This is a genomic window from Dysgonomonas sp. ZJ279 (genome assembly GCF_011039205.1).
Lineage (GTDB): Bacteria > Bacteroidota > Bacteroidia > Bacteroidales > Dysgonomonadaceae > Dysgonomonas.
Genome location: NZ_JAAKEL010000008.1, coordinates 57672 through 115061, shown reverse-complemented (window position 1 = coordinate 115061; position 57390 = coordinate 57672). Strand labels below are relative to the sequence as shown.

General features: G+C 38.0%; 51 protein-coding genes and 2 tRNA genes (1 of these 53 cut by a window edge). 26 read left to right on the top strand and 27 right to left on the bottom strand.

Translation table 11 applies throughout. The annotated features are described in order from the left end of the window. Positions 1-211: 211 nt before the first annotated feature. From G7Y57_RS11020 to G7Y57_RS11000, 5 genes are all read right to left on the bottom strand, one after another. A tRNA-Gly gene (locus tag G7Y57_RS11020) sits at positions 212-284 on the bottom strand. Positions 285-293: 9 nt separating this feature from the next. After that, positions 294-376 (bottom strand) — tRNA-Tyr (locus tag G7Y57_RS11015). Between the two features lie 36 nt (positions 377-412). Beyond that, positions 413-910 carry a 6,7-dimethyl-8-ribityllumazine synthase gene (ribH, locus tag G7Y57_RS11010; protein WP_165023862.1) on the bottom strand — a complete coding sequence of 166 codons (498 nt, stop codon included), beginning with the start codon at positions 908-910 and terminating at the stop codon, positions 413-415. Between the two features lie 189 nt (positions 911-1099). Beyond that, the gene (locus G7Y57_RS11005; RefSeq protein ID WP_165023860.1) at positions 1100-1810 is read right to left on the bottom strand and encodes a tetratricopeptide repeat protein; all 711 of its coding nucleotides are present in this window, start codon (positions 1808-1810) and stop codon (positions 1100-1102) included. A gap of 98 nt (positions 1811-1908) precedes the next feature. Further along, positions 1909-3189, bottom strand: a complete 1281-nt coding sequence (locus G7Y57_RS11000; RefSeq protein WP_165023857.1) for a M64 family metallopeptidase — start codon at positions 3187-3189, stop codon at positions 1909-1911. Between the two features lie 193 nt (positions 3190-3382). On the opposite strand from G7Y57_RS11000, the gene G7Y57_RS10995 reads away from it, so the two are divergent. From G7Y57_RS10995 to G7Y57_RS10985, 3 genes are all read left to right on the top strand, one after another. After that, positions 3383-6139 (top strand): putative LPS assembly protein LptD, encoded by a 2757-nt coding sequence (locus G7Y57_RS10995; protein ID WP_165023854.1) that lies wholly within the window; start codon positions 3383-3385, stop codon positions 6137-6139. Positions 6140-6191: 52 nt separating this feature from the next. Continuing rightward, positions 6192-8852 (top strand): transglutaminase domain-containing protein, encoded by a 2661-nt coding sequence (locus tag G7Y57_RS10990; protein WP_165023851.1) that lies wholly within the window; start codon positions 6192-6194, stop codon positions 8850-8852. Between the two features lie 88 nt (positions 8853-8940). Then, a complete protein-coding gene (locus tag G7Y57_RS10985) occupies positions 8941-11067 on the top strand; it encodes an alpha-L-fucosidase (protein ID WP_165023849.1) in 2127 nt (708 codons plus the stop codon). Positions 11068-11144: 77 nt separating this feature from the next. Here G7Y57_RS10985 and sufB read toward each other — a convergent pair whose 3' ends face one another. Then, on the bottom strand, positions 11145-12602 hold the full coding sequence (gene sufB / locus G7Y57_RS10980) for a Fe-S cluster assembly protein SufB (protein WP_165023846.1): 1458 nt from the start codon (positions 12600-12602) through the stop codon (positions 11145-11147). A 221-nt stretch (positions 12603-12823) separates the two neighbouring features. After that, entirely contained in the window at positions 12824-13177 is a 354-nt protein-coding gene (locus G7Y57_RS10975; protein WP_165023844.1) for a hypothetical protein, read from the bottom strand. 208 nt (positions 13178-13385) lie between these two features. On the opposite strand from G7Y57_RS10975, the gene G7Y57_RS10970 reads away from it, so the two are divergent. The 8 genes from G7Y57_RS10970 to folK all read left to right on the top strand — a co-directional run bounded on the left by G7Y57_RS10970 (position 13386) and on the right by folK (position 20032). Beyond that, positions 13386-14468, top strand: a complete 1083-nt coding sequence (locus tag G7Y57_RS10970) for a linear amide C-N hydrolase (RefSeq protein ID WP_165023841.1) — start codon at positions 13386-13388, stop codon at positions 14466-14468. Positions 14469-14634: 166 nt separating this feature from the next. Next, positions 14635-15576 carry a type I pantothenate kinase gene (gene coaA, locus G7Y57_RS10965; RefSeq protein ID WP_165023839.1) on the top strand — a complete coding sequence of 314 codons (942 nt, stop codon included), beginning with the start codon at positions 14635-14637 and terminating at the stop codon, positions 15574-15576. 146 nt (positions 15577-15722) lie between these two features. Next, the gene (locus tag G7Y57_RS10960; protein ID WP_165023836.1) at positions 15723-16601 is read left to right on the top strand and encodes a cell division protein FtsX; all 879 of its coding nucleotides are present in this window, start codon (positions 15723-15725) and stop codon (positions 16599-16601) included. A 4-nt stretch (positions 16602-16605) separates the two neighbouring features. Next, complete coding sequence (locus G7Y57_RS10955; protein WP_165023833.1) at positions 16606-16860, top strand: DUF3098 domain-containing protein; 255 nt, start codon at positions 16606-16608, stop codon at positions 16858-16860. A 29-nt stretch (positions 16861-16889) separates the two neighbouring features. Then, positions 16890-17777, top strand: coding sequence for an undecaprenyl-diphosphate phosphatase (locus G7Y57_RS10950; protein WP_165023831.1), 888 nt, complete (start codon positions 16890-16892; stop codon positions 17775-17777). Beyond that, entirely contained in the window at positions 17777-18481 is a 705-nt protein-coding gene (gene truB / locus G7Y57_RS10945) for a tRNA pseudouridine(55) synthase TruB (RefSeq protein WP_165023828.1), read from the top strand. Before G7Y57_RS10950 ends, truB begins: the two co-directional genes overlap by 1 nt. Positions 18482-18493: 12 nt before the next feature. Continuing rightward, the gene (gene queA / locus G7Y57_RS10940) at positions 18494-19543 is read left to right on the top strand and encodes a tRNA preQ1(34) S-adenosylmethionine ribosyltransferase-isomerase QueA (RefSeq protein ID WP_165023826.1); all 1050 of its coding nucleotides are present in this window, start codon (positions 18494-18496) and stop codon (positions 19541-19543) included. Continuing rightward, positions 19544-20032: a 2-amino-4-hydroxy-6-hydroxymethyldihydropteridine diphosphokinase gene (folK, locus tag G7Y57_RS10935; protein ID WP_165023823.1), complete on the top strand. Its 489-nt coding sequence runs from the start codon at positions 19544-19546 to the stop codon at positions 20030-20032. It begins immediately after the preceding gene. Here folK and G7Y57_RS10930 read toward each other — a convergent pair. From G7Y57_RS10930 to G7Y57_RS10920, 3 genes are all read right to left on the bottom strand, one after another. Further along, on the bottom strand, positions 20006-20416 hold the full coding sequence (locus G7Y57_RS10930; protein WP_165023821.1) for a group III truncated hemoglobin: 411 nt from the start codon (positions 20414-20416) through the stop codon (positions 20006-20008). The two genes, folK and G7Y57_RS10930, sit on opposite strands and share 27 nt — an antisense overlap. Before the next feature lie 78 nt (positions 20417-20494). Then, a complete protein-coding gene (locus tag G7Y57_RS10925; RefSeq protein ID WP_165023818.1) occupies positions 20495-21943 on the bottom strand; it encodes a glycoside hydrolase family 10 protein in 1449 nt (482 codons plus the stop codon). 3 nt (positions 21944-21946) lie between these two features. Further along, positions 21947-23266, bottom strand: a complete 1320-nt coding sequence (locus G7Y57_RS10920; protein ID WP_165023816.1) for a TldD/PmbA family protein — start codon at positions 23264-23266, stop codon at positions 21947-21949. A 153-nt stretch (positions 23267-23419) separates the two neighbouring features. On the opposite strand from G7Y57_RS10920, the gene G7Y57_RS10915 reads away from it, so the two are divergent. Beyond that, positions 23420-25720, top strand: coding sequence for an outer membrane beta-barrel protein (locus G7Y57_RS10915; protein ID WP_165023814.1), 2301 nt, complete (start codon positions 23420-23422; stop codon positions 25718-25720). A gap of 174 nt (positions 25721-25894) precedes the next feature. Here G7Y57_RS10915 and G7Y57_RS10910 read toward each other — a convergent pair whose 3' ends face one another. Together G7Y57_RS10910 and G7Y57_RS10905 are read right to left on the bottom strand one after the other, a co-directional pair. Next, the gene (locus tag G7Y57_RS10910; RefSeq protein ID WP_165023811.1) at positions 25895-27322 is read right to left on the bottom strand and encodes a TldD/PmbA family protein; all 1428 of its coding nucleotides are present in this window, start codon (positions 27320-27322) and stop codon (positions 25895-25897) included. Positions 27323-27337: 15 nt separating this feature from the next. Continuing rightward, the gene (locus tag G7Y57_RS10905) at positions 27338-28705 is read right to left on the bottom strand and encodes an MATE family efflux transporter (RefSeq protein WP_165023809.1); all 1368 of its coding nucleotides are present in this window, start codon (positions 28703-28705) and stop codon (positions 27338-27340) included. A gap of 253 nt (positions 28706-28958) precedes the next feature. Here G7Y57_RS10905 and lysS point away from each other — a divergent pair, with 253 nt between their 5' ends. The 10 genes from lysS (at position 28959) to G7Y57_RS10855 (ending at position 40129) form a co-directional block, all read left to right on the top strand. Continuing rightward, positions 28959-30686, top strand: coding sequence for a lysine--tRNA ligase (gene lysS / locus G7Y57_RS10900; RefSeq protein WP_165023805.1), 1728 nt, complete (start codon positions 28959-28961; stop codon positions 30684-30686). A 31-nt stretch (positions 30687-30717) separates the two neighbouring features. Further along, positions 30718-31716 (top strand): NAD(P)H-dependent glycerol-3-phosphate dehydrogenase, encoded by a 999-nt coding sequence (locus G7Y57_RS10895; protein WP_165023802.1) that lies wholly within the window; start codon positions 30718-30720, stop codon positions 31714-31716. A 15-nt stretch (positions 31717-31731) separates the two neighbouring features. Beyond that, a complete protein-coding gene (locus G7Y57_RS10890) occupies positions 31732-33078 on the top strand; it encodes a glucose-6-phosphate isomerase (protein WP_165023800.1) in 1347 nt (448 codons plus the stop codon). Positions 33079-33088: 10 nt separating this feature from the next. After that, positions 33089-34147 (top strand): 23S rRNA (adenine(2503)-C(2))-methyltransferase RlmN, encoded by a 1059-nt coding sequence (gene rlmN, locus G7Y57_RS10885; protein WP_165023797.1) that lies wholly within the window; start codon positions 33089-33091, stop codon positions 34145-34147. Next, positions 34144-35226, top strand: a complete 1083-nt coding sequence (gene pdxA, locus G7Y57_RS10880; RefSeq protein WP_165023795.1) for a 4-hydroxythreonine-4-phosphate dehydrogenase PdxA — start codon at positions 34144-34146, stop codon at positions 35224-35226. The genes rlmN and pdxA overlap by 4 nt, the downstream gene beginning before the upstream one ends. An 83-nt stretch (positions 35227-35309) precedes the next feature. Then, complete coding sequence (locus G7Y57_RS10875) at positions 35310-36005, top strand: NDP-sugar synthase (protein WP_165023792.1); 696 nt, start codon at positions 35310-35312, stop codon at positions 36003-36005. Positions 36006-36033: 28 nt separating this feature from the next. Next, positions 36034-36897, top strand: a complete 864-nt coding sequence (locus tag G7Y57_RS10870) for a hypothetical protein (RefSeq protein WP_165023789.1) — start codon at positions 36034-36036, stop codon at positions 36895-36897. Positions 36898-36940: 43 nt separating this feature from the next. Beyond that, positions 36941-37855: a CDP-alcohol phosphatidyltransferase family protein gene (locus G7Y57_RS10865; RefSeq protein WP_165023785.1), complete on the top strand. Its 915-nt coding sequence runs from the start codon at positions 36941-36943 to the stop codon at positions 37853-37855. A 22-nt stretch (positions 37856-37877) separates the two neighbouring features. Beyond that, positions 37878-38603: an HAD family hydrolase gene (locus tag G7Y57_RS10860; protein ID WP_165023782.1), complete on the top strand. Its 726-nt coding sequence runs from the start codon at positions 37878-37880 to the stop codon at positions 38601-38603. 230 nt (positions 38604-38833) lie between these two features. After that, a complete protein-coding gene (locus G7Y57_RS10855) occupies positions 38834-40129 on the top strand; it encodes an inositol-3-phosphate synthase (protein WP_165023779.1) in 1296 nt (431 codons plus the stop codon). Positions 40130-40204: 75 nt separating this feature from the next. On the opposite strand, the gene G7Y57_RS10850 is transcribed toward G7Y57_RS10855, so the two are convergent. The 5 genes from G7Y57_RS10850 to G7Y57_RS10830 are packed head-to-tail and all read right to left on the bottom strand — an operon-like array spanning position 40205 to position 45552. Further along, positions 40205-42652 (bottom strand): P-loop NTPase fold protein, encoded by a 2448-nt coding sequence (locus G7Y57_RS10850; RefSeq protein ID WP_165023777.1) that lies wholly within the window; start codon positions 42650-42652, stop codon positions 40205-40207. Positions 42653-42674: 22 nt separating this feature from the next. Next, complete coding sequence (locus G7Y57_RS10845; RefSeq protein WP_165023775.1) at positions 42675-43250, bottom strand: Maf-like protein; 576 nt, start codon at positions 43248-43250, stop codon at positions 42675-42677. A gap of 3 nt (positions 43251-43253) precedes the next feature. Continuing rightward, the gene (locus tag G7Y57_RS10840) at positions 43254-43715 is read right to left on the bottom strand and encodes a methylated-DNA--[protein]-cysteine S-methyltransferase (protein ID WP_165023773.1); all 462 of its coding nucleotides are present in this window, start codon (positions 43713-43715) and stop codon (positions 43254-43256) included. Positions 43716-43722: 7 nt separating this feature from the next. Beyond that, complete coding sequence (locus G7Y57_RS10835) at positions 43723-44718, bottom strand: GNAT family N-acetyltransferase (RefSeq protein ID WP_165023770.1); 996 nt, start codon at positions 44716-44718, stop codon at positions 43723-43725. 3 nt (positions 44719-44721) lie between these two features. After that, complete coding sequence (locus G7Y57_RS10830) at positions 44722-45552, bottom strand: 1-acyl-sn-glycerol-3-phosphate acyltransferase (RefSeq protein WP_165023767.1); 831 nt, start codon at positions 45550-45552, stop codon at positions 44722-44724. A 182-nt stretch (positions 45553-45734) separates the two neighbouring features. On the opposite strand from G7Y57_RS10830, the gene trxA reads away from it, so the two are divergent. Then, positions 45735-46169 (top strand): thioredoxin, encoded by a 435-nt coding sequence (gene trxA / locus G7Y57_RS10825; protein WP_165023764.1) that lies wholly within the window; start codon positions 45735-45737, stop codon positions 46167-46169. Here trxA and G7Y57_RS10820 read toward each other — a convergent pair. From G7Y57_RS10820 to G7Y57_RS10805, 4 genes are all read right to left on the bottom strand, one after another. Next, positions 46159-46653, bottom strand: a complete 495-nt coding sequence (locus G7Y57_RS10820; protein WP_165023761.1) for a CvpA family protein — start codon at positions 46651-46653, stop codon at positions 46159-46161. The two genes, trxA and G7Y57_RS10820, sit on opposite strands and share 11 nt — an antisense overlap. A 99-nt stretch (positions 46654-46752) precedes the next feature. Continuing rightward, a complete protein-coding gene (rpmH, locus tag G7Y57_RS10815; protein ID WP_165023758.1) occupies positions 46753-46905 on the bottom strand; it encodes a 50S ribosomal protein L34 in 153 nt (50 codons plus the stop codon). A gap of 83 nt (positions 46906-46988) precedes the next feature. Then, positions 46989-47489: a dihydrofolate reductase gene (locus G7Y57_RS10810; protein WP_165023755.1), complete on the bottom strand. Its 501-nt coding sequence runs from the start codon at positions 47487-47489 to the stop codon at positions 46989-46991. Then, positions 47486-48928, bottom strand: a complete 1443-nt coding sequence (locus tag G7Y57_RS10805) for a CCA tRNA nucleotidyltransferase (protein ID WP_165023753.1) — start codon at positions 48926-48928, stop codon at positions 47486-47488. Before G7Y57_RS10805 ends, G7Y57_RS10810 begins: the two co-directional genes overlap by 4 nt. Before the next feature lie 180 nt (positions 48929-49108). Between G7Y57_RS10805 and G7Y57_RS10800 the strand changes: the two genes are divergently transcribed. Continuing rightward, complete coding sequence (locus G7Y57_RS10800; RefSeq protein ID WP_165023750.1) at positions 49109-49942, top strand: hypothetical protein; 834 nt, start codon at positions 49109-49111, stop codon at positions 49940-49942. Between the two features lie 31 nt (positions 49943-49973). Then, a complete protein-coding gene (locus G7Y57_RS10795) occupies positions 49974-50756 on the top strand; it encodes an NUDIX hydrolase (protein ID WP_165023747.1) in 783 nt (260 codons plus the stop codon). A 158-nt stretch (positions 50757-50914) separates the two neighbouring features. Here G7Y57_RS10795 and rpsA read toward each other — a convergent pair whose 3' ends face one another. The 6 genes from rpsA to yihA form a co-directional block, all read right to left on the bottom strand. Next, a complete protein-coding gene (gene rpsA, locus G7Y57_RS10790; RefSeq protein WP_165023744.1) occupies positions 50915-52729 on the bottom strand; it encodes a 30S ribosomal protein S1 in 1815 nt (604 codons plus the stop codon). Between the two features lie 197 nt (positions 52730-52926). Next, a complete protein-coding gene (locus tag G7Y57_RS10785; RefSeq protein WP_165023742.1) occupies positions 52927-53967 on the bottom strand; it encodes an inorganic phosphate transporter in 1041 nt (346 codons plus the stop codon). A gap of 12 nt (positions 53968-53979) precedes the next feature. Beyond that, the gene (locus G7Y57_RS10780; RefSeq protein WP_165023739.1) at positions 53980-54630 is read right to left on the bottom strand and encodes a DUF47 domain-containing protein; all 651 of its coding nucleotides are present in this window, start codon (positions 54628-54630) and stop codon (positions 53980-53982) included. A 173-nt stretch (positions 54631-54803) separates the two neighbouring features. After that, the gene (locus G7Y57_RS10775; RefSeq protein WP_165023736.1) at positions 54804-55448 is read right to left on the bottom strand and encodes a carbohydrate-binding family 9-like protein; all 645 of its coding nucleotides are present in this window, start codon (positions 55446-55448) and stop codon (positions 54804-54806) included. A 43-nt stretch (positions 55449-55491) separates the two neighbouring features. Next, positions 55492-55941 (bottom strand): nucleoside deaminase, encoded by a 450-nt coding sequence (locus G7Y57_RS10770; RefSeq protein ID WP_165023867.1) that lies wholly within the window; start codon positions 55939-55941, stop codon positions 55492-55494. Between the two features lie 29 nt (positions 55942-55970). Beyond that, positions 55971-56576, bottom strand: a complete 606-nt coding sequence (gene yihA, locus G7Y57_RS10765) for a ribosome biogenesis GTP-binding protein YihA/YsxC (RefSeq protein WP_165023733.1) — start codon at positions 56574-56576, stop codon at positions 55971-55973. Positions 56577-56995: 419 nt separating this feature from the next. Between yihA and G7Y57_RS10760 the strand changes: the two genes are divergently transcribed. Next, positions 56996-57390: the 5' portion of a GNAT family N-acetyltransferase gene (locus G7Y57_RS10760; RefSeq protein WP_165023730.1), read on the top strand. The gene runs 91 nt beyond the window's last position; the window shows 395 of its 486 coding nt (coding positions 1-395); its start codon is at positions 56996-56998; its stop codon lies beyond the right edge, outside the window.

Genomic DNA, 57390 nt, shown 5'->3' with positions numbered 1-57390 from the left:
TAACGTTTCAACTTCAACTACTTCAAAGTAATTCAACAACCCTTCGGGTAATAATAATTCATAGCCTGTTTGCATGATGCGAAATTAGAAAAAAAAATGCCTAGTCCACAAGAATTCGGGTTGATCCTGTCTAACTCTCGGTTTTGTATTTGCGCCTATTCTATTAGAATAAAAAAAACGATCACATATTTGCAATCGTTTTTTATCTTAGAGCGAAAGACGGGGTTCAAACCCGCGACCCTCAGCTTGGAAGGCTGATGCTCTATCAACTGAGCTACTTTCGCAAAATAGTGTGGGCAGTGATGGATTCGAACCACCGTAAGCGTAAGCTATCTGAGTTACAGTCAGACCCATTTGGCCACTCTGGTAACTGCCCTTCTTTTCTTTAGCGATGCAAAGATAACGCTTTTATTTATTCTTCCAAATTTCTACGGTAAAAATCTATCATTTTTATTGCAGTTATCGCACATTCATCGCCTTTGTTGCCATGTTTTCCACCTGCACGATCAATGGCTTGTTGCATGTCGTCAGTTGTTAATAGTCCGAAAATGAATGGTATATCGTATCGGATGTTTAAATCTGTTATGCCTTGTGTAACGCCATCACAAACGTAATCAAAATGGGGGGTATCTCCTCTTACTACGCATCCAAAAGTAATTACGGCATCCACTTCTTTGTTTTCTGCCATGTGTTTTGCCCCAAAAACAAGCTCGAAGCTTCCCGGTACGTAGTCGATTAGAATGTTTTCTTCTTTTACTCCGTGCTTGATTAATGTATTATATGCACCATCGAGCAATGGCTTTGTGATGTTTTCATTCCATTCGGAAACTACAATTGCGATTGTCATCTCTTCGCCATTCGGTACTTTTGCCGGATCGTATGATGATAAGTTATGGTATGCTGTTGCCATTTGTTCTTGTTTTTTGATTTATCCTACAAAGATATTTATTTCTGTTCGATAAACCTATTAAGGATTCGTTGATCTTCTCTAAAGAAAGTTATAATATCAAATGGTGCTATGTATATATTGTTTAGCTTCTACAAAAAAAAAAGGTCTTGCTACGTGCAAGACCTTTTTTATATTGAGAGTGAAGGAGTATTATTTACTTCCTTTCATTATTTCTGCTTCTTGAATATATTTATCAGCCTCTAATGCTAATTCAGAACTGTTGTATTGGTTCTTTATGATAGAAAACATTTCGATAACCTTATCGTATTGTCCAAGCTCTCTATAGATGATTCCAGCTTTTTTGTATAGAACCGGGCTTTGTACTTCGTTATCTACGCCTTTAGCTGCTTTGACGAAATATGGTATAGCTTCTTCTGCTGCACCGGTGCTGGCAAGGCAATCACCAATTGTTCCGTTCACAAGGTGGCTTAGTATTTTGTCGCTACCATCATAATCTTTCAAGTAAGCCAATGCCTGATCGTATTTACCTAGGTTAGCATAGCTTATACCTGCATATAATTTTGCTAGTTTTCCCGGTTTTGTTGAACCATATTCATTGATGATGCTTTCAAAGCCAATGTAGCCATTTCCATCTCCATAGATAGCAAGCGAATCTTGTCCTGTTCTATAATATTGTTCACCTTTGAATAATGCCACTTGAGCTTCTTTGGCTTTAGGCGCAATATAGAAATGGTTATATGCTAAATAAGCACATACAACAAGAACGACTATACCTATAGCTATCAATAGCTGTTTTTGATATTTTTCGATGAAATGTTCTGATTCGAAAACGGCATTATCAATACGTTGCCAGTCTTTCTCTTCGCGTAATTCGGCTTGTTTCTTTTTTGATAGAGACATTGTTACTATGAATTATATTGTTTATTTTATTGTTTCTTAATTAGTCGCGACAAAAATAGGTGTTTTCTATCTATAAATAAAATCTTAGATGCTTTTTTTTATTCCGTATAGAATTTTACTAACTGTTCGATAGCTCTTTGGCATGCAGGACAGAAATCTTTGCATGTATTTGTCTTCATTCTACAGTCGTACGCAGGACGGTATATTCCTTTAGCTGAATAGCCTGCACCCTCAAATACACCTACTTTATATTTGTCGGCAGATTCGATAGGTGTCGGAATCGGTGTCTGCGGAGCGAGCATGTCTTTCCATTTAACAGCAAATTTAGTTAAAGTCGTGATGTTGGGTTCCCATGGTTCGATATTATGCGGATAAGTATCATCAAATATATCTCCTCCTTCGTAGTGATATTCGTCCGCAAGTCCGGCAAAGCTATGCCCGAATTCATGAACCACTACGGGATTGAAATCACGGTGTCCTGTTGTTGTCAGTGTGTATGCGTTGAATATTCCACCCCCTCCATATACTTCCGTATTAGCTAAAATAATAATGTGGGCGTATGGAATACCTGCAATAGCATCGTGCATATCTTTTACATTGCTTGTTGTGAGGTATCTGTCAGAATAAAATGTGTCGAAGTGCGAACTTAAAGCTGTTTCTTTCCATTTATTAGTTCGGGGAACACTGACTCCCGAATCTTTAGATGGAGTCTCTACTGCAATAATATTAAATTTATCTTGCAGCTTATTGAATGGACTATGTTTAAATATCTCATCGCAGGTTATTTGGGCGTGCTTTCTGAATTTACTCATTTCCACTTGTGTATAACCTTCTGCAAGTATTACAACATTAATACAGTTTTGGGTCGAATCGCCACGATGTATCATATGGTATGGTGTCGGGTTGCTTGCACCTTTCTTTTTTATTAGAATGTCATTAGGATCTACAAGGTGTCTTATGGCCAACTGATAAAATCCTTTTTTATCACGGAGCTTAATCTCTACCCATACTTTTTCTTTGGGGTAGGGGATTAAAAAGGTATTCTCGAAACTTTTTCTTACAGTCTTAGCTTCGGGTGTTGTTTGCCATTCGAAGAAAAGAGTACTGAACGAATTTTTATATATGCATTTATTGCTTTCGCTACTAAAAACACTTATTTGTCCATTACCATCTCTTATGATTTCAGATAAATTGTGTTTTCGTCCTGCCCATTGTGGTAACTGGCTCATTTGATCGAGAGATATAGTTTCAGAATGATCATTGCCTGAAAATATATAATCGATTCGTAATGTTTTCTCTATGAAGTAATCATCAAAATTCTGAGCGGTTACATTTAGCAACGAAAAAGAAATAGAACACCAAAGTAGAAAATATTTCATAGTAAGTATCGTTTAATAGTATGACAAATATATGAATTATTAATAATAAACAATTTGGATGTAGCTTATTATAAAGGTCTGAAAAAGAGGTTTGGGTAATTAAATTTATACTTTTTTTGATTTATCATATTATGCATTCTTGTATAATTGATTAGCTTTGCATCCTGAATACACTAAGCATGGGATCTCATTGATGAGAAAAATACGCGTCTTTACTTATATATTTCTGTTTGTAATGTTCTCTGTACCATTCTGGGGTGCAGTATCTTCGTTTACAGCAGGTGCTATTGGTGTATCCTCATTTAAGGTGAAAGATTCTATTCTATCTGTTCAGGTAGATTCCGTTAAAATTAAAAAAGATAGCTTACCGTCAGATTCTTCGACTAAGAAAAAAAGCGTTTTAGATGCAGTAGTCGACTATCAGGCAAAAGACTCTATTGTAATGACTTCCGATAACTGGGGGTATTTATATGGCGATGGTGAGGTGAAATATACTACCATTCAACTTAAAGCCGAGAAAATATCCATGAGTATGGATAGTAGTATTGTGAGAGCAACGTTCGGTTTAGATTCTGTTGGTGACGAGTTTGGTTACCCCGTTTTCTCCGATGGCGGAGTAGATTATGAGTCTAAAGCGATGAAATATAATTTCAAGACAAGGAAGGGCTATATAAATAATGTAATAACTCAACAAGGCGAAGGCTATATTGTTGCAGAAAAAGCTAAGAAAACACAAGACGAAGCTTTCTTTATGGAAGACGGACGCTATACAACTTGCGATGATCATGATCATCCCCATTTCTATTTAGCATTAACAAGAGCAAAAGTTCGTCCAAAGAAAAATGTAATAACGGGTCCTGCTTATCTGGTAATAGAAGATTTACCCCTTCCTTTTATAGGCCTTCCTTTTGGCTTCTTCCCTTTTTCAGACAAATATTCATCTGGTGTTATCATGCCTACATTCGGGGATGAGATGGAACGAGGTTTCTTCTTACGTGATGGGGGATACTATTTTGCAATTAATGATAATATAGATTTGGCTCTTACAGGCGAGATATATACTAAGGGTTCATGGGGGCTAAATGCGCGCTCTTCTTATCGCAAGCGCTATAAATACTCGGGGTCATTCGATGTTGGCTATTTGGTTACGAAAATCGGTGACAGATTATTGCCTGATTATTCAGTGTCGAAAGACCGAAGGATAACATGGACTCACTCTCAGGATCCTAAGTTTAATATGTACAGGACATTGTCTGCCAGTGTTAATTATTCTACAAGTTCATACGACCGTAATCAGATAAATTCGGTATATAATTCTGACCTTTTTACTCAAAGTACTAAAAGTTCGAGTGTAAATTTAACTCAGCGATTTCCGAATTCTCCATGGAGTGTATCGGCAACAATGAATATAGATCAGCGTACACGAGATTCTACCATATCAATGACATTGCCAAACATGACATTTACAATGAGCCGTATTTTCCCTTTCAAGCGAAAAGGGGCTGTGGGAGCAGAACGCTGGTATGAGAAGATTCAGTTAAATTATAACGGAGAACTTCGTAACAGCATTCTGACAAAGGAAAATATGCTATTTAGTTCCAGCCTTCAAAAAGACTGGAAGCATGCGATGAGGCATAGCATTCCCATATCAGCGACATATACGGCCTTCAACAACTTTCATATAACACCTGCCATTCAGTATAATGAACGGTGGTATACTGATAAGGTAACTCAAAAGTGGGATGGCTCGAGACATGTCGATGCAGATACAACGTATACATTCAGCCGTGTTTATGATTTCAATGCAGCAGTAAGTGTGCAGACCCGGATTTACGGTTTCTTTACACCTCTATTTTCTAAAAGTACTACAATCAGGCATATATTTTCACCTAGTATAGGTTTTAGTTATGCACCCGATTTCAGTGACCCGCGCTTTGGTTTCTACGATTCATATAAATATTATGACGCGAATGGAGACTTGCAGACCCATACTTATTCTCTATTTAAAAATGGTATGTTTGGTTCTCCACCTGCAGGTAAGCAAGGGATGATCAACTTTCAATTCGAGAATAACCTCGAAATGAAATATGCGGCAAATGATACGATTAAGAAAATTAGTTTAATAGATAATTTCAGTACGAGTTTTAGCTATAATATGGTTGCAGACTCTTTTAAATGGACTGATATTGCAACCAATACCCGTTTGAAGTTGAGCAAATCTGTGACTGTCAATGTTAATGCCACATTCGACCCTTATACTTACGATTTAGTGCGGGATAGAGATGGGAAAGTGACGGGACTTAGGCGTGTTGACGAACTTCGTATCTCAAAAAAAGGTAGTATTGGGCGCTTGATGCGTGTAGGATATGCAATTTCTCCTTCTATTAATCAAGATACTTTCAAAAAGTGGTTTGGCGGAAGTGAAGATAAAAAAGGTGACCCCAATAAAAATAATCCGATTGAAGGCGATCCTATGGATGATACTACAGATGGGATGGACGCAGAGGGAACCGAGAGAAAAAGTCTGTTAGGAGGTAAGAAAGACGATGGGCAGTATGATGCCGATGGTTATCTGAAAAACGATGTCAAGTGGAGCCTGTCAGCGAATTATTCATTTAACTATGCTTATGACATGACCAGATGGAATGAGGAAACCCGAGAGTTCAAATATAAACTGACACATAATCTGGGTTTCAATGGCAGTATTCAGCCTACTAAAAATTGGAGTTTCAATTTTAGTTCTGCTTACGATTTCGAAACCAATCAAATTTCATATCTGAATTGTAATCTCAGTCGTAATCTCCATTGCTGGACTCTTACAGCGAGTTTTATTCCCCTAGGCCCTTATCAGTCGTACTTCGTTTCCATCCGGGCAAACTCATCTATGCTCCAAGATTTGAAGTATGATAAACGTGGACGCTCATCTAGTTACGATCCTGCTTGGGATTAAGAGAAGATTTTTTATCTTTGCTAGATATTTTATAATAAATATATTTAATATTATGAAAAGCATAGTATCTTCCCTAGTCTTTTTCAGTGCTTTAGCACTCTTCTTGTTTGGTTCCTGTAAACCGTCTGAAACTCATTTCTTGAAAGATGAAAAATACAGAGAGCAAGTTCATCTGCAATTCGAGAAAAGAAAAGAACTGGCTGCGGGTCGTAGTCAAGAGCTGTTTTCCGTATTCGACAAACCTGATTTAACAATCGAGCAACGTGAAGCTTTAGAGTTTCTGTACGCTTATATGCCATTGTCGGATTTGGCAGACTATGATGGTGATTATTTCTTAGGACAGGTAGACGCAGCTTTCGCAGCTCGCGATTATTTTGACTGGGGTAAAACTATTCCGGAGGATATTTTCCGCCATTTCGTATTAGTATATCGTGTAAATAATGAGAATTTAGATACTGCCCGTCAGGTATTTTTCGGCGAATTGAAAGATCGTGTGAAAGGTATGACTATGGAGCAGGCTGTGTTGGAAGTGAACCATTGGTGTCACGAGAAAGTGACTTACCGAGGAACAGATGGGCGTACATCATCTCCATTAGCCTTGGCTCGCACTTCTTGGGGACGTTGCGGAGAAGAATCTACATTTACAACTGTAGCGCTACGTGCAGTGGGTATTCCTGCCCGTCAGTGTTATACTCCCCGTTGGGCACACACCGATGATAATCATGCATGGGTAGAGGCTTGGGTTGATGGTAAATGGCACTATATCGGTGCTTGCGAACCGGAACCGGAATTAGATGTGGCGTGGTTCACAGCTCCGGGGAAACGAGCTATGATGGTGCATACCAATGTGTTTGGTGCATATAATGGTCCGGAAGAAAAAAATGAAGAAACAGAACTATATTCGGTGATTAACTTGCTTGGTAATTATACAACAACTCGCGAAGTGAAGGTGAAAGTTGTAGATGAGTCGGGTAAGTCGGTAGAAGGAGCTACAGTGAGATATAATGTCTATAATTATGCAGAATTCTACCCTATTACTACTGCTACCACAGATGCTGCTGGTGCTACATCTGTTCTTTCGGGAATGGGTGATGTATTTGTATGGGTAAACAAAGGAGACAATTACGGTTATGGCAAGTCTGCAACTAAAGATTCCGAAATAACAATAAAACTGGATCAAAAAGCAGGAAAAGTATTTGAAGAAACGTTTGTGATGGAAGCTCCAGCCGAGCAACCTATTAAAGAGCTATCGGCAGAGAAAATTGCAGAAAATGCAAAGCGTCTGGCTCATGAGGATTCTATCCGTAATGCTTATATGGGAACATTTATTGCTGAAGATGCCGCTCGTAAATTTGCTGCAGAAAATAATTTAAATGCAGATGAAGCATGGAATTACTTAAGTAAGTCGCAAGGGAATTGGGATGAAATGAAAGCATTTATGTTGAAAGAAAAAGCCAATCCTTATCTGTTTGATTTCCTGGCAGCCTTACGTGAAAAAGATTTGCGCGACACACCTGCCGATTATCTATTGGATCATTTAACAAATGGTGAGAAATTAGGAGTAAAAGAAGGTACACCTAAAAATATGTATGCGAGTACTATATTTTCGCCACGCATTGCATTGGAATTAATTCGTCCATGGAGAGCGTTTGCGCAAGAGCAAATTCCTGCCGATTGGGTAGCAATAGCACAAGCTAATCCTGTGGAAATAGTAAATTATGTTCGTGATAATATTAAGATAAGTGAAACGGAAAATTATTATAAGTGTCCGATTTCTCCACGAGGATCGCATGAATTGAAGATCGCAGACAAACGCTCTCGTGATATTCTTTTTGTTGCATTGTGCCGTACAATGGGTATTCCATCCCGTTTAGAATCATCGACATCCCGTCCTCAATATTTCGAAAATAACCAATGGAAAGATGTTAGCTTTGAAGCGGAGGCCCCTGTTTTGCCAAAGGCTTCGGTTGTATTTACCAACTATAAAGACAATATTGTAAAACCTGCATATTCTACTCATTATACATTGGCTCATTTCGAAAATGGGAATTTTGTTACTCTTAATTTTGGAGGAGATAAAACACTTAAAGAACTACCCGGCAAAGTAACAGTCGATGTCGGATATTACAGATTAATGATTGGTAGTAGAGCTAATGATGGTTCGGTAACAGTAAATACTCAGTATTTTGCAATAGAAGAGAATGAGACTAAGTCTCTTGAAATAAAACTTCCTCAAGTTGAAGGACGCATACAAGTACAAGGCATAGTAGACCCAAATACGATTATTAGTCTTACAGATGGTAACAAAAAAACATTGAAAGAATTAATGAATGGTAAAGGTCTGATCCTTTGTTTTGCCGATCCGGATAAAGAGCCGACTAAACATATTCTTCAAGATCTGCCTGTTGTGCAAACACCATTAGAAGAATGGGGTGGCGGAATCTTATTTGCAATACCTAATGATAAATTGAGTAAGGCTTTCGATGCTTCGGTATTCAAAGGTCTTCCTAAGCAATCGCAATGGAGCGTCGATGATAATCGTGCACTTCTTAATGCTGTGGCAGGGGCTCTGCAAATAGAGTTCTCTAATAACTTCCCTTTGACTGTTTACCTGAATTCTAATGGAGGAATCTTATTCTCCTCGCAAGGATACCGTATCGGTATAGGTGAGAATATCCTTAAAACTATCAGAGAAGAGCAATCAACAAAGTAAAAATACTTTAAAGAGAAAAATAGTAGGGTATTCTTTCTATCTGAATTAACAGACAGATTGAATACCCTTTGTTTCAAAATTAAATATCATGAAAAAAACATTTACCATTATTTTATCATTTTTGTTTATTAGTACACTCAGTATGTCTGCGCAAATAGATGCGAATGAGCTTGCTAAATGGGAAGCACGTAAATACTCGATGTTTATCCATTGGGGAATTTATGCAGAATTGGGAGGTGTGTGGAAAGGTAAGAATATCTCCACAGGACTAAGTGAACAAATACAGGCGCATGCCGGTATATACAGCGATACTTATGCCGATGTTGCAAAACGATTTAATCCTGAAAAATGGAATGCTGATAGTGTTGTTATTCTTGCTAAAAAAGCAGGTATGAAATCTATTGTATTTACGTCGAAACATCACGATGGATTTTGTATGTATAAAACGAATACTACAGATTTTAATGTAGTGGACGCAACGCCTTACAAAAGGGATGTATTGAAAGAGCTATCAGAAGCTTGTGCTCGTCACGGATTGAAGTTTGGACTATATTATTCACTTATCGACTGGCATTTTCCGGCAGCGATGCCTATTTCGAGTCATAACTCGGATCTTATTCCTGCCGAACATTTCGAATATAATAAGAAACAAATACAAGAACTGCTTACCAATTATGGTGATATTTCCGAGCTGTGGTTCGATATGGGTTCTCACTCATTAGAGCAAAGCAAAGAAATGAAAGCATGGGTAAGAAAGTTCCAACCCAATTGTATGGTAGGAGGTCGCATTGGTAATGGACAGGGTGATTTTATGGTGATGGGCGACAATCAGGAGCCTGACTATATAATCGGAGTGCCTTGGCAATCTCCTGCTTCATTTTTCCACGAAACATGGAGCTACCGCTCATGGCAGGAGAGAGGAAGCGAAAAAGCCAAAATGAGAGAAAAGCTGATAAGTCTGATTCGTGTAACGAGCAGAGGCGGTAACTTTCTGTTAAACATCGGGCCTCGTGGTGATGGCTCAATTGTCGAGTTCGAAAAAGATGTATTGCTGAATATAGGTAAATGGCTTGACAAAAATGGAGAAGCTATTTATAACACAGATGCCGATCCTTTTCATTTGGCATTTACTTGGGGTTCGATAACATCAAAATCGGATAAGCTTTATTTGCATATATTGGATATGCCTGCCGATCGTAAAATCTTATTACCGGGTCTTGTCGGAAGTATCTCAGGAGTAAAAGTGTTGGGTGAGAAGACAGTATGCAAATATGAAAAAACGAAAGAAGGTGTTGTGGTAACGATTCCTAACTCTGTGGATGCAGAGGTAATAAATGTAATAGACATTTCTATCAAAAAAGGATATACAGTTCCTCCGTTGAATATAAAACCACTAACATCCGATCTTGTCTTGAATCAATATAATGCATTCAAATACTTTAGTAATAGCGGTGTCGATTATAATTCAATATACCAAAGTACAATTAAGGAAGAATGGACATTGTCGCCTGCTAAAACTGAAAAACGTGTTCCCCGATTAGTATATTCCGATCAGGAATTGGGTAAGACCATTCATTTGCAGTTGAATAAGCAAACTACTGATGTGTGGTTAGATGCATCTTCTCCTCAAACATTGGATAATGATATAGCTGGAATTACATGGGGAGATATTTATATGCAAGATGCTCGCTGGTCTTCGTTGATGGGTATGCCCGATGACATAAAGAAAGCTGATATAACTAAAGATTGGGGCGGAAAGCCTTGGAGAAAAACAACTTATAAGAATAATGAACGGTATTCATTACCCGGTGGTCTGCTTAATGCGTATTATACCTTACAAGAGATAACTTCGCCTGTCGATCAGCAGGTTGTTATATCGGTAACTTCGGGCGATGGTGTAGTTGTTGCGCTGAATGGTACGATTGCTGTTAATCACGGAAATCTGGAAAAAGTAGAAACATTGAAAGATATTGTAGTTCTTGATTTGAAGAAAGGAAAGAATCTGCTATTTGTTAAGTTTTACAGCAACTTCCAGAAAGAAATAACTTTTGGTATAGATAACAATGTTCCACAGCGTATTTATACGAAAGCATTGCCTGAAATTCAATTCAAAGCGAATGAATATTTTCCTGTGAATTGGAGTGTGAAAGCACCGATATCAATACATGAAACTATGAATTTGCCTAATTTGAATCTTAGTTTTCCTTTGAAATAAAAGAACGGTAAAATATATAAAACAAGAAAGGATAGCACATGCTATCCTTTCTTGTTTTATATATCAGTTGATAATAATTACCCTACGCTACCTTCCAAACTAATTTGAAGCAACTTCTGAGCCTCTACCGCAAACTCCATAGGGAGCTTTTGCATAACCTCTTTTGCATAACCATTTACGATAAGTCCTACTGCATCTTCGGTAGAAATACCACGTTGATTACAATAGAATACCTGATCTTCACTGATTTTCGAAGTTGTAGCTTCATGCTCTATTACTGCACTCGGATTGGCAATATCAGAATATGGGAATGTGTGTGCACCGCATTTGTCACCCAATAGTAAACTATCACATTGTGAATGGTTACGGGCTCCTTCTGCTTTTGCTGAGACTTTTACCAATCCACGATATGAGTTTTGGCTTTGTCCGGCAGATATACCTTTCGATACGATTCGGCTTTTAGTATTTTTACCCAAATGTATCATCTTTGTACCTGTATCGGCTTGTTGATGATGATTAGTAACAGCTACCGAATAGAATTCGCCGATAGAATCGTCGCCGGCAAGTATGCACGATGGATATTTCCACGTAACAGCCGAGCCTGTTTCTACTTGAGTCCACGATATCTTAGAGCCTTTGCCTTTGCAGATTCCTCTTTTCGTTACAAAGTTGTAAATTCCGCCTTTACCTTCTTTATCTCCCGGATACCAGTTTTGAACTGTAGAATATTTAACTTCGGCACGATCGAGAGCTATAATTTCTACAATCGCAGCATGCAATTGATTCTCATCACGCATTGGGGCTGTACATCCTTCCAGATAACTCACGTAAGAGTCGTCGTCGGCAACAAGCAATGTGCGTTCAAACTGTCCTGTATTAGCAGCATTTATACGGAAATAAGTAGATAATTCCATTGGGCAGCGTACGCCTTTGGGTATATAGGCAAACGAACCATCACTGAACACGGCAGAATTAAGAGCACCAAAGAAATTGTCGCTGTAAGGAACAACAGTACCCAAGTATTTCTTTACTAATTCGGGATGTTCTTGCACAGCTTCGCTAAACGAACAGAATATAATTCCTTTCTCAGCTAATACATCTTTGAATGTTGTTTTTACCGATACACTATCTATTACGGCATCTATAGCCATATTAGAGACTCCGGCAAGCATTTCGCGTTCATGTAACGGAATACCTAGTTTGTCGAAAGTTTTTAATAGTTCAGGGTCTACCTCGTCGAGGCTCTTAGGTCCGTCTTTCTTTTTAGGAGCAGCGTAATAACTAATACTCTGATAATCTATTTCAGGTATATTCAGGTGTGCCCATTCAGGCATTTTCAGTGTACACCAATGTCTGTAGGCTTTCAATCTGAACTCGAGCATCCACTCAGGTTCGTTTTTCTTTGCCGAAATAAGGCGCACTACATCTTCGCTTAAGCCAACGGGAATAACGTCGGTGTCAATATCTGTAACAAATCCGTATTTGTATTCTCCGGATGTGATTTCGTCTAAAATTTTATCTTGATCTTCTTGCATATTTATTTAATTTGGCAAAAGATTTACTTCTTTTGCTTTTTGAACTACAAATATATTACATTCTACGATGTAAACCATGATTATAGATATTTTACATCACTTATAGAACAGATAGAAGAGGGGTTTGTTTATATTTAGTTTTTTTTATATTTCAGTAATTGGAAATAGAAAGGGAGGTTCCCATTAATGAAACCTCCCTTTTTATGTGCTATAATTGAATGTTAATTTTTGAATGTCCCTACAACGGCAAAGCCTTTATACTTACCATCTAAGTCCAATGTGTAAATCTCATAATAAAATGTGCCATAATTAGAATAATCATAGCTGTTACTAATTTCAAAAGTTACGTATCTATCACTATTTTCGCTTATTTTTAGAATTGCCGCTGCTGTTCCTACATATTTTTCGCTATATGGGTCAATATACACCGTAAATCTGTGTGGTGAAGAAATTACCCCTAGATCAATAACTCGTTCAGGCGTTGCATTAACCTCATCTGCGTTTGTACGGGCATTCATGTCACTATTCATGCATAGTGTTAGGACTAATGTAAATAGAAAGATAATTTTTTTCATGGTTTAAATTTTAAAAAGTTTAGTTTTTAAATATATTAATAAATGCCGAGATGTGCAAAAAATATTAATATGTATATCTGTGTAATTAAATTAATGTATATTTGATTGGTCGGATAATGATGATTTTATCTGACTGGCATTGAGGGTAGGTTGTAGTTTGGGGTGAAGGTTGATTTGTTCTTCTGATAGATTAATTATAATAGTGAAAATGATGAAAAAAATATTAATCGTGTTGGTTGTTGCTGCCGCTGCTTTTCAGCATCAGGCCATAGAAGCCTGTACAGGTATTACGCTGACGGCAAAAGATGGCACACCTATTCTTGCACGTACTATTGAATGGGGAGGTAGTGAGTTAAATAGTCTGTACGTTGTTGTGCCACGTGGTTATAAGCAATATTCCTATCTGCCGGGCGGAAAATTGTCTGGTAAGGAGTTTATAGCACGCTATGGTTATATAGGCTTCGCAGTAGAACAAAAGGAGTTTGTAGCTGAAGGACTAAATGAGGCTGGTTTATCTGCCGGGTTATTTTATTTCCCCGGATACGGAAAATATGAAGACTATAATGAAGCTCAGAGTGCATCGACCGTTGCCGATCTACAATTGGTATCGTGGATGCTGGGAAATTTTGCTACTATTGATGAGGTAAAAGAGGGTATTAAAGCTATACATATTGCAGGGGTCGATCCGCGTGCTTCGACTGTGCATTGGCGTATTGCTGATGTCTCGGGTCGTCAGGTAGTGTTGGAGATTGTGGAGGGTAAACTTCATTTTTATGAGAACAAGTTAGGAGTGCTTACCAATTCGCCTGGTTTTGAATGGCAAATAACCAATCTAAACAATTATGTCAATCTCTTTCCCGGTGCGGCAGAATCTAGGCCGCTTGGAAATATACAACTAGCGCCCTTCGGCTCAGGTAGTGGTTTCTTAGGTATTCCGGGAGATGTGACACCCCCGTCTCGTTTTGTACGTGCTGCTTTTTATCAGTCTACTGCTCCCAAACAAGATACCGCACTTGGAACCGTGCTGCAAGGCTTTCAGATACTGAATAATTTTGATATACCTGTGGGAATTGAGTTTCCGCTAGGTCAGGTACCTGCCCCTATTCCTAGTGCTACACAGTGGACTTCGGCAACGGATATGACAAACCGTATCATTTATTACCGTACAATGTATAATAGTGCCATTCGTAGTATAGATTTGCGTGGGATAGACTTTGTTAACATAAAATACAGTGCTGTTCCCCTTGATGAAACGAAGCAGCAGCCAGTAGTGTCGGTGAAGATTAATTGATTGTGGCTCTTCTCGATAAAGAGGGATGTTGCTGACAAATAGAAAACAACATAGATTCAAATGTTATTTTAAATATATTTAATCTGTAGGGTTCGCAATAAAAGTGTTGGTTGTTTGAGATTTCAAATTTAGATTTCTACTTTTGTGAAACATCAAACGAAGAATAATGGATACTTTGAACGAAAGTCCTTATATGTTGTTTTCGAGGGAAAAATGGGCGGCACTACGTGATTCGGAACCATTGACTCTTACTTCCGAGGAGTTGCTGACACTTAAAGGTATAGATGATGAATTGTCTATCGAAGAGGTGCGCGATATATATCTTCCTTTATCGCGCCTGTTGAGTTACTACGTAAATGCACGTGTTGGCAGGCAGTCCGTTCTTCGAGCTTTCTTAAAGACAAAAGTGGAAAAAATTCCATTTATAATAAGTATCGCAGGTAGTGTGTCTGTCGGTAAAAGTACTACGGCTCGTGTTCTGCAGGCATTACTTAGTCGGTGGGGCGAAAATACACGTGTAGCATTGGTTACGACTGATGGCTTTTTATATCCGAATGCAGTATTGGAGGAAAAGGGTATTATGTTGAAGAAAGGTTTCCCTCAATCGTACGACATTAAACATTTGATTCAGTTTGTGATGGATGTGAAGTCGGGGAAGCCGGAAGTAAAGGTGCCGAAGTATTCTCATTTAATATATGATGTGGTACCAGACGAATATCAAGTGGTTCAGCAGCCCGATATACTTATTTTGGAGGGATTAAATGTTTTGCAAAGTGGAACTGACTATCCTCACGATAAACCGAGGGTGTTTGTATCCGACTTTGTCGATTTTTCCATATATGTAGACGCTGAGGAGGATTTGTTGGAACAATGGTATATTTCACGTTTCTTGAAGTTCAGAAAAGGTGCGTTCAGCGATCCTAAATCATACTTTCACAATTTTATTCAATTATCAGATAAAGAAGCTGTAAAGACTGCTCAAACAATTTGGCGCGAAATAAATAGCAAAAACCTGCGAAGAAACATCTTGCCAACGAGAGAAAGAGCTAGCCTGATGCTACATAAAGGTGAGAATCATGCTACGGAGTATGTGAGACTAAGAAAATGAAAATAGTAAAGACTCTATAACCTTTCGCTTTATTTATTAAAAAAAACAAAAATAATACCTAAACCGCTATTTATTTTGTTTCTTTGCTCCGAATTTGGGTGTATTGTGCTCATTTGGGTCTTACAGATTAGTTTTCTTATTATAATATGTCTAACAAACCTCAGGTAAAAAGCATGTCGTTGCTTACAGCAGGTGTGATTACTACAATTAGTATCACTCTTGTTCTATTTCTTTTAGGATTAACAGTTCTTGTTGGTTTTACAGCAAAAGGCTTTACATCCTATCTTAAAGAGAATTTAGGTATTTCTATAGAGCTATCTGAAAACCTGACCGATGCTGATATTGCGAAAATACAAAAGAATCTGGATGCGAATCCATATATAAAATCGGCAACCTTTATTAGTAAAGAAGAAGTGAAGAAACAGTTGGTCGAAGATTTAGGTCGCGACCCTGAAGAGGTATTAGGTTACGATCCTTCACGCAGCTATTTTGATGTATTTGTTAAATCAGACTATGTGAACCCTGATAGTATGAAGTTGGTTGAGAAAAGTCTAAAAGGTGGAAAATTGATTAAAAATGTAGTTTACAGTCCTGATGATATTGCAAATGCGAATTCAAATTTATCGATGGTCGGCACTATTTTACTTGTTCTAGCACTTATTCTTGTCTTTATATCTTTCACTCTTATACGCAGTATTATACAATTGAATATATATTCCAAACGATTCCTGATTAATACAATGAGGCTTGTGGGAGCAACCAATACTTTTATTCGTCGCCCATTTGTATGGAGTATGATCGGAAGCGGTATTATTGCTGCCATATTGGCTAATATAGCCATTACAGGCGTAGTGTATTATGTGACGAATGTATTTCCAGTTTCGATTTCTATTGTTAGCATGAATGAATTGTTAATGGTCTATGCGTCGGTGTTTGCTTTTGGAATAATTATTGCCGCGTTGGCAACAATATCGGCAGTGAACAGGTATTTAAGAATGACAACCAATAAACTATATCACGTTTAAAAATATGGATAAAAAAGATTTTGCTTTTGATAAGCTGAACTATATTATTTGCGCTGCATCAGTCCTTATTATAATCATAGGATTTGTATTGATGTTAGGCCCATCGTCAAGTATCGAAGGTGGTTTTGAACCGGATATTTTCAGTACAAAGAGAATCGTAGTTGCACCGATGGTTTGCTTTTTCGGTTTTCTCTTGATGATAGTAGGTATATTATATCCTCGTAAAAAAGAAATTTCCGCTGAGCAACAAGAACGTTGATTAGAATTCTAACCTAGACATAATAAAGAATGAGTATAATAGAGGCAATAATTATTGCCATCATTGAAGGGCTAACAGAGTTTTTGCCTATATCTTCTACGGGGCATATGATCATAGCCCAAAGCTTATTAGGTATCGAAAGTACTGAGTTTGTGAAAGCTTTTACTATTATAATACAATTCGGTGCTATATTATCGGTAATCGTTTTATACTGGAACCGTTTCTTTCGTTTGAATCATGATATTCCGGCATCTTTGATGTCGAGTGAAGAATCTTCGACAAAAGGTGGTTTCTCGCTTTTTGTTCAACGTATATTTTATAAGTTCGAGTTCTACTGGAAACTTTTAGCAGGTTTTATTCCTGCTGCTGGATTAGGTTTACTGTTTAGTGATAAGATTGATGAGTTGCTGGAAAATGTAACTGTGGTTGCTGTTACACTTCTGCTTGGTGGTATTGTAATGTTGTTTGTAGACAAATGGTTCAATAGACCTGAGGAAGGTGAGCAAAATATAACATATAAAAACGCCTTTATTATTGGTTTCTTTCAATGTATAGCAATGATCCCCGGTGTATCGCGCTCTATGGCTACTATCGTAGGGGGTATGAGCCGTGGACTGAGCCGTAAGAATGCAGCCGAGTTTTCTTTTTTTCTGGCTGTACCGACAATGGCTGCCGCTACGGGCTATAAATTATTGAAATTAATCCAGTCTCCCACTGGCTTTGAGTTATTGAAAGAGAATATGGGGGTATTGGTAATTGGTAATGTCGTTGCATTTATCGTTGCATTATTGGCTATCAAATTCTTTATCGGATTTGTAACTAAATATGGTTTTAAATTATTCGGATGGTATCGTATTGTACTCGGAGGAGTTCTATTGATATTATTGCTTACCGGTCATGACTTAAATATTATGTAATGGATTTTATAGAAGGAGAAATATTATATATAAATAAACCATTGCATTGGACGTCATTCACTTTGGTGAGAAAGTTAAGAAATAAACTTTGTCGCAATTTAGGTGTTAAGAAGTTGAAAGTTGGTCATGCAGGTACTCTGGATCCATTAGCTACAGGTGTAATGATTGTCTGTACAGGGAAAAAGACGAAACTGATAGAAACATTTCAATATCAAACAAAAGAATATGTTGCAACTATCAAACTAGGAAGTACAACACCCTCTTTCGATCTTGAAACGGAAGTGGATGCAACTTATCCGATAGAGCATATTACAAAGGAATTGGTTGCTGATAAGATAAAGGATTTTGTAGGTGAGATACAACAAATACCCCCAGCCTATTCGGCTTGTAAGGTAAACGGAGAAAGAGCTTATAATCTTGCACGCGAAGGGCAAGAGGTTGAATTAAAGCCCAAGTTGTTGGTAATAGACGAAATTGAATTGCTGGAATGTGATTTACCCGTTATCAAAATAAGGGTTGTTTGTAGTAAAGGAACATATATAAGAGCATTGGCTCGCGATATAGGTCTGGCGCTGGGATCAGGAGGGCACCTGATTGGTTTGGAGCGCACACGGATAGGAGAGGTGACTCTCGATCAGTGTATTGCCGGAGAGCAAGTAGAAGAGTTTGTAGATGCCTTAGTAATTGTAGAAAATAAAAATTAATATATAGATATTATGAAACTGTCCCAATTTAAGTTTGATCTTCCAGAGGAGCTTATTGCTACCCATCCTGCTAAAAATAGAGATGAGTCTCGATTGTTAGTTGTTAATCGTAAAACGGGAGAGGTTGAGCATAAGGTCTTCAAAGATATTATTACTTACTTCGACGATAAGGATGTATTTGTATTTAACGATACGAAAGTATTTCCTGCACGACTTTATGGAAATAAAGAGAAAACAGGTGCGACAATCGAGGTATTCTTGTTAAGAGAGCTGAACGAAGAGTTCCATTTATGGGATGTGTTGGTAGATCCTGCACGTAAGATCCGTATTGGTAATAAATTATATTTTGGTGACGATGATTCTATGGTTGCCGAAGTTATAGATAATACAACTTCACGTGGTCGTACACTTCGTTTCTTGTACGACGGACCGAGTGAAGAGTTTAAAAAGACGCTTTATTCGTTGGGTGAAACACCAATACCTAAGTATTTGGGACGTACCGAAGAAGCAGAAGATAAAGAACGTTATCAGACAATATTCGCTAAGACCGAAGGTGCTGTTGTAGCTCCCGCTGCCGGCTTACACTTTAGCCGCGAATTGATGAAGCGTCTTGAAATAAAAGGTATTGACTTTGCTTATATAACACTCCATTCGGGATTGGGGAACTATCGCGATATCGATGTAGAAGACCTGACTAAACATAAAATGGATTCGGAGCAGCTACGAATTACAGTAGAAACGGCCAATCAGGTGAATAAGGCGAAAGACGAAGGTCGCCGTATTTGTGCTGTTGGTACATCTGTTATGCGTGCTGTCGAAACAATTGTAAGTACTGACGGCCACCTTAAAGTGAATAATGGATGGACTAATAAGTTTATCTTCCCTCCCTACGACTTTGGAGTGGCTGATTCTTTGGTTACGAATTTCCATTTGCCACAATCTACATTATTGATGATGACTACGGCATTCGGTGGTTACGATCGTATTATGGAGATTTACGAAATGGCTGTTAAAGAGAAGTATCGCTTTGGTACTTATGGCGACGCAATGTTAATTGTGTAAATGTTGGAAAAAGAAACCTTGCATGATGTTTATCTCGGTCTGGGTACCAATCTAGGTAACAAGACTGAGAATCTTAATCAAGCATTGATAAATATAGAAGAGCGGATAGGCAAGATAATTGCCTCTTCCGCTTTTTATGTTACTAAACCTGTCGGATTCGATTCGGAGAATGAATTTTTGAATGCAGCGTGCCATGTACAAACGAAGCTGTCTCCACTTGAAATACTGCAATTAACACAGGCTATAGAAAAAGATTTAGGACGGAACTCCAAGTCGAAAGATAAAATCTATTCGGATCGGTTAATCGATATCGATATTCTCCTTTATGATGATGTGATTATAGAGGAACCTAACTTTGTTCTACCTCACCCACACTTGCACGAACGTATGTTCGTTCTTCAGCCACTGGCTGAGATTGCAGGCGGATGTGTACATCCTATATTCGATAAAACAATAAATCGCTTACTCGAGATGAAAAGGGGGGTGTAAGTTGTCCTTTCTCATCTCTGTTATTTTTTCGAGAAAGAAACTACCGATATTTGTAGCCTTTACTTTAGCTTCCTCGGTTTTCGCACCAATAAAGAGATCATCCAGAGTTTTGTACCATAGTCCGAGCCATCTGTCGAAGTGTTCGGCATATATAGGGAGTGATTTATGAACCATAAGCGGTCTACCATTATATATATCTTTATCGAACAGACGAGACTCCCAAAAATCATATAATTTTTGTAAATGTTCAGCCCAATGTTTGCCAATTTTCTCATTGAAGATGGGTCCAATCAAGTCGTCCTGTCTTACTCGTTGATAGAACTTGTTGACTAAGAGGATTACATCCTCCCTGTTTTCTATATCTTTTTTACCTGTTTCTTCCATCACGCAATGTGCTTTAAATTGTGAACAAGATAAGCAAAGAAATCTGATATGCAGAGTTTATTGCCTGATATCAGTCGCCTACTGCTCATTTGCAGCATGCGAGAAGAATGCGGGGAAGCAAGTAATACTTTCGTTATGATATCTATCTGAGACCGAAACAGTGTAATAAATACCGAAGTCGCCTTCACTGACAGGAAAGGAAAAATTGTTTCCACGTATGCCTGTTGCCAGAATGTTTCGAGGATCGTCTTTGTTCACATTTTCTTCGTACGATACATATACTGTATATGTAAAGTCTTCCGAATTATCAGGTGCTTCCCAGTTAATGTTCAGAGAACCGCTATTATCTTTGTAAACTTGTAGGTTGATCGGTGCATTTGGTGCTTCGTTATCCAGCCATGTCAGGGCTGGAAGCTTTGCAGGGTAAGGATAGAATGTTTGTATAGAATCTCTGACTCCTTTCAGGTTATTTAAGATGTTGCCTGTTCTGAAATATGCCTGCCCCGGTACTTTTGTTATACGGGTATAATTCATCTGATCGGTAATATTCTGTAATTCCCAGTTCTGCTCGTTCGACATCATCTGATATATTCCTAATCCCGGAACTACAAGACGACCATTGCTATTGGCCACCCAATCATCGAGAAACGGATAGAAGTAGCGTTCTTTATGATACATCATAGGAAAAACAAGATCGTGTTTTCCGCTCTTCATCCAATATCCGGCATCTTGAAATACAGTCTCATATCCTGTCCAGCCATCGTTTGGCGCAATTTCCGACAATACTCTGTACCGACCTAGTGGCGAGCTGCTAACTTGTACCCAGTTTTTGATCGCTTTGGTTGTATCATAAATATCGGTGACTAATTTATTTATATTATCTCTTCGCCAGTCATAAAGGCTTTTTCCATTGCCATATTTCTTGTATGTATCATCGTCCGGAAATTTCCGTGTATTACTAGGGTAGCGTATATAGTCGAAATGAACACCGTCTACATCATATTTTTGTACAATCTCTTTTACGATAGATACTATTAAAGCTCTGGCTTCGGGTCTGCCCGGATCGAGATACCATTGAGTATTAATTAATTTGTAGTAGTCCGGCTTGTTTTTTACAGCCGTTCTTTTCTTTTTTGTACCTGTCATCTGGGCTTGCCCCATAGGGAAGGTAATAAGCCATGCATGGCATTCCATTCCTCTTTTGTGACATTCTTCAATAGCAAAAGCCAGTGGGTCGAAACCATCTGTTTTACTGAAGTATGGGCTTAAAGGCTCAATTGACGATCTATAAAGAACAGAACCTTGTGCCCGTGCCTGAAATAATACAGTATTGATATTATCCGCTTGCAATTCGTCGAGAATCTTTCGCAGCTGTTCTTTCTGAGCGGCGGTGCTGGTTCCCTGTTTGGGCCAGTCTAAACCCCAGTTGGTTGTTAACCATACGGCTCTGACTTCTGTTGCCGGAATCTTGGAGAAACAACTGACAGATAAAAATATAAATGTAAGGAGGCTGTATATAAGTCTCATATATTATAATCCACTAAAATTAACATCATTAAATAATAAAGAAGGAAGTCGTCGTGAAGAAGTATTACGAGAGTCATTACCTACTTCGATAAGATCAGACCATAAGTCTAATAAGTTTCCTGTAATATTCATTTCGCTGATTGGGGTTGTCGCAATACCGTTTTCTATAAGAAATCCTTCTACTCCGAACGAAAAATCGCCTGTCGTAGAATTGCTGTTACCACCATTGAAACCTGTTACCCAGATACCTTTTTGTATTGATTGTAAGAGAGAGTCAAAGTTCTTATCGCCGAGTGTAGTACTTATGATAGACGGCGAAGCAATGGTTGGTTCTACGTCCATCTTTAACCCATTGTATGTATCAATAAAGTATGTATTAAGTACTCCTTTATCTATTATAGTTCGTTGGCTGGTTGCAACTCCCTCTCCATCGAACCACCTTGCACCAAAGGCTTTTTGGAGATGTGGTGTATCTGTAATTGTAAGTTTTTCAGATGCTATTTTTTGTCCTAGTTTATCTAATAAAAAAGAATTCTTTTGTTGCAAAGCTGACCCATACATTGCACTAATCATCGGGGAGAGCAGTCGTGATGATGTTGTGTTGTCGAGTAACATCGCATACTTGCCCGATTTTATTTTCTGTTGTCCGATCTTTTGCAACGCACGTTCCATCGCTTTTGCTCCGATACCCTTTTTAATTAAATCGTTCCAGTAAATAGAACTATCGTACCAATAGGATTCAGCACGCGCCTCACTATCTGTTTTTAGAGCAACTTCTACCGTAAGATTGAATGCCGAATCGATTGTTTCGGCCTCGAATCCATTGCTTGCAATCATATATTCAGCCCCTACACCATCGTCGTAGGCAGATGATATAGAGATTATTCTATTGTCGGACTGATAAATTTCTTCTACAGCCTGTTTTGCTATCTCCAGCTTTTTATCTGTATTTATTGTATCGAATGAGCTGTCATAAAGATCTAAATCTTTGCCATCGGGCTTGTAATATCTGCTTGACTCGGGTAATCGGCGGAAAGTGTCTTCTGCTAAATATTTTGTAGAAGTAATTCCTTCTTTAATAAAGCTTTCCAGTTCATTTTTCTCAATACGATTGGTTGAGAAAGAACCATAACGCCCGTCTGTGAATAGCTCTATATATAATTTATTCTCTGAACTTTGATGTAATTTGTCGAGTTGGGTATTTCTGTATTCAAACGAATTATTATTTGCTGTAATAATCGAAACCCGCGCAGCCTGACACCCATTTTTCAATGCAAAATCCATTGCCCATTGGGCTATATTTTTCTGATCGGTTGTAATCATCTGATAAGTCTTTCTATTTAAGAAAAACAAAATTACGCAGAATTAGTTTAAAAATGTCTTAAAAGAAAAATATTACTCATTTTTGTAACGTCTCGGTTTTCTTTACGTCATACTGATTAAGGTGTATTCTAATAATCTATGAATTTAAAGAAAATGAAAACATATATAACCCTATTTACCCTCCTTCTTTGTTGTGTTTCGATCCGTGCTGTTGATATAAAAGGACGTTTGATAGATTCTAAAACGAAAGAGCCTGTTGAGTTTGCAACAACTGTACTACTAAAGTCTGATTCGACTTATGTGGCAGGGGCACAATCCGATTCTATGGGATTGTTTGATATTGGTGGGCAGTTTATAAAACAGGATTATTTACTTAAGGCTACATTCTTGGGATATAAAACCACTTATGTTCAACTGAAAAATTTAGCAGCGAGTGTAGATTTAGGAGATATAGAGCTTTCAGAAGACTCTAAACTGCTTGGAGAGGTAACCGTTACAGGTAATAGAATAATAAATAAAGTAGACCGGCAGATAATTATGCCTGACTCGATGCAGATAAAAAGTTCGACCAACGCATTCGAGTTGTTGGAGCACATGTCGTTAGCCCGCCTAAATATCGATCCTGTCAACCGGACTATAAAAGTGGCGAACGAAGAGGTACAGTTGCGAATAAACGGTGTCAGGGCAACCATAGAAGAGGTAATAGCTTTGCGTCCGCAGGATATTCTTCGTGTGGAATATTTTGAAGATCCCGGTGTTCGTTTTGGTGATGAGGATGTTGGTGCTGTTGTAGATATTATTGTTGACCGTAGCGCGCAAACAGGTGGTTATGTGGCCGTAGATGGTCGTAATGCTCCATTTGTTGGTTTTGGAGACGATAATCTTACCTTCAAAATAAATAATAAGGCGTCTGAGTTTGGGTTGAATTACAATGCTTCTTATCGTTCTTATGATGATATGTGGATTAATCAAACTCAAACATTCAATTTCCCTAACAATCCTGTAGTTCGTGACGAACAAGGAATAAAGCAGCCGTTCCAATATCAATATCACAGGCTCAATCTGTCCTATAATTTAACAGTTCCCGATAAGCGGGTTTTTAATATTATCTTTAAGAATCAGATATTCGATAAAAAAAATGATGCGGCAAGCAATATCTTCTACTCGAATAGCTTGAGGCAAACACATACACAATCGAATGCCAAATTTAATGAGTATATGCCAGTATTGGATGTTTTTTACAAGCAGGAACTGAAAAGTAAGCAATCCATTGCCTTGAATGTGGTTGGTACATATATCAATTCGAGTAGTGAGAATAAATTTGTAGAAAGAGAGGGCGACGTCCTCATATCCGATATTTTAAATGAAATAGATGGTCGAAAGTATTCCCTTATATCGGAGATTGTATATAGTAAGGAGTTCGACAAAACGTCTATCAGCGGTGGTGCAAAGCATACTCAAGGTTATGCGGATAACAGTTATAGCGGCAATAACACGATCAAAACAAACATGAAAAATGCAGAATCGTATGTTTTTGCGCAAGTGCAGGGTAAGATCGCAGGCAAACTAGGCTATACTCTGGGTGTCGGCGGTTCTCGCATGTGGTTTCAGGAAGGAACTAATGATATTACCTTTTATACCGTACGCCCTTCGCTTCAGTTCAATTATCCTGTAAATGATAATCTGAACTTGAAATATAATTTAAGAGCCTTTACCCGTACACCTTCACTCGGGCAGTTGAGCAATGTGGAACAACAGATAGATACCTATCAGATAAATAGAGGTAATCCATCATTAGAGCCAGGCAATGTATATCGTAACACTTTTTCGATAAGTTACAATAAGGGTATATTTTCGGCAAATACCGATTTGGAATATTGGTATTTTCACCGTCCGTTAGCCGACTCGCATTTTATAGAAGGAGATAAGGTGATTACTATGAGAGAGAATCAGAGAGCGCTCAACTATTATGCCGTAAACTCTGATCTTACACTCAAAATCATAAAAGATATCTGGAGTGTAAATGCATGGTTCAGATATGTAAAAGAAAATTTTAAGAATAATACCGGTACTAATAATTATGATATGATTTTTGGAGGCTTCCGTTCCAATCTTCAATACAAGAATTACAGTCTTGTTGTTGGTGCGGAATCTCGTTACAAGGAACTTTGGGGACAAACAATATATTATGGTGAAGACTGGAATTATGTAGAAGCGGGGTACAAACATAAAGAAGCGAAGCTATCGCTCGGGATGTCCTATCCGTTTAAAGATTATTGGAGTTCGGGAAGCAGGAATATATCAGCTGTTATGCCATCAGAATCGTGGTCGTATATTGGTGGGAATGGTCGTATGCTTTACGTGCGGTTTGCATGGAATATGTCTTTCGGAAGAAAGCATAAGGCGGCAGAAAAGAGTCTGGAAAATGCAGATACTGATAAAGGAACACTGTGAAAATAGAAGAGGGTGTAGCATAAGTAAAAATACATTGTAAAAGTGTTACACTCTTTTGTCATTCTGAACGAAGTGAAGAATCCCAGCTTTCCATAAGAGATACTTCTCTCCGTTCAGGATGACAGAATCGTACGAAAATTTACTTATGACATACCCTCTTCTATTGTATTATTATTATTCTCCGCCTACGGTTAATTTTCTAACTAATACCGATGGCAAGCCTTGTCCTACGGGAACACCCTGTCCGTCTTTGCCACAAGTCCATGAACCCTCATCTATTTTGAGGTTGTTACCTACCATTGTTATATCGGCAAGTGCTTTCGGCCCATTCCCTATTATGTTGATATCTTTTATAGGTTGGGTCAGCTTTCCATTCTCGATCAGATAGCCTGTTTTTACGAAGAAAGTAAAATCTCCTGCGCCTATTTGTACCTGTCCATTCGTGAAGTTATCTACATATACACCTTGCTTTACAGATGCTATAATGTTGGCTTCATCTTCATTGCCATTTTCCATATATGTAACACGCATACGAGGTAGCGGAGCGTAGCGAAACGATTGACGGCGACCGTTTCCAGTTGGATTTACACCATAATGTTTTGCACTGATACGGTCGTGAAGATAGCTTTCCAATACACCATCTTTCACAATGTATGTCTTTTGGCTCTCAATACCTTCATCGTCGAAATTAATAGAACCACGCGCATTGTCCATTGTCCCATCATCCACTACATTGATATGTGGCGAGCAAATCGTTTTACCCAATTGGTCTGTAAAAATAGAAACATTCTTTCTGTTGAAATCAGCTTCGAACGAATGACCGATTGCTTCATGCAGCAGAATGCCGGAGCTTCCGGCACCCATAACTACGGGCATTTCTCCACCCTTAGGTTTTACGGCTTCAAACATAAGAGATGTTTGCTTTACAGCTTCCTTTGCAAGGGTTTCGATTAAGTCTTCCGATAAGAACTCAAAACCTTTACGATAGGCGCGAGAAGCATAACCGTTTTCTATTTTACTGTTTTCTTCCATCGTACACGAGCCGTACATAACACACATCGGACGATAATCCCATGATAATGTACCTTCCGAATTGAAGAACAAGATATAAGAAGTAGAATCACTTAAACTTACAGAAGCTTTAATAGTTCGTTTGTCTAATTCAAAAATACGATCATTCAGTTTTTGAACAAACGATTTCTTGTCAGCAACCGATACGCCTAGCCAAGGCTTTTCTATTTTGTAATAATTCTTGAAATGCGTATCCTTTATTTCAACTGGATTCGCAGTTTTAGAAGAACTTGCTATGCTTGCTGCTGTTTGCGCAGCTTTCAGCAGATCCTTAATGTTCGTATTCTCTACGTAGGCATACCCTGTCTGATCACCTGATACGACCCTAACACCTACACCGAAATCGATATTCGATGATGCTCTGTTTACTTCTCCGTCGCGTAAGGCAATGTTGTTGCTGAATGTATGTTCGAAGAATATGTCGGCATAATCTCCGCCTTTGCTCAACGCTTCGGCTATTACTTGTTTCAGGTCATTTTCGCTAACGGTAAAGTGCTGAAGTATATCGTGTATGTTTTTTATATCTATCATAATCTGTCTGATAATTTATGCTTGTTCTATATTCATCATTTTGAATTGACGAAGCTGCCATAAGAACAACGCAGTAGTCAATAAAGTTGATAAAAGGTCGGCTACGGGTAGAGACATCCATACTCCGTCTATATGAAAGAAATGAGGAAGGATGAATAATGCCGGCACCAACACTAGAAATTGGCGGGAAAGGCTTAAAAAAATCGATTTCTTAGCCATCCCGATACTTTGAAAAAAGTTAGTTACTACTATCTGAAACCCGACAAGAGGTAGCATCAGTGTTACAATATTCAGCGCTCTTGCCGACTCTGTAGCCAGTAGGGGGCTCGGATTGAACGGCTTTACGATTATATCCGGGAGCAAGAGACCAATAATCAGTCCTATTGCTCCGATACAGATACCCACTTTTATCGTATAATTTAAAGTCTCTTTTACTCTGTTAAATCTTTTTGCTCCGTAGTTGTAGCCGACTATTGGCTGCATGCCTTGCGTCAGTCCTATCATTGTCATCAGGATAAGCATTACTAACGTGTTGGCGATAGTATAAGCACCTACAGCAACCTTTCCGCCATATATTTGCAACTGATGTATAATGAGGAATATAACGGTGGATGCAGAGATTTGTATGAAAAAAGGCGATAAGCCGATGCTCACGATTGCTTTAACTATCTTGGCATCCAGTCTCACATAAGACCAGCGAAGCCGCAACATGCTATTCCTGTTCATAAAGTGATGCATCACAAAGCACAAACCAATAAACATTGATATAACAGTTGCGATAGCAGCACCTTTTATTCCCAATTTAAATACAAAGATAAAAAGAGGAGCAAGTATGATATTTGCCACAACGCTAATCAGCATTGTGAACATGGCTTTTTGAGGATAACCCGATGCACGCATCATATTGTTGAATCCAAAACACATGGTAGCAAAAATACTACCCGGCAGAAGATAGTATAAAAACTCTTGTGCATATTCGAATACCTTACCATCCGCCCCTGACAGTGTAAGAATTGAATTTGTAAAAACAAGCAGGATAACGGTTGTGGGCAATGTAAATAGTAAGGATAGGAGCAAGGCATTCCCTAATACTTTTTCGGCAGACTCTTTATCTCCCATACCCATGTAGATGGATATACGGCTGGCAGAACCAGCCCCGACAAGCATCCCAACGGCCGTCATAACTGTCATTAAAGGTAGAGCAATACCAATAGCGCTTATTGCGTCGTCTCCCAAATCGGGAGCATTACCGAGAAAGAACCTGTCGATGATATTGTATAAAGCATTTACTGTGGTTCCTATGATAGCTGGAATTGCGTATTGCCAGAGGAGTTTGCTGATTTTTTTATTTTCTAAGTCGTCTATATTTGCGGTCTTAAGCATTTCTCAATGTTTAAATATTAAGGAGTGTGTTCCTCCCATCTTTTTGCGAATACAAAGGTACGATTCTATTTCCTTTTTTACCTGTTTAGCTTGAAATAAAAAGTGTGAAAATTTTCTTATAAATTAAAGTTATTTTCATTTACTTACGCTATTGAATGCCATATTGTAATTATATTTCTTAAATTTGCGAGATTGTTCTGGACAGAGCAGAAGTTAGTTATTTGAAATATAATAATCTTAAGCAAGATTAATAATGAATGTATTAGAATTGAGCGAACAAGAGGTTGTTCGAAGAGGTAGTTTAGAAGAGATGAGATCGTTGGGTATAGAGCCATATCCTGCTGCTCTATACGATGTGAACGCATATTCTACAGATATAAAAAATGAATTTAAGGACGAAGCCGAACGCCGCGAGGTAATTATCGCAGGTCGTATTATGGGACGTCGTATCATGGGGAAGGCTTCTTTTATGGAGCTTCAGGATGCTGAGGGACGTATACAGGTGTATATCTCTCGCGATGATCTTTGTCCCGATGAAAATAAAGATTTATACAATGTTGTATTCAAGAAACTTTTAGATATAGGTGATTTTGTAGGAGTGAAAGGATTCGTTTTTCGCACACAGATGGGAGAGATTTCTGTTCACGCCGAAGAAATAACCGTTCTTGCTAAATCATTGCGCCCGTTGCCTGTAGTTAAGGTGAAAGACGGTGTGACTTATGATGGTTTCTCTGATCCGGAACAGCGCTATCGCCAACGTTATGTTGACCTGATAGTGAACGAAGGGGTTAAAGATGTTTTTATGAAAAGAACGAAAGTTTTTAACTCTATGCGTGAATTCCTTAATGGACATGGATATATTGAGGTAGATACGCCTGTTCTGCAAAGTATTCCTGGAGGAGCTACTGCCCGTCCTTTTACAACACATCATAATGCTTTAGATATTCCGCTATACCTCCGTATTGCAAATGAACTTTATCTGAAAAGGCTGATTGTCGGCGGTTTTGATGGGGTTTATGAATTCTCGCGCAATTTCCGAAATGAGGGAATGGATCGTACTCATAATCCTGAATTTACAGTGATGGAGTTTTATGCTGCCTATAAGGACTATAATTGGATGATGGATTTTACAGAGCGTATGCTTGAAAAAATCTGTATTGATGTACATGGAAGCACTAAAGTGAAGATGGGCAACAATGAGATTGACTATAAAGCGCCTTATCCTCGTGTGACTATGATAGATTCTATTAAACACTTCACAGGTGTTGATATCAGTGGAATGGATGAGGTTCAATTGCGTGAAGTCTGCAAACAATTGAATATAGAGCAGGACGAAACAATGGGTAAAGGCAAACTGATTGACGAAATATTTGGTGAAAAATGTGAGGGGAATTATATTCAACCCACTTTTATTATCGATTATCCGATCGAGATGTCGCCTTTGACAAAGAAACATCGGAACAATCCTGAACTTACCGAACGTTTCGAACTGATGGTAAATGGTAAGGAACTTGCAAATGCATATTCGGAGTTGAACGATCCTATCGATCAACGTGAGCGTTTCGAAGATCAGCTGACATTGTCTGAAAAAGGAGATGATGAAGCGATGTTTATCGATCAGGATTTCTTGCGAGCTTTGGAATATGGTATGCCTCCAACAAGTGGTATCGGTATAGGAATGGATCGTTTGGTAATGTTTATGACCGGTCAGGAAAGTATTCAGGAGGTAATGTTTTTCCCTCAGATGCGTCCTGAAAAAGTAGCGAAGAAAGACCCTGTGGCTAGATATGCCGAATTGGGTATTGCTGAGGCTTTAGTGCCTGCTATTCAAAAAGCCGGATACTTAACAGTCGAGGATATGAAAGAAGTAAATCCTCAGAAAGTACGTCAAGACTTAGGGGATATAAATAAGAAATATAAATTAGATCTGGCATTACCTTCAGTAGATGAAGTTGCCGGTTGGTTAAGTAAAATCAATTAAACGACTAATTTTTTAACTAGAACAAAAAACTATGAGTTTTCCCGGAAGAGTTGCAATATTAGGGGGTGGTACATGGGCGACCGCATTAGCCAAAATTGTGCTGGTTCGCGAAAAGCATATCAATTGGTATATGCGCCGTCCCGATCAGATTGAGGACTTTAAGAAACTGGGGCATAACCCTTCTTATCTGTCAAATGTCGAATTCAATCTGGATAGGATTACATTTTATTCTGATATAACTGAAGTGTTCGAAAATTCGGATACGCTCATTCTGGCTGTGCCTTCACCGTTTTTAAAGATACATCTTGAAAAATTGAAAACAGATATCAGTAATAAATTTATAGTTTCGGCAATAAAAGGTATTATTCCTCCCGAGAATCTTGTTGTTACGGATTATCTATCCGAATATTACAATATTCCGGCAGAGAATATCGCCATTATAGCAGGACCTTGTCATGCTGAAGAAGTCGCATTAGAGCGTCTGACATATCCGACTATTGCCTGTGCCGATGTTGAAAAAGCAAAAGCTTTGGCTTACCTTTTTGATAATAGATTTATTAAAACATCCGTTTCTACTGATGTTACAGGTATAGAGCTGGCTGCCGTGCTTAAAAATGTATACGCTATCGCTGCAGGTATATGCCATGGATTGAAATATGGTGATAATTTCCAAGCGGTTCTGGTATCGAATGCTATAACCGAAATGGAACGCTTTACGGATGCTGTTTCTCCAATCGAACGTAATATTCAGGATTCGGCTTATTTGGGTGATCTTTTGGTTACATGCTATTCTAGTTTCAGCCGTAATCGCACTTTTGGGTCGATGATCGGTAGAGGCTATTCGGTAAAAGCAGCCCAGATAGAGATGGAAATGGTAGCGGAAGGCTATTACGGCACGAAGTGTATTATGGAAATGAACGAGAAGTGCCAGATAAAGATTCCTATTGCAGATACAGTTTATCGTATTTTGTACGAGAATGTTTCAGCTAGAGAGGAGATAAAAAGATTAAGAGAACAAATTTTAAAATAAAGAATAAATTAGGCTATGGATAAAAATATCAATTTAGACATTACTAAAGCCTTAGGCTTCGTTGACCAAAACGAAATAAACAGCCAAGCTGCTTTAGCTAAAAAATGCAACGAAACATTACATAACGGTTCAGGTAAAGGAAACGACTATCTAGGATGGTTAAACCTACCTTCATCAATTACAGATGCTGAACTGAAAGATATAGAAGATACAGCAAAAGCACTAAGAGCAAAATGCGATGTAATTGTTCTTATTGGTATCGGAGGTAGTTACTTAGGTTCGAGAGCAGTTATCGATTCACTATCGAATGCTTTCGACTGGTTGCAAACAGACCGCAAAAATCCTGTTATTCTTTATGCAGGAAATAATATCGGAGAAGATTACTTGGTTGAACTACTTGCTTATCTGAAAGGTAAATCATTTGGTTTGATCAATATCTCTAAATCGGGAACAACTACTGAGCCTGCTTTGGCTTTCCGTATTTTGAAAGCGGAACTGGAAAAAGCTGTTGGTAAAGAAGAAGCTAAATCTCGTATTGTAGCTATTACAGATGCCGCTCGCGGAGCATTATACACATCAGCAACAAAAGAAGGATATAAGAAATATGTTATTCCTGATAATGTAGGTGGTCGTTATTCTGTATTGACTCCTGTTGGTTTATTACCTATCGCATTGGCTGGGGTTAATATCCGTCAACTGGTAGCCGGAGCTGTTCACATGGAAGAGCAAACTGCACCTTCTGTTCCATTCGAAAAGAATATTGCAGAGATATATGCAGTTACCCGTAACGAACTGTATAAGAAAGGAAAGAAAATAGAAATACTTGCTAACTTCAATCCTAAGCTACATTATATCGCTGAATGGTGGAAACAACTTTACGGCGAAAGCGAAGGTAAAGATCATAAAGGTATTTTCAATGCAGCGGTTGATTTTACAGCCGACTTGCACTCTATGGGTCAATGGATTCAAGAGGGAGAGCGTACTATTTTCGAAACTGTTCTTTCAGTGAAGAACCCGAACGAAACACTTACAGTACCTTCTGATGAGGCAGACTTAGACGGATTGAACTTCCTTGCAGGTAAACGTGTCGATTTCGTAAACAAAATGGCAGAGTTGGGAACTCAACTAGCTCACGTAGACGGAGGTGTTCCTAATATTAAAGTAGAGATTCCTCGTTTGGATGAATACAGTATCGGTCAATTACTTTACTTCTTCGAAAAAGCTTGCGGTATCAGCGGTTATATCTTAGGAGTGAATCCATTCGACCAACCGGGAGTAGAGGCATACAAGAAAAATATGTTTGCGCTACTTGACAAACCGGGTTTTGAAAAAGATAGTGAAGCTATTAAAAAACGTTTGTAATAAATAGAAAATGGAGCAAATTAAGGAGCAGAAAAAACACTTGTTAGGCATGACACTGGACGAACTTCGTTTGGTGGCAGAAGAGTGTGGTTTGCCTAAATTTGCTGCTAAACAAATAGCCGATTGGGTATATAAAAAGAATGTATCGTCTGTAGATGAAATGACTAATATCTCTGTTGCAAACAGAGCATTGTTGTCTGAGAAATATGATATAGGGCGTTATAACCCTCTCGAATTTCAAGAGTCGGTAGATGGTACGGTTAAGTATCTGTTCAAGACTGAGAAAGACAAGCTGATCGAATCGGTAATGATTCCCGAAGACGACAGAGCTACGCTTTGTGTTTCGTCGCAGGTAGGATGCAAAATGAATTGTTTATTCTGTATGACAGGTAAGCAAGGATTTAATGGTAATCTGACTGCAAATGAGATATTGAATCAGATGTATTCTGTTCGTGAAGCCGAAGCATTGACGAATGTCGTTTTTATGGGAATGGGAGAACCTTTAGATAATTACGAAGAATTGAAAAAGGTACTCGATATAATGACTGCCGACTATGGTATGGCTTGGAGTCCAAAGCGTATAACGGTTTCAACAACAGGGGTAACGCCTAAGTTGAAGCGTTTTCTGGATGAAAGTAATGCTCATTTGGCAATCAGTATTCATAGTCCCGAGAAGGCGCAACGGTTATCTATTATGCCTGTCGAAAAAGCATTTCCGATGGCAGATGTGTTAGACTTGCTTCGTCAGTACGATTGGTCTAAGCAGCGTCGTCTGTCGTTCGAATATATTATGTTCGACAATTTCAATGATTCTATTATTCATGCCAAAGAGTTGGCGCAGGAAATAAGGGGATTAGATTGCAGAGTAAATCTGATTCGTTTCCATGCTATTCCTAATGTCGATTTGAAAACATCGACAAAAGAAAAGATGGAGGCTTTCAGAGATTATCTGACTAAGAAAGGGGTTACTTCTACTATTCGTTCTTCACGTGGTGAAGACATATTTGCGGCTTGCGGTATGTTATCGACGGTGAAGAGTAAACAAAATAATGATCAATCTTTAATATGATAAAAGTAGGAATTACGCACGGAGATATAAACGGAATAGGCTATGAAGTTATACTAAAGACTTTTGGCGACATCCGTATGGCAGAAATGTGTATCCCTGTTATATATGGTTCGCCTAAGGCAGCAGCCTATCATCGTAAGGCATTAGATTTGCCTGCCGTAGCATTCAATCAGATAACTGATGCGAAAGAAGCGGTGGTGAATAAGGTGAATATAATAAACTGTATTGGCGAGGATGTTAAGGTTGAGCTGGGTGTTTCGAGTGAAGCTGCAGGTAATGCTGCATTTGCTGCATTAGAACGTGCATGTGCCGACCTTCAAAACGGATTGATTGATGTTCTGGTAACAGCACCTATCAATAAGCATAATATACAGCGTGAAGACTTTCATTTTCCCGGGCATACCGAATATCTGGAAGAGAAATTTGGCAAAGCAGGAGACAAGAGTCTGATGATTCTTGCAAAAGATAATCTTCGTGTTGCTTTGGTAACAGGACATATTCCTTTGTCCGAAATTCCTCAAAAACTTACAAAAGAAAGAATTGTCGAAGCTGCGAAGCTATTCGAAACAAGTCTTAAACGTGATTTTAGAGTAGGTAATCCTCGTATTGCAGTATTGTCACTCAATCCGCATGCCGGAGAAAATGGTTTGCTAGGATCGGAGGAAAATGATATTATTATTCCGGCTATAAAGGAACTTCAAGAGAAACATAGTTTATGTTTTGGTCCTTATGCTGCCGATGGATTTTTCGGTTCTTCGGATTTCATGAACTTCGATGGTATTTTAGCGATGTATCACGATCAGGGCTTGGCTCCGTTCAAAACAATTGCGATGGAAGAGGGTGTCAATTTTACGGCAGGTCTGCCTGTTATTCGTACCTCACCTGCACATGGCACAGCTTATGCTCTTGCCGGAAAGAATGAAGCATCGGAAGAGTCGTTCCGTCAGGCTGTTTATATGGCTATCGATACATATCAAAACAGAACAGAATACGATAAGGCATATGTTAATCCACTAAGAAAACTTTATGTTGAGCGAGGTGGAGACAATGAAGTGCTCGATTTAACAAAGGAAGAATAACTTCTTTTTAATATAACAGGTTTTATAGACCTTGATTAAACTTATTGACTGTTTTTCAGTCAAAGAATATTCGAATTGATTATATGAATTATGCTATAATAGCAGCCGGAGAAGGTTCAAGACTTGCTCAAGAAGGCGTTGCTTTACCAAAACCTTTGGTAAAACTAAATGGAAAAGAAATGATTCGACGTCTGATTGATATCTTTCTTGCAAATGATGCGTCTTCGATAAGTATTATTGTAAACGAGCAAATGACTCAGGTACAGGAGTATGTTTCAGGGTTGAAATTGGATGTGCCATTAAATATTGTAGTTAAATCTACACCTAGTTCGATGCATAGTTTTTTCGAACTTTGTGACTTCCTTCGTGACGGGAAGTTTTGTTTAACAACTGTCGATACAATATTTAAAGAAGACGAATTTAGCAAATATATACAAGCCTTTATTGCAGACAAAGATGCCGATGGCATGATGGCTGTAACGGACTATATTGATGACGAGAAGCCGCTTTATGTTGGTGTAAACAACGATATGAAGATCACAGGGTTCTTGGATTCTTGCGATAATTGTAAATATATTTCAGGTGGTATCTATGGATTAACACCTAAAGCGATTAAAACGCTTGAAGATTGTCTTAATACAGGGCAATCCCGCATGCGCAATTTTCAGCGACAACTGGTTTCAGATAAATTGAATCTGAAAGCATTTCCATTTGCCAAAATTGTGGATGTAGACCATGCAGAAGATATTATAAAAGCAGAGCAATTTCTGAAAAGCTAAACTGTAACTGCACTATATAAAAATAGTTATGTCAAAAACGAAAATCGTAGGAGTCAAAAGAAAGACAAAGTATTCGCCCAATCATATCGGTAACGATGGTATGATTTTTAATCTGACTACAGATAGCTTACGCGAAATGGGTTATGAAGTAGAAGAGTTCACAGAGGCGGAATTTGTAGTAGGTAGCGAAAGCGGGCAATATATATTTAATATGGCTCGCGATAAAAGTACAATAAGAAGGCTACAGAAGCTAGAGAAGCAAGGTTCTGTTATCATCAATTCGGCTTTCGGAATAGATAATTGTACACGTGGTAAAATGACGCGTCTTTTATTGGATAATAATATACCACATCCTGCAAGTATAATAATAGATGTAAACGATGATCCTACCGAAGGTCTTAACGAGATAGGTGCTAAGGCGTATTGGATAAAAAGAGGAGACTTTCATGCTATCCACAGAGAAGATGTGACTTATGCCAGAAGCATGGAAGAGGTGAAGTCTATTTTACAGGAGTTTGCATTTCGCGATATTCCCAATGCTGTGATAAATGAACATTTGGTAGGTGACCTTGTTAAATTTTATGGTGTTGCCGATACCGATTTCTTCTATTGGTTCTATCCTTACGATTTGAATCATAGTAAATTCGGATTGGAAGTGATAAATGGAACAGCAAAAGAATTTCCTTTTTCGGCAGAAGACCTGAAACGAGAATGTGACAAAGCCGGAGAAATACTCGGCGTGAGAATATATGGCGGTGACTGTGTTGTTGCAGCCGACGGATCATTTAAGATTATTGATTTTAACGACTGGCCTAGTTTCGCACCTTGTAGAGAAGAGGCCGCACCCAAAATTGCCGAATGTATCCATAAGCAAATAATAAAGAATAGTTGAGGATTATTTTTTCCTTAGCAAAAAGTTAGTTATATTGAACAAGATGGAAAATACTAAACCCTCAATTGAATCGACGCTCAAGTCGATGGACACAGAAGAGCCTATAGATATCTATTTTTACAGACCTATCGGTTACCGTTGGGCCTTATTGTTTCAAAAACTAGGCATCAGCCCTAATGCTGTAACGATTGCCAGTATATTCCTTGGGGTGGGAGCCGGAGTTTGTTTCTATTTTGACAATTTATGGATCTCAATACTTGGCATTGTCTTGTTAGTATGGGCTAATTCATACGATAGTGCGGATGGACAGTTGGCACGTATGACAAAGCAGTTCTCGGCTTTAGGTCGCGTGCTCGATGGTTTTGCAGGTGATCTGTGGTTTGCTGCTATCTATATTGCCATTTGCATGCGATTAGATGATGAGTGGGGCGGTTGGATATGGGTGTTAGCTGCATCTGCCGGATATTTCCATGCCAAACAAGCCGCTATGGCTGATTATTATCGTAATGTGCATTTACTTTTTCTGAAAGGTAAATCGGGTAGTGAGCTTGATAATACAATAGAACTGACCGCTAAATATAACAGTTTGTCGTGGAGCAAAAACTTTTTTGCTAAACTTGTGGCATTTTTTTATCGTAATTATACGAAAGATCAGGAAAATTGGTCTCCTGCATTTCAGAAGATGTTTAGGTTACTCAAAGATAAATTCGGAGAGACAGCACCCGAATCATTCAGAACTGCTTTCAGAGCGAAAAGTTTGCCATTGATGAAGTGGACAAATATACTTTCGTTCAACACGAGAGCCATCGTTCTTTTTATAGCAATTCTAGTCAAGGAACCATGGATATATTTTGTTTTCGAACTTCTTATATTAAATGTACTACTTGTTTATATGGTAAGAAGCCACGAGAAGATGTGTAAAAAATTCTCTGCTGAAATAGCTAAGGGGAAGTATTAAAAAATAAATAATTAAGAATAGAATGTTCAAACTCGAAGATATAAAAGGAATTATATTTGATTACGGCGGTACTATCGACAGTAATGGAAAACATTGGGCGGAGGTGCTGTGGGAATCTTACCAAGATCAGCAGATACCTGTAACGAAGGAGGCTTTTCGCGAAGCTTTTGTCTATGTGGAACGCTATTTGGCTGTACACCCAATAATCAAAGAAGAAGATAATTTCTGTATTCTGCTCAATAAAAAAGTTGATTTGCAGATTGGTTATCTTTTCGATAAAGGCTACTTAACAGCAAATGATAAAAAAGCGGAATATAGCCTTGCGGTTTCGACCCAATGTTATAACTTTGTCAAAGGTTTGATCTCGAAGGAGAAGCCTGTTTTGGAACAGTTGCATGCTAAATATCCGATGGTGGTTGTTTCTAACTTCTACGGTAATATCCATGCTGTTTTGAAGGATTTTGATCTACTTGACTGTTTCGATGAGATTATCGAGTCGGCGGTAGTTGGTATAAGAAAACCAGACCCAGCGATATTTACTTTGGGTGTAGAGAAATTAAATTTACCTGCATCTAATATAGTTGTGATAGGAGACTCTTACAAGAAAGATATAGTTCCGGCTATGGAAAACGGTTGTAAGACTATCTGGCTGAAAGGTCTTGGTTGGGAAAAAGATGACGAAAGTGCTACGGCAGACGTTGTTATCACAGACTTCATGGAGTTGAAGGATGTCTTTCATCTGAAATAAGAAGATTGAAAGTAATGTACTTGATTTTTTGATGATATTATAGCGCCAGCTATATTGTTGCTGCCAATAATGGAAGTCTTAAACACTGTTTGAGATGGAAAATATCGGGTTGGGATAATAAAATGGTAGTGAGGATATATTTGATGCTATTCTATTATATGTTATTCGTTGGAATAACAGAATTTAATGTAAGCCGCGGGTTGCGGTATAACTTAAAATTTTTATAAAAAATGGGAAAAGTACAAGTGAAAGAAGCCAAGGGAAAACTTGGTATTCTTACTGTTGGCGTAGGTGCAGTTTCGACTACATTTATGGCAGGAACGTTGTTAACACGTAAAGGACAAGGTGTTCCTGTAGGGTCAATTACTCAATTGGCTACAATGCGTTTAGGGAAAAGAGAAGAAAACCGCTTTCCTAAAATTAAAGATGCGGTGCCTTTGGCAGATCTTAATGATGTAGTATTCGGAGGATGGGATATCTTTGAAGATAATGCATACGAGGCTGCAAAACATGCTGATGTTTTAACGAATGAAGACCTGGACAAGGTGAAAGATGAAATGATAGCTATCAAACCGATGAAAGCTGTATTTGATCAGGAATTTGTTAAACGTTTGCACGGTACTTGGGTGAAATCGGCTCCTACTAAATGGGACTTGATGGAACAAGTAAAACAAGACATCGAAGACTTCAAAAAACAAAATAATTGCGATCGTATCGTAGTTATCTGGTGCGGTAGTACCGAAGTATTCACTCCACTGGGTGAAGTTCACAAAACACTTGCTTCTTTAGAAAAAGGAATGAAGGAAAATCATAAAGATATAGCTCCTTCAAACGTTTATGCTTATGCAGCAGTGTCTATGGGTATACCTTATATCAATGGTGCTCCTAACCTGACAGTTGATATTCCTGCAATGTGGGAATTGGCTGCTAAGACTCAAACTCCAATTTGTGGAAAAGACTTTAAAACAGGACAAACGATGTTGAAGACAGTATTGTCTCCGATGTTGAAAACTCGTATGTTGGGTCTTGAAGGATGGTTCTCTACAAATATTCTTGGTAACCGCGACGGCGAAGTTCTTGACGATCCGGGTTCATTCAAAACAAAAGAAGAATCGAAACTGTCTGTTATCGATAATATTCTTCAACCTGAATTGTATCCTGAACTTTACGGTAATGTATACCACAAAGTTCGTATCAATTACTATCCACCTCGCAAAGACGATAAAGAGGGATGGGATAACATCGACCTTTTCGGATGGTTGGGTTACAAAATGCAATTGAAAGTGGATTTCCTTTGTAAGGATTCTATTCTAGCTGCTCCTTTGTGTCTTGACCTTGTGTTGTTCTCTGATTTGGCTAAACGTGCAGGTATGAGTGGAATACAAGACTGGTTGTCTTTCTATTTCAAAAGCCCTATGCATGAGCCTGCTAAGATTGCAGAACACGACTTGTTTATCCAATATGTGAAGTTAAAAAATACGCTTCGCAAAATGATCGGTGAAGAAACAGTAGATTTTATCGACTAATTAATTAGTCTTCCTAGTGATATTTATGAAAGGAGCTATTCGTGTGAATAGCTCCTTTTTTATTGTGTTTAGTATTCAGGTAGTTGTTTTGAATCCTATGGCTTCAAGATGGCGCTGAAACCAAGGCTGATTTTTCACTTCTTTATCAAATTGGTCGAGGAACTTTTTGTAGTTGTCTTTCCAGTTACTTTTTTTATTTGATGCCTCATCAAATAATTTATTAAAATAAAAATTGTAGCTTAACTCTTCAGTGGTTTGTATCTGATTTACAAGGCTTCTAAAATGTGTTTTTAGATATTCTTTGATTAATACTTGGGCTTCGTTTTTATGATATAACTGATCTAAGTTAGCTATGAAGCTGGTTTCGAAATCGGCGAAATCCTTTTGAAGTTTTAGATATTCTTGTAGATAAGAAATGTAAAGTTCGTTGTACTTTTTTTCTGAATCTTGAGAATTGTTACTAAAAATATATTTAAGAGGACTAAAGTGGTCTTCTTTAAGCCTCTGTAATATTTCATTTTTGCATTTGAGTGTATCTATATCTTTATTAGCATAACCATCTAGAAAAGTTTTGAATGTAGTGGTGTGTAATTTATATATATCGGTTTCAGATTCATGTTTGTATAGCGAATTTACTCCTGGTATAACTAAATAATAGTGCCCCCTTTCTTGTTTTAATACAGATGATGCATTTATTAATTTCAGCCCTTCTTCCTTTGTTTTAAATTCAACGCTGTTTAATAAGTCTTTCAATATTGTTTTATTACGATCATACCATTTTAAGAATTGGTTCTTCAATTCATCTTCTGACATCTTGACACCTTCACTAAACTCTTTTTGTGTAATAATTTCTTCTCCTTTTATTTTTGCGAAATAAGTATTAAGTACAACAGGATTTCCCAATGAGTATATATCACTTCCTTTTTTATTAAATAATAACTCCAATATACGAAAGCTAGTATTGATTTTTGCTGTATTTAAGCAAATAGGTTTAATTGATTTGACGATGAATTCATCGTTAGGATGCACAGTCGGCTTGGATTCGTTATTCACTATATTTTTTGATATTGCTTCTATATTACGGTTATTGAGACTATAATGAGAACCATTAAACCAAAGTATCCCATCCTCTTGAGGCAAATTTGTATATATATTCTTATCCAGAATATTCAAGTATTCTATAAGTAGTAGATCGTACAGATATATGATGTAATTACCATCGGTATCTTTTGCAAAAGTGCCATGGAACTTTATATTTTCGGTTATTTTTCTTAGTATGCGCAACGTAAGCCGTTCTTTTATATCTTCAATAAACGATTTTATATATTCATATTCCTTGCTAATTGCTTCAATAGAGAGTTCGTTGGCAATGTCTGTTGTAGCCATTTTTACATATTCTACCCAAGGCATAATAGGTAAAGAATATGACAGGGTAAATATTTTCTGTAAATACTCTTGGGGATTGCATAAATTAGTATCAAGTGTTTTTACAATATATTCTTCATCGTAAGGAACAATGAATATCGTGTTTTTAAAGTTAGCACTATTCCTTACCAACTGTAAAACATATTGCATCTCTTTTGCATTCAATCGGTCTATATCGTCTATAAAGATCATCAGTGGAACATCCAACTTAGCTATATTATTACTTACCTCGCTAAATCTTTTTTCGATAGATTCATCCCCGACTAGCGGCAAAAGAGATAAAAGTGTGGATACTGTCCCGAAATTTCCTTTTGCTAATGCCTGCGCATATTTGTTTATCGATTTTTGTACTGTATAATGATCTAATTTATCTTTTAGCCCGTCTCTCAATGTATCCAAGAAATCTTGCATTATTTGTTTCGTGTCGGTACTAAACCAAGGGTTGAACTTAATTATAATCGCCTTTTTGTAAAACGTTGATTCGCTATCCTTATTTATTTGTTCTTCTATCAGATTCAGATATGATGTTTTACCCGATCCCCAGCTACCACGAAGACTGACAGTAAGGGCTTCTTGTTGATAGAGATTTTTATTTTCTTTTTTAGATAGGAGGGTCAGTAATAAGTTGTTTACTATGTCTTCTTTATAACACAGTTTATCATTATTAAGCCATCCAATAATAGGGCTGTGTGGGCTTCTTGTTTGCGCTGGCTGCACTTTTTTCTTAGAATAAATTAAATAAACAACGCCTATAGAGGTTATTGTAACGAATACATCAAAAAAAGTAATTACCGAATAGTAAGACAAAAACGTCCAATCAAAGTGGGGTATTATATCTAACCTGTATAGCAAGTAAATAATAAGGGCAGGTAAATAATATGAAAAGAACCATTTATTACCTTTTATTTTTTCTCTGTAAAAATAAAGGGTGGCTACTATAAATATAGGGAAGCCGATCTTAACAACCCAAGAATCCAGTTTTAGGTTATCGCATACAACTTTAATAAAAACGGAGGATATAATAGGCTGCAAAAGCTCTATTAAGAACAGCGCAATAATAGAGTAAATAAAAGGTCGTATGTATTTCGTAATTTTCATAGTATTCGTTTTTTTGTCTTCTCTACCATTTCTTCAACTCCTGATACAACCGTTGTACAGGCAATCCCATTATATTGAAATAAGAACCTGAAATATATTCCACAGCGATATACCCTATCCACTCTTGCACACCGTATGCTCCGGCTTTGTCTAAGGGCTTATATTTAGTTACGTAATACTCTATCTCCGATTCTTCGATGAGGGCGAATCTGACCTCTGAGGATACGCCAAAGGTATGCTGTTTCTCTTTTGTCGTGATGCAGACTCCTGTTATTACCTGATGAGTTTTACCCGATAGTTCACGAAGCATTTGCTTAGCCTCTTCTTCATCTATGGGTTTTCCATATACTTTTCCATCAAGTAGAACGATTGTATCAGCGGTAATAAGAACGGTATTATCTTTCAGGCAATCGAAGTAAGCATTCGCTTTCTTTTTAGCTATATAGATAGCAACATCTTCTTTTTTTATATTATCCGGATATGATTCATCTATATCGGGCAGAATCTTGATTGTGTAGTTGATGTCTAAACCCGAAAGTAATTCCTTCCTGCGGGGAGAGTTCGACGCAAGTATTACTTGATATTGAGATAAGTTCATTTATTATTTCTTTTTATAACGCTGTTCTAAGGCGAGTAACTGGCGTTTAGCATCGAGGCCATAGGCATATCCGCCCAATCCTTTGCCTTCGTTCACCACACGGTGGCAAGGTACTATAATGGCGATATTATTCTTTCCGTTGGCTGACCCTACGGCTCTAAAGCCTTTGGGTGATCCTATTGCTTGGGCTTGTTCTTTATAAGATACAGTTTCGCCATAAGGTATACTGCACAGGTATTCCCATGCTTTTTGTTGAAAATCTGTTCCTTCCTGCATAAGCGGCAGGTCGAAATCAAGTCTTTTTCCTGCGAAATATTCGTCTAATTGTTTTATTGCTTCAGCTAATGTTTCTGTGATTGGCTGTGCTGCATCGAGAGCTTTTTCAACAAAACGAAGGGCTGTGATGTGACCATAATCATCCTCGATCTCAAGTATGCCCACGGGAGACTCGTAATAGACTTTCATAATGTTATCATTTAGATCTCCAGCTCCAGTTAATCATTTGGCGTAGCCGCCCTAAGAAGCGTTTTGACGGTTTGTCTCGTAGATACGATTCGATATGTCTTTTCTTTTTGTCCTCCAATATTTCATCCTTGTTGATAAGGATACCTGTTTCTTCCACATTACCAAAAGTTTCGTTGACAGCTGTTCCGAATACTTTCATCTGTGGCGAAAGGCTCATATAGGCATTTACAAGAGGTGGTATATTCAGTCCGAATTTACGGACAGAGGTGTTTAATAATCGATAATCAGCCTTAAAAGATTCACCTGTAAACATCCTGCTTAATTTCCTTTTATCCGAAGTGATATGAAGTGCATGTTTAGGCCAAACCAATTTCTCCATATCGGGGAAATATAAGTTCATGAAGTATAAGATCATGTCTCGGGCTTGTGTATTGTAGGTATCGTACATGGTTACCTTACCGAAGAAATATTTCATCGATGGGTCGGCAACAGACAACGCTCCTAATCCGTCCCAAAGATTGTCGAGAGCAAATATGCCTTTCGATCCGGCTAATGTAGATTGATATTCAAGTGTAACGAACGAACGTCCGAGTTCGAATGTGTATGGAAGATATTCGTCTATAAACTTCTTAGAGAAATGGAAAAGATGGGATGTGGCTAAAATCGGTTCACCATTTTCATCAAAACGAATATCCGGACCACAAATAAAACGATAGCCTCCAATTATTTCTTCAGCTTCGGGATTCCATACGATTAATTGCTTGTAGGGATTGTCCATTATATCGTACTCGTCGAGATCTACGGGTTTACCTGTGCCTCCACCGTAATATCTGAAAGCAATCTCGCGTAATCGCCCGATCTCTTGCATCACATTAGGTGAATTATGATGAGTGATAATGTAGATTTCATTATGAGCCTTGTTGGTCTTTCGCAAGAATTTATCTCTGGAAAGTTCGGCTTTCAATAAATCCCTATCGATGGGTGGAATAATAGCTGCGTCCATTGATTATTTATTTGATTCTCCCAGTTTATAAGCCGTCTCTTTTACATATTCAGCCCATTGTTGCGCACTTTTCGAGTGATCGAAAGTGGAGTAAGGAATGGGTTGTCCGAAAGTAATAGAGAAGGTTTTATTTTTATTCTTGAACATCTCGTCGGGCAATAAAACCATTTCGATATTAAATTTTATACCCAGACGTTTTCTAGCATTTGCAAATCTATAAAAGAAATTTGAATTACGCCCCCTAAAGTAGACAGGAACTATGTCTCTTTTCGATTCTATAGCCTTTTGTATGAAGTTTTTTTTCCATTCGAGGTCGTATATTCTTCCATTTTGTTTTCTCGAACACAGCCCTGCCGGAAAAGTGATTATTTGGCTGTCAGATTCGAAGGCCTCGTTCGTTTCTTTGGCTACCTGTTTTGCTTGTGTACCATGTTTGTTGATTGGTAGGAAAATAGGTTGTAGGTTTCGGATGTAATACAGAATATCATTAACCACATACTTGATTTTCTTGTCATACTTTTTGCCGATAATAGCTGAAAGACAGATACCATCTAAGCCGCCTAAAGGATGATTGGAAACAAAAATATATCTGCCATCTATTGGTATGCTGTCGAGCCCATCCACATCAAGTGTTAAGTTAAAGTAGCCGACAACGGATTCCATAAAATCAACACCTTGCTTGTCTACATATATGGTCAGAATTTCATTTAACTCATCCACATGCACTTTCCTTTTCAGGTAGTTGATCGCGAAACGAGGTATTTTGTTATAGATTTTAGGAGCCTTGCTTTGCAGGACTTTATCCAGATCTAATTTCATCGGTTCTTGGCTCATATTTTACAGGCTATATCACAGTTTTATATATACAAAAATACTTGTTTTTGTCCAATGTAAGATTTAATATATGTCAAATATTCATATAAATCTAATAGGGGTGTATGGGCAAATGAACTTATGGTTATATTTGCGGTTCATATAATAATAAATAGGTCACGGACCTTCAATAAACTAAATGAATGAAAAATAAAATATTATTCCCTGTTCTGGCTGTGGTTCTTTTGTCACTTAGCCTGTTAGATAGTGCTAATGTGTTTGGGCGATCGGCTCGTGAAGAAAAAAAGGATTCTGCTATTGTAACCTTGTCGGCAGCAAGCTATGAGAGTGAGACTGCTAAAGGTGTCGTTTTGGTTGATTTCTGGGCTCCATGGTGCGGTCCTTGTCGCAAGATGAACCCGATACTCGAAGAAGTTGCAGACGAGTTTAAGGGCACTGCCAAGATTGCGAAATTGAATGTGGATAATTATAAGAAGTTTGCCATTGATAAACAGATTCAAGGGATTCCTGCAATTATTGTTTATAAAGATGGCAAGGAGATAGATCGCATTGTCGGGCTGATTTCAAAAGCCGATCTGACAAAAGCAATAAAAGAATATATCGCTATCACTGAGTGATCCAATCGAAATTAAGATAGGGTATCGCCAGTGGCGCAACTCGTTTTACAAGAGGGTAGGTGTGAGATTTCTCATACACATCCTCTTTTATTATGAGGTTGCTTTGGTCTATCTCCGAAATTAGATTGACTAATATACTTACTGCTATAAGCCATTTAGCACAACAAAATATGGCCCCTGCAATTCTATTCAGGGCATTCATCTCCATTGCTTTTACAGCCGATTGAACAGCTTTCCCCAGTAATATTAATGAGGTAATAATCAGAAGGAAGGCTACAACGTACGATATTGGACCGATAACGTGCGGTGATCCATCTGTCAAGCTGATAATCTTAGGTGCTATATAACCCGACAATTTTCCCGCAAATATGGCTCCAAGTATTAATCCTGCCAGTGATGCGGCCTGCATAACGAATCCCGAAGTGAATCCCTTGATAAGGGTTGCAGCAACCAGAATTATTATAACAAGATCAAACCAATTCATATCAACTAATTTATAAACGAAACATACATAAACAACAAAAGTAAGAATTAATACTAATTCTTACTTTGTTTGCAAAAGCAAAATATCTTTTACAGACTATTATTTGCTGTATTCGTCAGAAACAGAAAGTTTAGATCTTCCTTTAGCTCTACGAGATGCAAGCACTCTACGTCCGTTAGCAGTAGCCATTCTTGAGCGAAATCCGTGCTTATTTTTTCTCTTTCTGTTTGATGGTTGAAAAGTTCTTTTCATCGCTATATATTATTTTCGTTATTATTTCTTCGTTCAAATTCGGGTTGCAAATGTAGGGGGATTATTTAAAATAAACAAGTATATTAACGTTTAATTTTCTGAAACTTAATAAAACTATAGTCATATTTATTCTTCTCGTCGGCCTTATGGTATTCCCTTGAGGTCTCTTTCCATTGGTCATCGTTTATTAAAGGGAAAAAAGTATCCGCTCCTTCGAATCGATGGTGTATGCGAGTGAGGTATAATGAGTCGGCAAAATCGATTACGATATTATAGACAGAGCCTCCTCCGATGAAGAAGATTTCGTCTTCATTCCGGCAAAGGTTAATAGCGTCGTCCACAGAAGAGCACATTTCACAATTTTCGAACTGCAAACTTTTGTTTTGTGTAATTACAATATTTCTTCTGTTCGGTAAAGCTCCTTTAGGTAACGATTCGAATGTCTTTCGTCCCATGATAATGGAATGTCCGTCTGTAATCGATTTGAAATATTTCAGATCGTTAGGCAGATAGCAAAGTAGATTATTGTCTTTTCCTATCGCATTGTTTTCGTCTGCTGCTACTATAATTGATACTGTACTCATCTTTTATCTGTTTTTATGGGTGTTAATCCTATCTTTTTCGCTTTCGCTATCAGGTGTTGGTATGCCGATTCATAATCGTTTGTGATAACACCATCTAAGATAGCATCTTTGATCGATGATTTTAGCCGCCCGACTTCGGCACATGGTGTTAAACCGAATATTTGCATAATCTCCTCGCCATCGATCGGTGGCTGGAAGTTACGAACATTATCTTTCTCTTCAATGTCTTTCAACTTTTGGCGAACGATCTCAAAGTTTCGGAGATAACGGCGCACACGTTCAGGGTTCTTCGATGTTATGTCGGCTTCACAGAGGGTCATTAAATCATCAATGTCATCACCTGCTTCAAATAAAAGACGGCGTACGGCAGAGTCCGATATATCCTCGTCTACCAGCACTTGAGGGCGCATGTGTAACGTCACCATCTTCTGAACGTATTTCATTTTCTCATTCAGTGGTAATTTGAGCCGCTTAAAGATGTTCGGAATCATTTTCTCACCGATGAAATTATGATTATGAAATGTCCATCCCAATTTATTATCCCAACGTTTGGTCGCAGGTTTAGCTATATCGTGTAGTATAGCCGCCCAACGAAGCCAGAGGTTGTCTGTTTTTAGAGAAATATTATCTAATACAGCAAGTGTATGATAAAAATTATCTTTATGTCCTATGCCGTCTTTTGTTTCAGCTCCTTTGAGCGCAACAAGTTCGGGGAATATAATGGGTAATATTCCTGTTATATCAAGTTGCCTGAATCCGATAGAAGGCTTTGGAGAGAGAATTATCTTATTTAACTCATCGATGATTCGCTCCTTCGAAATTATCTCTATGCGTTCTCTGTTTCTCGTAATAGCGTCGAACGTATCAGCCTCAATATCGAATCCGAGTTGGGACGAGAAGCGGATAGCTCTCATCATACGCAATGGATCGTCGCTAAATGTTATATCGGGATCGAGTGGAGTTTTTATAGTAAGGTTCTCCATATCTTCAAGTCCATTGAAGGGGTCGAGCAGTTCACCAAATCGTTTTTTGTTAAGACATACAGCCAGCGCATTGATTGTGAAATCGCGGCGATTCTGATCGTCTTCTAATGTCCCATCTTCAACAATTGGTTTACGGGAATCTCTTTGGTAAGATTCTTTGCGTGCACCTACAAATTCTATTTCGAGGTCTTTGTATTTTATTTGTGCAGTACCGAAAGTTTTGAAAACGGATAGAAAAGCCTTTTTGCCGAGCTTTTTTGTAATTGCTGCTGCAAGGTCAATGCCTCGTCCTACGGTTACGATATCAATATCTTTTGATGGGCGGTGTAGAAATATATCCCGTACATACCCTCCAATTGCATAGCATTCGAGGTTCATTTCGTCTGCTGTTTCGGATATAATTTCAAATATTTTACCGGAGAATTTCTTTTTTAAATCCTCATGTTCAATATGCATTCTTAAATCTGTTAGTGAAAATAACTTTTAATTCTTGCGTAATAGCGGTTTTGATGCAAATAAACGCTTAAAAAGCCACTTTAGTCGAAAAAAATTATTTTATTTGTATTGCAAAATTACAAACAAAAGAACGATTTCTGTTATTTTATTACTATTTTTTATCTAATTTAATCAACTCTTATGGGAAGGTGTTTTAAAGCTTTGGCTTTGTTTTTCTGCTTTGTTATTGTGGCGTGTTCATCAAAAACAGATGGAGCGCAATTGTTATTAGACAATGCCCGACAATTATATAATGAAGGGAAGTATGATCAGGCAAAATCAGAAATTGACAGTATCAAGACCTTATATCCAAAAGCTTTTGATCAGATAAGAGCTAGTCTGGCGTTGTTGGATAGTGTTAGGCGAGGACAAGATACCCATACCATAGCGATTTGTGATTCATTAATTGCTTTACATGAGCCGAAATTAGATTCGTTGAAAAAATTATTTGTTTATCAGCGGAATAAAGAATATCAAGAAAAAGGATTTTACGTTCCGAAAGAAAGTGCGACGAGTGGACCATTAACATTTACAACCTTACGTTCAGGTGTCGGTGAAGATGGGCAGATGTATCTGGAAAGTGTTTTTATAGGAAATGGTCAAAAACATAATAAGATAAAAGTATCTGCAAAAGATGGATTATCGGCAGAATCACGTCCTGTTAATGATGACGGACTAAATTATCGCTTTTCAAACCTTGGAAAACAATTTGAAATTATTAGATTTGCAGGAGAAGATGACAATGGCGTAGCTAAATTCATCTTTGAGAATACAGATAAGCCTTTAACGCTAATACTAGAAGGGAAAAATAAGAGCTCATATACTTTATCACAACCGGTGAAATATGCTGTTAAGAAATCATATAGATTGTCTATGATGATGCAACAGTTGGATAGTTTGAAGACAGAAAAGGAAAAATCTGAATACAAAATTTATTATTTAGACAAGAAAAACGCAAATACAAACGAAAACTAAGTTAAGGAATTGCAATAACGATTAAATGCTTATGAAAAAGGATATGTTGCCCTCCGGAATATCAGGGGAGGGTGTGGTGTTATATATGCCAAGTGTATCAGTCGAGTGTGTTATTTTAGGATTTCACTCAGGAGGTCTTAAAGTATTATTGAGAAAATTGAAAATAAATGATCAATGGATGCTTCCGGGTAGTCTCATTGCTATTGACGAGGATGTCGATAAATCTGCACAGCGAACTTTATACAAAAGAACAGGAATAAGAGGTGTTTCTCCCAGACAATTTTATTTTTTCGGGAGAAAGGATAGAACCGATAGTAACGACCATGTGTTGAAGGAATTTAATATTGAGGGTGTTGAAACTCCTTGGTATCTTCAGCGTTTCATGAGTGTTGGTTATTATGCATTGGTGCAGTTTGATCAAATTAAGCCGATGAAGTCGAAAGAAAATGATGATGAGATATTTGACTGGTTTATGCTAGACTCATTACCTGAATTGTACGCAGATCATAAGAAAATTATTCGCAAGGCGATTGATACTGTGCGTATGCATATAGGTTATATTCCGATCGGCTATAAATTGTTGCCGGAGAAGTTTACAATGCCTGAGTTGAGGGTTATCTATGAGACGATATTAGGTAAAGCAATTGACCGTAGGAATTTTCAGCGTAAGGTATTATCAGTCGGGCTTATTGAGCCTTTAAATGAGACCCGGAAGATTGGTCCTCATAAATCTCCCATATTATATTCTTTTGATAAGAAAAAATATGCCGAAGCAGAAAAGAATGGAATACAATTTATGAGCAATAATTTTTAACGTCGAGTAGATATGGATAAAAAGAGCGGGAAGTCAGATTAGGCTTTTCGCTCTTTGTTTTATATATCCTTCCATCTTGGCGAAAGTTAAAAGGTAATTGCAAAAAAAAAGGAGACATCTAGCAGATGTCTCCTTTTTAATATATAAGGATAAGATTATTACTTATTCTCGTTTCCAGCAAGTTTTTCTTTCAAAGCAGCAAGCTCTTCGATATCTCCTAATGTAGTTTTTTCTACATTGTTAGATGATGAAGTTGTTGTTACTTCTTCTTTGTCTTTCTTCGCTGATTTTCTAGCTTTCTTTTCAGCAGCAGCTTCTTTAGCTTCTGGTCTTTCGTCTTCGAATACGCGACTGTGAGAAACGATAATTCTCTTAGAGTCTTTGTTGAATTCGATTACTTTGAAATCTAGTTTTTCTTCGATTTTAGCTTGTGATCCGTCTTCTTTCACTAAGTGTTTTGGAGTCGCAAAACCTTCAACACCGTATGGAAGAGAGATTACAGCACCTTTGTCTACCATTTCTACAACTGTTCCTTCGTGTACTGAACCTACTGTAAAGATAGTTTCGAATACATCCCAAGGGTTTTCTTCAAGTTGTTTGTGACCTAGGCTCAAACGACGGTTGTCTTTGTCGATTTCTAGTACTTGAACATCGATATCAGCACCTATTTGAGTCATCTCGCTAGGGTGTTTGATTTTCTTAGTCCAAGAAAGGTCAGAGATATGGATTAGTCCGTCAACACCTTCTTCTATTTCAGCAAATACACCGAAGTTAGTGAAGTTGCGAACTTTTGCAGTATGCTTGCTTCCAACCGGATATTTTACTTCGATATTTTCCCATGGATCTGGTTTCAATTGTTTGATACCAAGAGACATTTTGCGCTCTTCGCGATCGAGTGTAAGAACTACAGCTTCTACTTCGTCACCAACTTTCATAAAGTCTTGTGCGCTGCGTAGATGTTGAGCCCAGCTCATTTCAGATACGTGGATAAGACCTTCTACTCCGGTAGCAATTTCGATAAATGCACCATAGTCAGCCATTACCACTACTCTACCTTTAACTTTGTCACCCACCTTAAGGTTAGCATCTAGTGCATCCCAAGGATGTGGAGTCAATTGTTTTAAGCCGAGAGCGATACGTTTTTTATCATCGTCGAAGTCAAGGATAACAACGTTGATTTTCTCATCCAATTTAACCACTTCTTCAGGATGTTGTACACGTCCCCAAGATAGGTCAGTAATATGAATAAGACCATCTACGCCACCAAGGTCGATAAATACACCATATGATGTGATGTTTTTAACAGTTCCTTCAAGCACTTGACCTTTTTCCAATTTCGAAATAATATCTTTCTTTTGTTGTTCCAGTTCAGCTTCGATAAGAGCTTTGTGAGAAACAACAACGTTTTTGAATTCGTGATTGATCTTAACAACTTTGAATTCCATTGTTTTACCAACAAATACGTCGTAGTCGCGGATTGGTTTAACGTCGATTTGAGAACCCGGCAAGAACGCCTCGATACCAAATACGTCAACAATCATACCACCTTTAGTACGGCATTTGATGTAACCTTTAATAATTTCATCATTATCAAGAGCTGCGTTAACACGTTCCCAAGAACGAGAAGCGCGTGCTTTCTTGTGAGAAAGAACAAGTTGTCCTTTTTTGTCTTCTTGGCTTTCGATGTATACCTCTACTTCGTCACCAATTTTAAGATCAGGGTTGTAACGGAATTCGTTTAGTGAAATAACACCATCCGATTTGTAACCGATGTTGATAACAACTTCACGTTTGTTCATCGATGTTACCTTACCCATTACCACTTCTTTGTCGTTGATTTTACTTAACGACTGGTCGTAGGTTTTTTCTAATTCTTCTTGACTCTTATCTGAATAAGTGTCACCTTTTTCGTACGAATCCCAATCAAAATCTGCAAGTGGTTGTACGTGTTTCAATATTTCTGATTCAATCATCTAATAAGGATCTGATACCTGATCTGATCAGTAATTTTAAAGGGTTAAACATAATTGCTTAATTAAAAGCGGTGCAAAGATATTGTTTTTCAATGAATAAAGCAATATTTTAATCTGGAAAATGTTAGGTGTTAAATGAAAAAAGAGGGTAACCGCTTAAGGTTATCCTCTTTTGTATCTATTTGTCTGGTAATATTTTAATCTACAATAAATATTCCTAGTGCATAATAGCAAAGCATTGCCATAACTGCACTAACGGGTATTGTTAGTATCCATGCAATCAAAAGGTCTTTTGTTACACCCCAGCGAACAGCCGAAAGGCGTTTTACCGACCCTACTCCGATTATACTACCTGTTATAACATGTGTAGTACTTACCGGTACGTGTAGTATCTCAGTAATAAAGAGGGTTAATGATCCTGCCGTTTGGGCACAGAAGCCTTCGATAGGAGTGATTTTCGTAATACGGTTACCCATAGTTTTCATAATCTTCCATCCACCACACATCGTTCCTATTGCAATAGCCGTAAAACAGGCTATCGGAACCCAGTCGTGCATGTCGTCCATGGATGACATACGCAGCCATTCGTGAACCTCCGGATTTGTTTGTGTAAATGCTATCAAGGCGGCGGCGATGATACCCATTACCTTTTGTGAGTCGTTCAGTCCATGCCCTATGCTAAGCAATGCGGATGATATGAGTTGGAGATTCTTGAACCACCGGTCGGCTTTTCCCGGTTTTGCCTTTTGGGCAAAATGAAGGGTGATGAGTGTAATGATATTACCTCCCACCATACCGATAAGTGGTGCTACAACGATAAATAGTGCTATCACACCGATTACCCCTGCATGAACCGCATGAAAGCCTGCACCTGCAATACCTGCGCCTGCAAAACCACCGATAAGGGTGTGCGATGATGAGGAAGGGATGCCTAACCACCAGGTTACAAGATTCCATGTAATGGCAGCGACTAGTCCGGCTATGATAACATGAGAAGGGTTTGCGACCACACCCATATTTACCACTTTGGATACAGTATCGGCAATACCAAAACCACCAATAATATATTTAGCGATAAAAAATGCAACGAAATTGAAAAATGCCGCCCAGATAACGGCTTGTGTAGGTGTCAGTACCTTTGTGGATACCACAGTGGCTATTGAGTTAGCTGCATCGTGGAATCCGTTGATAAAGTCGAAAACAATGGCTAATACAATAATTATTATAAGTAGGGTCATTTCTTTTTTTAGTTATGTGTACTTAACAATAATTGTTTTGATTATTTTACCTACAGTTTCGGCTGCATCGGTTGCGCGTTCCAATTCGTGAAGGATATCTTTTAGTTTGATAACTTCTATGGCGTTTGTTTCGTTTTCGAACAAGTCTATTAAGAAATGCTCGTATACGTCATCAGCCTTTGTTTCTATCACATCTAATTGTGCGCAGTATTCTTTAATTTTTGCAGGACTTTTCTTTAGAACGTCCAGCTCTTTGATTGCCAGATTAAGACAAGCTGCCGATTCTTTAACCAATAAAGCTAAACGAACTGCGCTTTCGGGCATTGTTTTCGGGCTGTATAGCATGATGCGTTTGGCACAGCTATTGATAAGATCGGTCACATCGTCCATTTTAGAGGAGAGGTTGTTGATGTCTTCTCTGTCGAATGGAGTGATGAATGTGTTGTTCAACTCTTCAAAAATTTGGTTTTGAATTTGATCACCACGGCGTTCCTGCTCTTTTATTTTTTTGTAGTACTCTACTGCAGAATTATGGTCTGCTGCTGTTTGAACGCATTCAACGATCAGGTCGGAAGCTGCACTTATAACTTCCGTCATCTCACTAAGAAGTGGAAAGAACTTAGTTTCTTTAGGTTTAAACCTATCGAATAGATTATTTTTCATAAAAAATTAAATATATCCATATTTAACAGAAAATTAAGAGCATCTTAAATACTATCTTAAAACTCTGAATTGGCGCAAAGATAAGAAAAAAAACATATAACGAAAGATTTTTTAACACAAAATTGGCTCAATATATGGTATTGATTTACTGATACTTGTGTGGATTCGTTATATTAATCTTCAAAGTCTAAAAATCCGAAGAAGTTAGGTAAATGAAAATTAGGATTCTCGTTATTTATAGGGTTCCATGAAAGAAAATGAGGTTTAGACAAATCATCTCCACATTTGTAGAGATTGGCGCGAGCTTTTACTCCATCAAACGATTTAATGCTGTCTTTCCAAAAAACGGAAGTGGGCATAACAAGAAGTAGATTCCATTTGAAATCGCCTTCTTTTCTTTCGAAATTGTCGGTTCCCAGACTTGGATATCGTTTTATAGATGACATAGTGTCAAAATCACCATATACGGAATCTTTTCTGTCTTTGCGGTAGCCAAGCAAGGCTTTACCTATACACGAAAATTCGGCATTGTAATAATAGGGAGACTCTCCGAAGGAAATGAAGAATTCGACACACGAATCTGTCCAAACAGGACCATTGTCTTCGGTTGTCTTTGCTAATATTTCATTTTCCTCAACAAAATATTGAAGGAATAGATAATCTCCATTATGAGCGATCTTAAACGAAACATCGGGTTTATATGGATATTGACTTTCCCAATTGACAGAGCCTATCGCATTTAACGATACTGCATCCAGCGCCTCTGTTATCAGGCTTGCATTGTTAGTCTCTGTGATTCTGATTTTTGGTACTAGCATTGTACTCAGATTTAGGTATAATGATATATCAGGGTTGTATTTTTCAATATTCTATTTTATCCTCTTTCTCTTCCCATTTTTGAAAAGCGACTATTGCTTTATCGTGAAGAATTTGCTTTGCAGGAATGCTCCTGTCCTCGGGTTTCAAATCTATTTGCTCGTAGATAAACGAGTCGTCGAAGCCTATATTCTTAGCATCGTCTTTTGTGCATCCGTAATATATCTTATCTATTCGTGCCCAATAAATTGCAGCAAGACACATGGGGCATGGTTCGCACGATGTATATATTTCGCAGCCAGCTAAATCAAAAGTATTCAGTTTTTTGCAAGCTTTACGTATTGTGGTAACTTCGGCATGTGCCGTCGGATCGTTATGTAATGTTACACAGTTGTGACCTTGTGCTACTATCTCACCATTTTTTACGATAACCGCTCCAAAGGGGCCACCACCTTTGGTTACGCTTTTTTCTGCCCATTTTATGGCCTTGAGCATATATTCAGGGTTTATTTTGTCTTGTTTTTTCATTTTGATTGTAAATCCTTATTAATCTGATCTATATAGTTGAGTATTTCATCTGCACCTACTCTCGCTTCGGCTGATGTGTAGAATATAGGAGGCAGTTCTTCCCATGTTTCCTTTAGTTTGTCGGTATATGCAGCAATATTTTCTTTTAGGCGGCTTTTGCTGATCTTGTCGATCTTAGTGAATATGATCGAAAATGGCACACCTAGTTCTCCTAGCCAGTTCATGAAATCCATATCTACTTTTTGAGGTTCGTGCCTACAGTCGAGTAGGAGGAAAAGGCACGTAAGATCTTCTCTGTTTAATATATAACTTTCGATGATTTTACGTATCTGTTCACGTCCGTCTTTTCCTCGTTGGGCATATCCATATCCGGGCAGATCGACCAGATACCATTCATCGTTTATGATAAAATGGTTTATCAATTGGGTTTTTCCGGGCTTCGACGATGTCATAGCCAGTCCGTTGCGATTGGTGATCATATTGATCAAAGAGGATTTACCTACATTGGAACGTCCGATAAAAGCATATTCTGCTCTGCCATCTTGCGGGCAAAGTTTATAATCGGTATTGCTTATTAGAAATTTAGCGTCTTTAATTATCATCTTCTGATTGAGATTGATTTGATTACACGAAAATACACTAAAATTATGAATATTGGGTAACGTATATGGATCTTAAGGTTGCAGATTCCTATTTCTTTTGATGAGTGTTACGCTAAATCACGGCTATATTGACAGATATTACATTCAGATTTTATTTAATTAAACGTGAATTAGATATTAAATCATTGGAATATGAGTTGTGAGTCTCAACCTATCTTTCGCTCATTCTGTCATCCCGATACGCAGTGAGGGATCTCAACTGCTCCTTGTTATAGAAAAGCAGATCCCTCACTGCGTATCGGGATGACAGAATCGAATGAAGCTTTTATTTCTTTTTTTCTTATGTTGAATTCACGTTTAATTAAAGAAAAACTGAATATATTTACACTTCGAAAATCTTAAAATAATGGTTGGTTAAAATGATAAGAGAAGTACAACTTGACGATGCAAAAAGAATTGCAGAAATCTATAATTACTATATTAAAGATACCATTATCACCTTCGAAGAAAAGTTGGTAAGCGAAGAGGATATAGCTCAACGTATACTGAAAGTGCAAGGGAAAGGTTTCCCTTATTTTGTATATGAGAAAGAGGGTAAGGTGATAGGCTATGCTTATCTTAATAATTGGAGGGAGCGTTCGGCTTACGATATTTCATTAGAGACGAGTGTTTATCTCGATCATGAAATGATAGGTAGCGGTGTGGGCAGTATTTTATACAGAGAACTTATTATGAGAGCGAAAGCAATCAATATACATTCGCTTATTGGCGTGATATCTTTACCCAACAGGGAGAGTCAGCGACTGCATGAAAA

Coding starts and splice junctions, on each gene's coding strand:
- ribH (WP_165023862.1), bottom strand. CDS start 910: ATGGCAACAGCATACCATAACTTATCATCATACGATCCGGCAAAAGTA.
- G7Y57_RS11005 (WP_165023860.1), bottom strand. CDS start 1,810: ATGTCTCTATCAAAAAAGAAACAAGCCGAATTACGCGAAGAGAAAGAC.
- G7Y57_RS11000 (WP_165023857.1), bottom strand. CDS start 3,189: ATGAAATATTTTCTACTTTGGTGTTCTATTTCTTTTTCGTTGCTAAAT.
- G7Y57_RS10995 (WP_165023854.1), top strand. CDS start 3,383: ATGAGAAAAATACGCGTCTTTACTTATATATTTCTGTTTGTAATGTTC.
- G7Y57_RS10990 (WP_165023851.1), top strand. CDS start 6,192: ATGAAAAGCATAGTATCTTCCCTAGTCTTTTTCAGTGCTTTAGCACTC.
- G7Y57_RS10985 (WP_165023849.1), top strand. CDS start 8,941: ATGAAAAAAACATTTACCATTATTTTATCATTTTTGTTTATTAGTACA.
- sufB (WP_165023846.1), bottom strand. CDS start 12,602: ATGCAAGAAGATCAAGATAAAATTTTAGACGAAATCACATCCGGAGAA.
- G7Y57_RS10975 (WP_165023844.1), bottom strand. CDS start 13,177: ATGAAAAAAATTATCTTTCTATTTACATTAGTCCTAACACTATGCATG.
- G7Y57_RS10970 (WP_165023841.1), top strand. CDS start 13,386: ATGATGAAAAAAATATTAATCGTGTTGGTTGTTGCTGCCGCTGCTTTT.
- coaA (WP_165023839.1), top strand. CDS start 14,635: ATGGATACTTTGAACGAAAGTCCTTATATGTTGTTTTCGAGGGAAAAA.
- G7Y57_RS10960 (WP_165023836.1), top strand. CDS start 15,723: ATGTCTAACAAACCTCAGGTAAAAAGCATGTCGTTGCTTACAGCAGGT.
- G7Y57_RS10955 (WP_165023833.1), top strand. CDS start 16,606: ATGGATAAAAAAGATTTTGCTTTTGATAAGCTGAACTATATTATTTGC.
- G7Y57_RS10950 (WP_165023831.1), top strand. CDS start 16,890: ATGAGTATAATAGAGGCAATAATTATTGCCATCATTGAAGGGCTAACA.
- truB (WP_165023828.1), top strand. CDS start 17,777: ATGGATTTTATAGAAGGAGAAATATTATATATAAATAAACCATTGCAT.
- queA (WP_165023826.1), top strand. CDS start 18,494: ATGAAACTGTCCCAATTTAAGTTTGATCTTCCAGAGGAGCTTATTGCT.
- folK (WP_165023823.1), top strand. CDS start 19,544: ATGTTGGAAAAAGAAACCTTGCATGATGTTTATCTCGGTCTGGGTACC.
- G7Y57_RS10930 (WP_165023821.1), bottom strand. CDS start 20,416: ATGGAAGAAACAGGTAAAAAAGATATAGAAAACAGGGAGGATGTAATC.
- G7Y57_RS10925 (WP_165023818.1), bottom strand. CDS start 21,943: ATGAGACTTATATACAGCCTCCTTACATTTATATTTTTATCTGTCAGT.
- G7Y57_RS10920 (WP_165023816.1), bottom strand. CDS start 23,266: ATGATTACAACCGATCAGAAAAATATAGCCCAATGGGCAATGGATTTT.
- G7Y57_RS10915 (WP_165023814.1), top strand. CDS start 23,420: ATGAAAACATATATAACCCTATTTACCCTCCTTCTTTGTTGTGTTTCG.
- G7Y57_RS10910 (WP_165023811.1), bottom strand. CDS start 27,322: ATGATAGATATAAAAAACATACACGATATACTTCAGCACTTTACCGTT.
- G7Y57_RS10905 (WP_165023809.1), bottom strand. CDS start 28,705: ATGCTTAAGACCGCAAATATAGACGACTTAGAAAATAAAAAAATCAGC.
- lysS (WP_165023805.1), top strand. CDS start 28,959: ATGAATGTATTAGAATTGAGCGAACAAGAGGTTGTTCGAAGAGGTAGT.
- G7Y57_RS10895 (WP_165023802.1), top strand. CDS start 30,718: ATGAGTTTTCCCGGAAGAGTTGCAATATTAGGGGGTGGTACATGGGCG.
- G7Y57_RS10890 (WP_165023800.1), top strand. CDS start 31,732: ATGGATAAAAATATCAATTTAGACATTACTAAAGCCTTAGGCTTCGTT.
- rlmN (WP_165023797.1), top strand. CDS start 33,089: ATGGAGCAAATTAAGGAGCAGAAAAAACACTTGTTAGGCATGACACTG.
- pdxA (WP_165023795.1), top strand. CDS start 34,144: ATGATAAAAGTAGGAATTACGCACGGAGATATAAACGGAATAGGCTAT.
- G7Y57_RS10875 (WP_165023792.1), top strand. CDS start 35,310: ATGAATTATGCTATAATAGCAGCCGGAGAAGGTTCAAGACTTGCTCAA.
- G7Y57_RS10870 (WP_165023789.1), top strand. CDS start 36,034: ATGTCAAAAACGAAAATCGTAGGAGTCAAAAGAAAGACAAAGTATTCG.
- G7Y57_RS10865 (WP_165023785.1), top strand. CDS start 36,941: ATGGAAAATACTAAACCCTCAATTGAATCGACGCTCAAGTCGATGGAC.
- G7Y57_RS10860 (WP_165023782.1), top strand. CDS start 37,878: ATGTTCAAACTCGAAGATATAAAAGGAATTATATTTGATTACGGCGGT.
- G7Y57_RS10855 (WP_165023779.1), top strand. CDS start 38,834: ATGGGAAAAGTACAAGTGAAAGAAGCCAAGGGAAAACTTGGTATTCTT.
- G7Y57_RS10850 (WP_165023777.1), bottom strand. CDS start 42,652: ATGAAAATTACGAAATACATACGACCTTTTATTTACTCTATTATTGCG.
- G7Y57_RS10845 (WP_165023775.1), bottom strand. CDS start 43,250: ATGAACTTATCTCAATATCAAGTAATACTTGCGTCGAACTCTCCCCGC.
- G7Y57_RS10840 (WP_165023773.1), bottom strand. CDS start 43,715: ATGAAAGTCTATTACGAGTCTCCCGTGGGCATACTTGAGATCGAGGAT.
- G7Y57_RS10835 (WP_165023770.1), bottom strand. CDS start 44,718: ATGGACGCAGCTATTATTCCACCCATCGATAGGGATTTATTGAAAGCC.
- G7Y57_RS10830 (WP_165023767.1), bottom strand. CDS start 45,552: ATGAGCCAAGAACCGATGAAATTAGATCTGGATAAAGTCCTGCAAAGC.
- trxA (WP_165023764.1), top strand. CDS start 45,735: ATGAAAAATAAAATATTATTCCCTGTTCTGGCTGTGGTTCTTTTGTCA.
- G7Y57_RS10820 (WP_165023761.1), bottom strand. CDS start 46,653: ATGAATTGGTTTGATCTTGTTATAATAATTCTGGTTGCTGCAACCCTT.
- rpmH (WP_165023758.1), bottom strand. CDS start 46,905: ATGAAAAGAACTTTTCAACCATCAAACAGAAAGAGAAAAAATAAGCAC.
- G7Y57_RS10810 (WP_165023755.1), bottom strand. CDS start 47,489: ATGAGTACAGTATCAATTATAGTAGCAGCAGACGAAAACAATGCGATA.
- G7Y57_RS10805 (WP_165023753.1), bottom strand. CDS start 48,928: ATGCATATTGAACATGAGGATTTAAAAAAGAAATTCTCCGGTAAAATA.
- G7Y57_RS10800 (WP_165023750.1), top strand. CDS start 49,109: ATGGGAAGGTGTTTTAAAGCTTTGGCTTTGTTTTTCTGCTTTGTTATT.
- G7Y57_RS10795 (WP_165023747.1), top strand. CDS start 49,974: ATGAAAAAGGATATGTTGCCCTCCGGAATATCAGGGGAGGGTGTGGTG.
- rpsA (WP_165023744.1), bottom strand. CDS start 52,729: ATGATTGAATCAGAAATATTGAAACACGTACAACCACTTGCAGATTTT.
- G7Y57_RS10785 (WP_165023742.1), bottom strand. CDS start 53,967: ATGACCCTACTTATAATAATTATTGTATTAGCCATTGTTTTCGACTTT.
- G7Y57_RS10780 (WP_165023739.1), bottom strand. CDS start 54,630: ATGAAAAATAATCTATTCGATAGGTTTAAACCTAAAGAAACTAAGTTC.
- G7Y57_RS10775 (WP_165023736.1), bottom strand. CDS start 55,448: ATGCTAGTACCAAAAATCAGAATCACAGAGACTAACAATGCAAGCCTG.
- G7Y57_RS10770 (WP_165023867.1), bottom strand. CDS start 55,941: ATGCTCAAGGCCATAAAATGGGCAGAAAAAAGCGTAACCAAAGGTGGT.
- yihA (WP_165023733.1), bottom strand. CDS start 56,576: ATGATAATTAAAGACGCTAAATTTCTAATAAGCAATACCGATTATAAA.